The sequence below is a fragment of the Verrucomicrobiia bacterium genome (assembly GCA_035765895.1).
In the GTDB taxonomy this organism is placed as follows: domain Bacteria; phylum Verrucomicrobiota; class Verrucomicrobiia; order Limisphaerales; family DSYF01; genus DSYF01.
The window spans coordinates 1-57,671 of record DASTWL010000016.1; the positions used below are offsets into that span (position 1 = coordinate 1).

Here is a 57,671-nt window from a genome sequence, read left to right on the forward strand (position 1 = left end):
GGTCCGCTGGAAGTGCAGTTGCACGCATTCTCGCCACCGACGCCTCACCCGCGATGGTTGAGCGCGGACGCGTTGCCGTGCCAGCGGCGCGCTGGTCAGTGCTCGATGCGTTCAACGAAACGCTCCCGATGATCGCCGCACTGCAAGTATCGTCAGGCCTGCTGCACTGGGCGAGCGATCCCTCCGTCACACTCGCCTGCTGGAAAATATTTCTCACCCCCGACGGACGCATGGTGCACGCGTTGCCGTGCGAGCCGTGCCTGAAGGAATGGCGAACGCTCATCCCGGAAAGCCCGGTGCCATGGCGCAGCGAAGCCGAGTGGCTGAAAATTTTCGAGCGCGCCGGCTTGCGTGTCACGCGCTCACAAAGCTGGACGCACAACGCGGTCTGCGCATCTGCGTTGGAAATGGTGCGCGGGCTTCATCGCACCGGAGTGACGGGCCGTGTGCGCATCGGTCCGGCACGACTGCGGCAGGCGCTACGAGAGTATGACGCGCGACATCGGACGGCGGGTGGGGTTCAAGCAACATGGGCTTGGCTTGCAATTGAAGCCCAGTGATGGAGCGCCGGTCCCTGCCCGGCTTTGGATTTGGCAAACGCCCCAAGCCGGCAACATGTCGGCGCTCCCCCGGGAGTGCAGCCCGTAAAACTTTCACTGGTTTTCGTGTGTTTCGCGTATGCCGAGGTTAAACTTCAAAGCTCATGGCTGAACGCCTTCCCATTTACGAGATAGAGCAGGAGCTGGTTGCGCGGTTGCGCACGCAGCGACGGCTCATCGTTTCCGCGCCCACTGGTTCCGGCAAATCCACGCAGGTGCCGCAGATGCTGCTCGACCACGGACTCCTCGGGAACGGGCAGGTCGTGGTGTTGCAGCCGCGCCGGCTGGCGACACGCATGCTGGCGGCGCGTGTGGCGTCGGAGCGGAAGGCGGAACTCGGTCGCGAGGTCGGTTATCAGATCCGGCTGGAGAACGTGACAAGCGAGGCGACGCGCATCCGCTTCGTGACGGAGGGTGTGTTGCTGCGTCAGATGGTGAACGACCGCACGTTGCGCGGCGTGTCGGCGTTGATCTTCGATGAGTTTCACGAGCGGCATCTTTACGGCGACATTACGCTCGCGCAGGCGTTGGATTTGCAGGAAACCGCGCGGCCGGATCTGCTGATCATCGTGATGAGCGCCACGCTGGATGCAGAGGCGTTGACAAAATACATGAGTGGTGCGCGCGGGGGGAAACCCACCCCCGACCCCTCCCCGGAGGGGATCGCGCTGAATGGCTTGGGTGGTTCAAAGTCACCTGCCGCGTCCGAATGCCGAAATCCAGTTCCCCTCCTTGGAGGGGTTAGGGGTGGGTTCGGCTGCTCCGTCCTTCAATCCGAAGGCCGCACTTTTCCAGTGGACATCCAATACGCTGACTCACCGAGCTACGCGGACAAGCGGCCGGCGTGGGAACAGGCGGCGGATGCGTTCATCCACTTCGTGCAATCCGGCGGACAAGGCGACGTGCTGGTGTTCATGCCGGGCGGCTTCGAGATTTCGCAAACCATCCAGACCATCCGCAACTGCGACGAATCGCGCGGCTGGGTGCTGCTTCCGTTGCACGGCGAATTGCCGCCGCGCGATCAAGACGCCGCCGTAGCGCGTTACGAGCAACGCAAGGTTGTCGTCGCGACGAACGTGGCGGAAACCTCGCTGACGATTGATGGCGTGCGCTGCGTCATCGACAGCGGGCTCGCGCGCATCTCGCGTTATGATTCCCAGCGCGGTATCAACACGCTGCTCATCGAGAAGATCAGCCGTGCCTCATCAGATCAACGTGCCGGTCGCGCCGGACGAACGGCACCGGGCGTGTGCTTGCGGCTGTGGTCGCAAGACGAACACGCGCATCGTGCAGCGCAGGAACTGCCGGAGGTGAAGCGGCTCGATTTGTCGGAGGTGGTGCTGACGTTGAAGGCGGCCGGTGTGGAGGATTTGAGGAAATTCCGCTGGCTGGAGCCGCCGGATGAACAGGCGCTCGCACATGCGGAGGAGTTGCTGACGGACCTTGGCGCGCTCTCGACGGAACACGGCACGCGCGATACGCAACGCGCCCTTATCACTCCCATCGGGCGCAAGATGCTGGCGTTTCCGCTGCACCCGCGGTATGCGCGGATGCTCCTCGCGGCGCAGGATTTCGGCTGCGTGCAACAGGCGTGCCTTGTGGCGGCGCTCACGCAGGGACGCGATTTGCTGCTGCGCAACGTGGACCGCGACACTACGAACTATCGCGAGGATTTGCTGGGTGATCGTGCGGCGAGTGATTTCTTCATCCTGATGCGCGCGTGGAATTACGCGGCGAAGAATGAATTCCGCATCGAAGCCTGCCGGCGCATGGGCATCCACATGGTCACGGCTCGGCAGGTCGGGCCGTTGTTTCAGCAGTTCCTCGACATCGCCAAGCGCGAGGGGCTCGACATCGCGCCGCGCGAAGTGCCGGATGAGGCGTTGCAGAAGTGTTTGCTCATCGGCTTCAGCGATCGCGTGGCGCGGCGGCTCGATTCGGGGACGCTGCGTTGCGAACTCGTTCACGGTCGTCGCGGTGTGCTGGCGCGGGAAAGCACGGTGCAGAAGGCGCCGTTGTTTGTCGTCGCGGAGATTCGTGAAGTTGGCGGGCGCGATGGCGACGTGAACACGATTCTTTCGCTGGCCACCGCCATCGAGGAGAAGTGGCTGCACGAATTTTTCCCCGAGGACATGCAGCGCGATCTGCACACGCAGTTCGATGCGACGCAAAAGCGCGTGATGGCGGCGGAGCTGATCAAGTTCCGCGGGCTCGCGTTGTCGGCAAAGCGCGTGGATCCGCCACCGGCGGACGCCGCAGCGCGATTGTTGACGGATGAAGTGATGGCGGGGCGATTGAAGCTGACCGAATGGGATGAATCCGTTGACCAGTGGATTCAGCGGCTGGCGTTGCTGGCGCAGCATTGCCCGGAGTTGCAGCTCACGCCGATTGCGGAGGACGACCGGCGCGCCATCGTGGAGCAGGTTTGCCTCGGCGCGGTGGGCTACAAAGACATCAAGGACAAGCCCGTGAAGCCGGTGGTGCAAGGCTGGTTGAGCCACGCGCAGCGCGAGTTGCTGGACAAGCACGCGCCGGAACGGCTGAACCTGCCGAACGGCAAGACGCCGAAGGTGACTTACGAGCCGGGTCGCGCGCCGTTTGTTTCGATGCGCATCCAGGAACTCTACGACGTGATGCAGACGCCGAAGATCGCGATGGGCCGCGTGCCGGTGGTGGTGCACATCCTGACGCCGGGTTTCAAGCCGGTGCAGGTGACGCAAGATCTCGGCGGCTTCTGGCGCGAGCATTATCCGAAGCTGAAATCGGAATTGCAGCGGCGGTATCCGAAGCACGAGTGGCGGTGACTGCGCTGACCACCATGGCCGGTGGCCGTGTGGCTTGCTGAAAATAAAGTCCGTTGATGAAGGTCATTCGGAAATCCACTGCCAGGGTGTTTCTTGATCCGTGACCGCAGCTGGATTCTTCCCGTCCACGCAAGACAACGCTGCCCAAAAAGCGAGCAACGTGGGCGCTTCGCAATTTTGAACCGCCGCCATTTTCTCTTCTTTGCAATTGTGAGCCGGCTGATTGGCGTGGCGATGTCACCTTTCGTCTGCATCGCACAGGACGGGGCTTTTTGGTGATTCGCCGCGGCGGTCCGGCGTTCGCGCCGGCGCGAAACCGGGCGGGGTAACAGGGTGCGAGAGAGTTTTTTGGGGCACGTGGCATGCCAGTTGCAAAATGCGCTGTGGGGCCGTCAGCCAGAACCGGCTGAATCGGTCCGAGCGCCGAAAATGACCACATTTCAAAACCTGGTTCGAGCCGGTCTGCGGGGAATCCCCATGGCGGCTCTGTTGACGTTCACCCTGGGTGTGCGCGCCACGGCCGCCAACGTCACGCTGGCGTGGGATCCAAGCACGGATGCGACTGTCACAGGGTATCGACTTTATTATGGCACCGCCTCGCGGGCATATACGGGCAACGTGGCGGTCAACGCCGGCACCACGTCGGCCACGGTTTCCAACCTGGCGATCGGGCAGACGTATTATTTCGCCGCCACCTCGTTGAGTTCGGCGGGACAGGAAAGTGCGTATTCCGGCGAGGTTTCCTACATGGCGCCGGCGGCCAATTCCGCGCCGGTGGCCAATGCGCAAAGCGTCAGCACGCCCGAAGACACGGCCAGGACCATCACGCTGAGCGCCACCGATGCGGATGGCAATCCGCTAAGTTACGCGGTGGTGACCGGACCGGCGCACGGCACGTTGAGCGGCGCTGCGCCCAATCTCACCTACACCCCGGCGGCTAATTACAACGGCGCTGACAGCTTCACCTTCAAAGCCAATGACGGGACGGTTGATTCCGCGCCGGCCACCGTTTCCCTCGCGATTACGCCCGTCAACGACGCGCCGGTGGCCAACGGGCAAAACGTGACGACGGCAGAGGACACGGCCAGAACGATTACTCTGACCGGTTCTGATGTGGACGGCAACGCGCTCACCTATGCGGTGGTGGCCGCGCCGGCGCATGGCACGTTAAGCGGCACCGCGCCGAATCTGGTTTACACGCCGGCGGCCAACTACAACGGCAGTGATAGTTTCACGTTCCGGGTCAACGATGGCACGGTCAACTCGGCGACGGCCACGGTTTCCATCACGGTCACGCCCGTCAATGACGCGCCGGTGGCCAACGCGCAAAGTGTGAGCACGCCGGAAGACACCGCGAAGGCGATTACGTTGACGGGTTCCGATGTGGACGGCAATGCGTTGACCTATGCGGTGGTGACCGGACCGGCGCATGGCACGTTAAGCGGCACCGCACCAAATCTGGTTTACACGCCGGCGGCCAACTACAACGGCAGCGACAGCTTCACGTTCCGGGTCAACGATGGCTCCCTGAATTCTGCCAATGCGACCGTTTCCCTGACGGTGGCGCCGGTGAACGACGCGCCCGTGGCCATGGCCCAAAGCGTGACGACGGCCGAGGACACGGCCAAGGCGATTACCCTGAACGGCAGCGACGTGGACGGCGATGCGTTGACTTACGCGGTCAGCACGCCGCCGGCGCACGGCACCTTGAGCGGCACCGCGCCGAATCTGACCTACACGCCGGCGTCCAGCTACTCGGGCAGCGACAGTTTTGCCTTCCGTGTCAACGACGGGCTGACGAATTCCAGCCCGGCGACCGTGGCGATCACCATCACGGCCGTCAATCATGCGCCGGTGGCCAACGCCCAGACCATCACCACGCCCGAGGACACCGCCAAGGCGATTACGCTGACGGCAAGCGATGCGGACGGGGACAGCCTGACTTACACGATTGTCACCCCGCCGGCGCACGGAAGCCTGTCCGGCACCGCACCCAATCTGACCTACACGCCGGCGACGAATTACAGCGGCGCGGACAGTTTCTGGTTCAAGGCCAACGATGGCACGACGGATTCCGCCCTTGCGGTGGTGTCCATCAACATCACCGCGGTAAACCACGCGCCCGTGGCGAATGCGCAGAGTGTGACCACCGCGGAAGACACGGCGAAGGTCATTGTCCTGACCGCCACCGACGCGGATGGCAACAATCTGACTTACACGGTGGTCACGCCGCCGGCGCACGGAAGCCTGTCCGGCATCGCGCCCAATCTGACTTACACGCCGGCCGCCAACTACAACGGCGCGGACAGCTTCACGTTCAAGGCGAACGACGGCACCGTGGACTCCACCGTGGCCGCGGTGGCGTTGACCGTGACGCCCGTGAACGACGCGCCCGTGGCCAGCGCCCAAAGCGTAAGCCTGACGGAGGACGCCACCAAAGCCATCACGTTGAGTGCTGCCGACGTGGATGGCGATGCGTTGAGCTACACGATTGTGACGCCGCCGGCACACGGCACGCTGAGCGGCACGGCGCCGAACATGGTTTACACGCCGGCGACAAATTACAGCGGCGCGGACAGCTTCTGGTTCAAGGCGAACGACGGCACGGCTGATTCCGCGACCGCCGTGGTGTCCCTCAACATCACCGCCGTCAATCACGCGCCGGTGGCCAGCGCGCAAAGCGTGACCACCCCGGAAGACGCGGCGAAGGCGATCACCCTGGCCGCCACGGATGTGGACGGCGACACGCTGAGCTACACCATTGTGGCACCGCCGGCGCACGGTAAACTGACGGGCACGGCGCCGAACGTGATTTACACCCCGACGACCAATTACAACGGCTCGGACAGTTTCACGTTCAAGGCGAACGACGGCACGGTGGACTCCTCAACGGTGGCCGTGTTTGTGACCGTGACGCCGGTCAACGATGCGCCGGTGGCCAGCGCGCAAACGGTGACGCTTGCGGAAGATTCCAGCAAGGCCATCACGCTGTCCGCGACCGATGTCGAAGGCGATGCGTTGACCTACACGATTGTGACGCCGCCGGCGCACGGCACGTTGAGCGGCACGGCGCCGAATGTGGTTTACACACCGGCGACGAATTACAGCGGTGCGGACAGCTTCTGGTTCAAGGCGAACGACGGCGCGGCCGATTCGGGCCTGGCGGTGGTCTCCCTCAACATCACCGCGGTCAACCATGCGCCCATTGCCAGCGCCCAGAGCGCGACCACTTTGGAAGACACGGCCACGGCCATCACGCTCGCGGCGACCGACGTGGACGGCGACACGTTGACCTACACGATTGTGACGCCGCCGGCGCACGGCACCTTGTCCGGCACGCCGCCCAATGTGACCTACAAACCGGCCACGAACTACAACGGCGCCGACAGCTTTGCGTTCAAGGCCAACGACGGCACCGTGGATTCCGCCACCGCCATGGTGGGCCTGACGGTGACGCCGGTGAACGATCCGCCGACGCTGAACCCGATTGCGAATGTAACCGTCAATCAGAATGCCAGCGCGGCGACCGTGTCGCTGGCGGGCATCAGTTCCGGCGCCGCCAATGAAGCGCAGACACTCACGGTGACCGCCTCGTCGAGCAATCCCGGCGTCGTGCCGACGCCAGGCATCGCCTACATGAGCCCCAACGCGACCGGTTCACTGACCTTCACGCCGGTGGCGGATGCCAGCGGCACCGCGGTAATCACCGTGACAGTCAGTGATGGCCAGAGTGAGAACAGCACGGTGACGCGGTCGTTTACCGTGACGGTGAACGCGGTCGCCAGCCCGATCACACTGGATCCGATCGCCAGCGTGTCCGTGGATGAAAACTCCGGGACGCAGACCGTGCCGCTTTCCGGCATCAGCAGCACGTCCACCACGACCCCTTACACCACGACCACCCGGATACGCACCGGCAAGACGAGCACAAAGCTGACGGTAACGGCGACCTCCAGCGACACGAGCCTCATTCCGACGCCCGTGGTCAGTTACAGCAGCCCGAATTCGACCGGCACACTCAGTTTCGCGCCTGTCGCCGGCAAGTCCGGTTCGGCCATCATCACCGTGACGGTCACCGACGGGAGCAATCCGCCCACGAGCCGTTCGTTCATGGTGACCGTGAATGCCGTCAACGCGCCGCCGACGTTGGATCCGCTGGGCAATCTGAACGTGGCCGATGACGCAGGGCCGCAGACCGTGACGTTGACCGGCATCACCGCCGGGCCAAACGAATCGCAGTCGCTTACGGTTACCGCGACCTCCAGCAATCCGAGCTTCGTGCCCACGCCCAAGGTGAATTACACCAGCCCGAACACCACCGGCACCCTGACGTTCACGCCCACGACGAACACGAGCGGTTCGACCATCATCACGGTCACGGTGAACGATGGCCAGCCGCAGAACAGCACGGTGACGCGCGCCTTCACGGTCAACGTCTATTCGGGGCAAATGCCGCCGACGGTGTCCCTGACGTCGCCCAGCTACGGCGCGACCTTCACCGCGCCAGCCAAGATCAGTCTCGCGGCGACGGTCAACCCCAACGGTCACACGATCGCCAAGGTCCAGTTTTACGCTGATGGAACGCTGGTCGGCGAAGCCGCCAGCGCCCCTTACGCGGCGGATTGGGCGGCGACTGGCGTGGGCGCCTACAACCTGACCGCCCGCGTGCTTTATGAGTCAAACGGTTCGGTCGATTCGCAGCCGGTGAAGGTGACGCTGACCACGTTGCCCGCCCCGTGGGAAACAGCGGACTTGGGCAGTGGCATCGTCGCGGGCGACGCCGTATTCACCAACGGCACGTTCGTGGTCACGGGCGCCGGCAACATTGGCGGCACGGCGGACGACTTCCGTTACGTTTATCAGACCTTGAGCGGGGACGGCGACATCACCGTTGAATTGAAGTCGGCGGCCCTGAGCTCGCCGGCCGGCCGCGTGGGTGTGATGATCCGCGAATCATTGGCCAATGATGCCAAGGCGGCCTTCGTGGGGCTGGACAGCAACGGCACCTGCCACACGATCTGGCGGACCGCCACCGGCGGTGACAGCAATGACAGCACGCCCGCGATGAAAGCCACCTCCGACCTCTGGGTGCGGTTGGTCCGCTCGGGCAACCGGCTTACTGCTTACTACTCGACCAACGGCCGGCGCTGGAGTGGTGCCGGCAACCAGACGATTTCCATGGCTTCCAACATCTACATCGGCCTCGCCGTGGCGTCGGGCAACACGGACACGCCGGTGGTGGCCAATTTTGGCACGCCCGTGGTGACGCCTTGAATTCATTGCCAACGGTGATGCGCATATGAAAAAAATCGTGAAGTTCCTCCTGGGTGTGGTGGTTTGTTCGCTGGCGCTGGTGGCCGTGCTCCAGTATGCGGGAATCAGCCTGCCCAAATTCCCGGCGCGCACGGCCGCCGCCACTGCGGGAACCGGCGAACCGGCCGAAGCGGAGGCTGCCCCCGTGGCCACCCTTGATCCGAAGTTCCTTGAGGCCATCACGGCAGAACGGGATTTCAGCCGCCGTGACAAGGCCCTGAACCGCGCAGCCCGGTCCGTGGCGACGGACAGCTTGCCGCTGGCCGTCAACGACCTTGCCGGGCGTGACAACCCGGCGGCCCGCGAACTGTTGCAACGGCTTGTGCGGCGTTGGGCGGAAACGGATCCGGCGGAGGCGGCGACCTGGGCGGCGCAATTGCCGGCCGGAGTGGCGCGGCAACTCGCGCTCAAGCAGGTGGCGACCGCGTGGGCCGGGACCAACGTGACCGCGGCGGGCGAATGGTTGGCCACCCTGCCCGCCAGCGCGGACACGCAGGTGGCGACGCTGGCCGTTGCCTATGAAGCCGCCCGCACCGATCCGGTGACGGCGCTGCGGCTGGGCAGCCCGTTGCCGCAGTCCGATGAGCGGGATGCCTTGCTGGTTTACACCGTGAGCCAGTGGGCGACGACGGATGCGGGCACCGCCAGCACCTGGGCGGCGCAAGTGGCCGATGCCAAATTGCGTGAGCGTTTGCTGGCGGCGGTGGCCGTGGCGGTGGCGTCCAAGGACGGGGCCGCGGCGGCGGTGCTGGCGGGCACCCAGCTTTCCCCCGGACCGGAGCAGGACCGTGCCGCGGTGTCGATCGTGCAACGTTGGGCGCAGACGCAGCCTCAGGCGGCCGCCGCATGGATTCTTCAGTTCCCCGACAACTCAACCCGCAACGCGGCCACGCAGAACCTGGTGACTATCTGGGCGCGCCAGGATGCCACGGCGGCCCAAAACTGGTTGAACTCCCTGCCCGCTGGTTCGATGCGCACCGCAGGTTCGGCAGCCTACGCCCAGACGCTGGCCAGTCTGGATGCCACGGCGCAGAGTTCGGTGCAATGACCCTGCCGGCGCCGGCACCGGCTGGCGCGGCCCTGTTGCATCCGCTTCCCGCGCGCGGTTGCGTCCGGCTTCCGGCATTTTCAGATTCCTTCCCAACGCTGATCTGATATATCGGAGAACCATTGCGGCCTCCCAGTCATGCCCGCGATGACCCAACAAAATCCTATGTCAGATTATCTCAAATCCTTGTTCGGTTTGGACGGGAAAGTGGCCGTCGTCATTGGCGGCACCGGCGAATTGTGCGGCGCCATGGCGGAAGGCCTGGCACAGGCGGGCGCGGAAGTGGTGCTCGTCGGGCGCAGCGCCGAAAGGGCCGCGGCGCGCCTGCAGCGCATCACTGCCGTGGGCGGCAAGGCGTGGTTCGCGCCGGCCGACGTCGCCCGCAAGCCCGCGCTCGAGGCCCTGTTGAAAAGCGTCCTGGAAAAATCCGGCCGGGTGGACATCGTCGTCAATGGCGCGGGGGTCAATTCACCGACGCCGTTTCTGGACGTGGCGGAGGAAGAGTTTGACCGCATCATGGACACGAACTTCAAGGCGCTTTACTTCGCGTGCCAGGTGTTCGGCAGGCATCTCGTCGAACGCGGTCAGGGCGGCAGCATCATCAACATCGGCTCGATGAGTGCGCTGAAGCCGTTGTCGCGCGTCTTCACCTACTCGGCGTCCAAGGCGGCCGTGCATAATCTCTCCATGAACCTCGCCCGCGAATGGGCGCCCAAGGGGGTGCGCGTGAACATCCTCGTCCCGGGCTTTTTCCCGGCGGAGCAAAACCGCAAGGTGCTGACGCCGGAACGCGTCGGGCAGATCATGGGGCACACGCCGATGAAGCGCTTTGGCGAGGCCCGGGAATTGATCGGCGCCACCCTGCTGCTCGCCAGCGATCAGGCGGGTTCCTTCATCACCGGTGTCGAAATGGTTGTGGACGGCGGTTTCAATTCCATGTGCATCTGACGCCGTCCGCCGGCCGGAATCATAATCCGTCGGCAAGTGCGTCTTGGAGGGCGGCTGCCAGCCGGCGGTATTGCGGCAGTGAATTGTAGAGCTGCGGCGCGATGCGCAACAACCGGTGGGGCGGCGCGGGCCAGGAAAACACCGGCACCTCGATGCCGTGGCATTCGCGCAGTGCGTCCTGCAACGGATATTCAAACCAGGGCGCGCGCGGCCCTTGTCCTGCGGGCGCGTCCGGCAACGGCACCGCCGCGAGCGAGCCAAGACATCCTTCCGGACACGGCGGGGTCACCGCCAACGCATCGCACAGGAGCCGGCGCGCCGCCAGGGTCAGGGCGCGGTTGCGCGCCATCACCGCCGGCCAGCCGCCGGGCAGCAGCGAGCCCACATAACGCAGCGTTTCCGGCACGCTCAGCCAGGCCGACGGATCACCGGTGCCCGTCCAGCCAAACTCCAGTTGAAAACGCGATCGATCCGTCCGGCGGGAATTCGCTCCGTGGCTGATGACCAGCGGCCGGATGTGCGCCTGCCGGTCGCGGCGGACGTGCAACAGCGCGGCGCCTTTCGGCGCACAGAGCCACTTGTGACAGTTGCCAGTGTAATACGTCGCGCCCAACGCGGACAGATTGAGCGGGATCATGCCTGGCGCATGCGCGCCATCGACGAGCGTTTCGATGCCGCGCGCGTTGAGCGCCGCCAGCAATCGTTCCAGGGGCATGACCAATCCCGTGGTGCTGGTCACGTGATCGAGCAACACCAGCCGGGTGCGGGGCGAAACCGCGGCCAGCACGGATTCAACCAGTTCCTCGACGCGGGCCACGGGAAACGGCACATGGGCCACCACCACCTGTGCGCCCGTGCGTTCCGCCACGTAATTGAGGGCGTTGCGGCTTGCGTTGTATTCCTGGTTGGTGACCAGCAGTTCGTCGCCGGGGGCGAACCGAAGCGAGCGCAGGACGGTGTTGACGCCGGCCGTGGTGTTGGGGACGAACACCAGATCATCCGGCGCCGCGCCCACGAACTGCGCGAGCGCCGCGCGGGCGGCGTCGAGGTGGCCCTCCAGTTCGCGCACGAGGAACTGCAGGGGCTGCCGTTCCAGCCGGAGCTGCCATTCGTGCTGGTGCGCCAGCACGGCGCGCGGGCAGCTGCCAAAGGCGCCGTGGTTGAGAAAGGTTACCTGCGGATCATGCAGCCACAGGGTGGGATCGGCGGCGGGAAGTTCGAGCGGTTTGGTGTCGGACATGCGGTGTCGGGCAAATTGGTGCCGGACGGCTTCTCGGGTGAATCCGGCGCGGCGCAGTGTCGTCCATTTGCGGGCGGGTCGCCATGTTGAAAATGCACCCGCCTGAAACGCCGGATTGTTTTTGACGCGGCCCCGCGCATGGGGGCCAACTGTTGAGACCGATGAAACGCATGACCTGCACCCGTTGCCTTTGTTTGCTGGTGGTTCCCGGAATCCAGCTCCTCGCCGCGGAGTCGCCGCGGTCCTTTGCCTCCGACACCAATCAGGTGCTGGAGCGCACCTGTTTCCAGACCGGCCAGCCGTGGAGTCCGGCGGGCAACCTCCGATCGGACGTGGCCATTGTTTACGGCATTGACGCGGGATTGCCAGAGCGCATTGCGACGTGGCGCGACCATGATTACCGCATTCACGTGATGACCGGCGTCGCCTGGGGGCAGTATCAGGACTATCTCTATGGCCGCTTCGACGCCATCAACCACGAGGACGAGGCGCAGACGCAGCGCGACGGCCACAAAATCAGCCACGGCGGCGATGTCTATTACATGTGTCCCGGCGAGAATTACGGCAAATTTCTCTGCGTCGGCGTGCAACGGGCTCTGGATGCCGGGGCCGAGGCGATCCATCTCGAGGAACCGGAGTTCTGGGACCGCGCCGGCTATTCGGAAGGCTTCAAGCGCGAATGGCGAAAATATTACGGCGAGGACTGGCAGCCGCCGCACAGTTCGGTGGACGCCCGTTGGCGCACTTCCAAGTTGAAATACTTTCTCTACCGGCGCGCGTTGCAGCAGGTGTTCGACTACGTGCAGGACTGGAACCAGCGCACCGGCCACCACGTCCGGTGTTACGTGCCCACGCACAGCCTGCTCAATTACGCGCAGTGGAGCATCGTCAGCCCGGAATCCAGCCTCGCACGGCTCAAGGGGTGTGATGGTTACATTGCACAAGTGTGGACCGGCACCTCCCGCGAGCCGAACCGCTTTCGCGGCGAAGTGCGCTCGCGGACATTTGAGACTGCCTTTCTGGAATACGGCGCGATGCAGAACCTCGTCCGTGCCACGGGCCGGTCCGTCTGGTATTTGAACGATCCCATCGAGGACAATCCCAACCACGACTGGAACGACTACCGGTCCAACTGGGAATCCACCCTGACCGCGTCGCTGCTGCAGCCGGATGTCTGGCAGTATGAAGTCGCCCCCTGGCCTGAACGCGTGTTCACCGGACGTTACCCGCGCTCGGCCAGCCCCGCGGAGCGGAAATCCATCCCGCCGGATTATGCCACCGAATTGCAGACGGTGATGAACGCGCTCAACGACCTGAAACAACCGGATGTGAAATGGGATTGCGGCACGACCGGCGTGGGCGTGCTCGTCAGTGATTCGCTCATGTTCCAGCGGGGTGAACCCACGCCCAGCGATCCGCATCTCGGAAATGTTTACGGGCTCGCGATGCCCTTGTTGAAGCGCGGCCTGCCCGTCGCGCCGGTGCAGCTGGAAAACGTGACCGTGCCCGGCTACTTGAAGGACTTCCGCGTATTGCTGCTGAGTTACGACGGCCAAAAGCCCCTGTCGCCCGAGGTTCACGCACCGCTCGCCGACTGGGTCCGGCGCGGCGGCGTGCTGCTGGTTTGCGACGCGGATGCCGATCCGTATTTGCGCGCGCGCGAATGGTGGAACACCGACGGCCGCCATTATGCCACGCCGCGCGAACATCTCTTTGAGGCACTCGGGTTGCGGACGCCGGTGGCCACCAACCAGCTCGTGCGCGTGGGCCGCGGCGGCGTGTATTGGCTGCCCGAACGGCCGGCGCAGTGTGCGGCAAGCGCGGCGGGTGCCGAACGCATTGTAGCGACGACGCGCCAGTGCGCGCGGGCTGCCGGCTTGAAGTGGCGCGAAACGAATTATCTGCTGTTGCGGCGCGGGCCGTATGTCATTGGCGCGGGCCTGGACGAATCGATCGTGGCCAAACCGCGGGTGTTGCGCGGGCGCTACGTGAACCTTTTCGATCCCAAGTTGCAGGTCGTGTCGCAGGTGGTGATCGAGCCGGGCACGCGGTGGTTTCTGCTGGATCTGGACCGGGTTCAGGGGCGTGCGCCCCGTCTGTTGGCCTCGGCCTGCAAAGCGCTGCCCATGCCAGCGCCAGCGGGACAGCTCGAATTCACGGTCGAAGGAGTGGGCGACACGCCGGCGGTGGTCCTGCTGGCCGCGAAGCATCCGCCCGGCGCGGTGACGCTTGCGGGGCAGCGGGTCGAAGCGGTGGAATACTCCAAGGCGGACGGCCTGGTGTGGTTGCATTTCACGAATGCCGCCTCGCCCCGGGTGCTGTCGGTGGCTGAATCCTCCGCGCACTAGGCGGAGCGCCTCACGGTCTGGGCGGGCGGGTCAGTCTCGCGCGGACGACGTGCCATTGGTCGCATGCCGCTCAACCCCGTGACGCCGTGCTGCTTTACAACGCCGCCGGTGTTTGGTGAACTTACGTTCAATGGAACGCTTGCGTTGCTTTCCGTTAAACTCCTGCCATGGATGCCAAGGATAGAGGCGCCCAATGGCCGGGAGGCCTGTTGCACCGCCATCCGCTGACGCACGTGCACGTGTGCGGCCGCCGGCTTGAACCGCCCGTGCTGAGTCACGTCGTCAATTTTCCCCGGCTCGAAATTCCCCTCTCCGGCTGTTACGAAAACCAGATCGAGAGCGACGGGCGCGTGATCACCGTGCGGCTGCGGCCCGGTGCGGCGTTGTTCGCCCCGCCCAATTGCTGGAACCTGCCCACGTGGCGCCATCCCGTGCGGCTCATGTCCATTCTGTTCGGCAAAAAACAACTGGGCATCAGCCTGGTGACGTTGAAATCGCCCGCGAGCCAGAAAATCGTGGCGCAGAAAGTCTCGCTGCTGCGGCCGTTGACGGGGCCGCTGCCGAAGTTGATGGAGGCTGTGACCGAGGTGCAGACGGCCGGCGGACCCGACGCCATTTATCCGGAACTCGCCCGCGCGCTGCTGATTTGCGTGGAGCAATCCTTTCACCAGCCCGAAGTGGCGGCGGCCAATCCGGCGAAGTCGCTGCTGGAGGACGTGTGCGTTTACCTCCAGAGCCACTATCAATACGACATCACGCGCGATTCGGTGGCGAAGCAGTTCAGCATTTCGCCCAACTACCTCTCCCGCATCTTCCAGTTCCAGGGGCACATGACGTTCAGCAATTACCTGATGCATGTGCGCACGGACCGCGCAAAACATCTGCTCCGCAGTTACAATCTCAAGCTTGATGACGTGGCGGCCCGGTGCGGCTACCGGGACACCGCCTACTTCTGCCGCGTCTTCAAACGCGTCGCCAAGCTGACCCCGTCGGAATACCGCACGCAGCACCGTCCGGAAACGGCGGCCGATGCGCCGGCGGACGCGGCCGAGGCAAACTGAGCCCGACGTGACTTCCGCCGCGGCGCCACACGGGGCGTGCCGCCGCCAGCCTGCGTTTTCAGTCGCAGGTCACAATACTCCAATAAATGCAACAATGATCAGCTTGCGTGATGGGCGGCCGGGCGTTGACTTTAACGCTGCGCGCGAAAGGCGAAGCGCGGTGACGGTGCGGCGCATGGTTCCTGCCGGATTTCGGGCGACACGTTGATCGGGCTGACTGGCGGGGAGGGTGAAATGCCGGCGCACTGGCGTTGCCCCGCCGTGGGTTGGGGGTGCGTCCGCCCGGGGCACGGGCGTGGCCCCTGCGGATGTGGATTGTTTCAAGCGGGCAGCTTGAGCCCGTGATCGTCCGACGCAGACAACAATAATACAGTTAAGGCGATTTTCCCGGCGTGGGCATCGGACCGGCAGCCAACGATGCCATCAGGGAGGATTTGATTGGAGAGCGGCTCAACATGCACAACCTTGTTCCATCGGCACCACCGCAGCGATTCAATTCGGCAGCTGCCGGTCGCGCGGCGTTCACCTTGATTGAATTGCTCGTCGTCATCGCCATCATCGCGATTCTGGCGGCCATGTTGCTGCCCGCCCTGTCGAAGGCAAAAACCAAGGCGCAGGGCATCAGCTGCCTGAACAACACCAAGCAGCTGACCATCGCATGGGCGTTGTATGCGGCCGACAACAACGGCAAGCTGGTTTATAACAAGCCGGGCTATTCCGACCTGACCAACTGGGTGGGGAATTTTCTCGACTGGTCGAGCAGCGCGCAGAACACCAACCTGGATCTGATTCGCAACGCGTCGCTGGGGCCTTATGCCGGGAAGAATGTGGGCATCTACAAATGTCCGGCAGACAACACGCCCTGTGCCGCGGGGCCGCGCGACCGCAGTCTTTCGATGAACGCCTACGTCGGCAACATCGGCAACGGCGCCCCGATCACCGGCGGCTACGCGCAGTTTTTGAAGGAGTCGGACTTCCGCAATCCGGCCGGCATTTTTGTCTTTCTGGACGAGCATCCCGACAGCATCAACGATGGCTGGTTCATCTTCTGCACGGCGGGGAATCCGGCGGAGCGCAATCAGTGGAGCGATTTGCCGGCGTCCTATCACAACGGCGCGGGTGGGTTTTCGTTTGCCGACGGCCATTCGGAAATCAAGAAGTGGCGGAATGGCAGCACCGTCCGCAGCGTGACCAAGAATTCCAGTTTTCTGCCGCTCGGCATTCCCTACAACCAGACCGACGACATTACGTGGGTGGCGGAACGGCAGACCACCAAGCTTTGACCTGTGATCAAGGAACGCAGGTTGAAAATTCGGTGTTTCCCGGCTTTCGGGGGCACTCTGTTCAAACCCTGACGACATACCTCAATCAGAATCATGCGAAGAAACTCGACTCTCTCTCTGGCCGTCGCGACGACGGCCTTGTGCGCGCTGGCGGTGCAGGCGCAGACGTTCAATCCGGTGCCCCTGATGCCGGGCAGCTACACCCAGGACATCGTGGTCGAAAGCAACACGCCGCCGCCCCAGCCCTACGCCTACAATTGTTCGCAGGGCAGCGGCCTGAATCTGGGCGGGGATTACACCCTGTTTGAGCAGGGTTTGTATCATGGCTATCCCTACGGCATGCCGCCGCATGGCTCCACGTTCACGCACCTGAGCAATCCCAACATTCAATACGTCATGCCGCCGGATTACACGGTGAACAACTGTCTGTTCATTGATGCGTCGGTCACGTATGGCACCCTCACCTTCAACACGCCTGCAACGGCGACCAATCTGTCCTTTTTGGGCACGTCGGGCGGCGGGGCGACGACGATTGATTACCTGGTCACGCATGCTGATTTCACCACGGAGTCCGGCACGATCAGTTTCGGCGATTGGTGGAACGGGGCCAATTTTGCGTGGACGAACAGCGGACGGATTTATCAGTCGGGCGCCTTCAACAACATCGGCGCCGCGGACGGCAATCCCCGCTTGTATTCCACGAACATCACGGTGTCGGGAACGAGCCCGGTGACGAGCATCGACTTCTATTACAACTCGGGCGGCGGACACGCGGGCATTTACGCGGTCAGCGGCAACAACGGCGGCTCTACGTGGACGCCGATCCCGGTCGGCGGGTTCAACGAGCAGGTCATCGTGGCGGCGGCGTTTCCCCTGACCGCAACCATGGATCAGGGCACCAACACGCTTTACAACGGCAATCTGGCCACATGGTTCGAGCAGGGCTTCGCTCCGGCCAATCCTGATTCCGGCCTGCCGCATCCGGGCGCGCTGCTGACCAACATGCTGCACGCCACCCACGTGTATCAGATGGCCCCCAGTTACGCCGCGAACAACGCCATCCTGATCGATGCCAATCATCCGGTGGCCAACATCACTCCGGCAGCGGCGGACAGTTACACGGCCATCGCCCTGTTGACTGCTGGTGGCAACATCGGCGGCGCCAACATTATGACGAACCAGATCATCCTGCAGCATGCCAACGGCGTCGCGGAAACGAACCTGTTCTTCGGCTACGACTGGTTTGCCACCAACGCGCAAATCGCCTACGTGACCGGCGGGCGCGTGAACATGGCCGCGCGCACGCTGGATGCCTTGGGCGATCCGACCAGCCTTGCGAGCAATCCCAAATTGTTTGAAAGCACCTTTGGCCTCACGGACACCGCGAGCCCGGTGACCAACATCGTGCTCAAGTATCTCTCCGCTCCTGGGGCCAGCTCCACGACCTATGTGCTGGCCGTGAGCGCGTCCGCGGGTGCGGTGGCACCGGTCGTGTTTACCCAGACGCCGTTCGTCAATGCGTTCGTGGGCGGCAATGCCCGTTTTTCCGTGCAATTGTCGGCCGGCTCCACGCCGTTGACCTACCTCTGGCAGACCAACGGCGTGACCCTGACGGATGGTGGCCGGGTGTCCGGCGCCAACACATCGAACCTGACGCTGAGCGGCGTTGGTTTTGGGGATGCCGGAACGGTGCAGGTCATCATCACCAATGTTGCCGGTGCCACGACCAGCGCTCCCATCGTCTTGACGGTGATGTCCACCAACGCGGATGTGACGACGCCCGGCGATCCGGTCGCAGCGTATCAGCCCAACGGCGGTTCCACGCCGGCCAATGAAGCGGTGTTCCGCACCCTTGACAACACCACGACGAAGTATCTGAACTTTGGTGGCAACAACGGGGCGCCTTTCTACGGCCCGGTCGGCTTCGTGGTTACGCCGTTACAGGGCCGGTCCACATTGACTGGCATCCGGCTTTACACGGCCAATGATGCGACGGCGCGCGACCCGATTGATTACACCATCGAGGGATCGGACGATGGCAGCAACTTCACCTACCTTACGTCGGGGTCAGTCAGCCTGCCGTTGTTCCGTAACGCGGCCGACCAGCCGCTCGACCCGCTGAGCCAGGCGCTGGCCGAGAGCAACTTCGCCAACGCCACGGCCTACTCGTCCTACCGCGTTTATTTCTACGACGTGCGCGACGCGGCCAACGCCAACAGCCTCCAAATTGGCGAGGTGGAATTGCTGGGGACGCTGGAGCCGACGTCGCCGGTGCTGCTCAGCGACATTCACCCGACGAACACCATGAACTTTGAGGGGCTCGTGTCCTCGCTGAGCGTTACCGCGAGCGGCTCGTCACCCTTGTTCTACCAGTGGAAGGTCAACGGCGTGCCGATCCCGGAGGCCACCAACGCCACCTGCTCCTTCGTCACCCTGGCGGGCACCAACAATTACAGCTGCACCGTGTCCAACAGCATCAATCCGCCGGCCACCAGCAGCACGGCCACCGTGGTGGGCGTGCCCTCGAGCCTGGCTTCAACCTTCGTGGTCAACTTCCACGATGCGATGGGCGCGCAATACGCCGCCTCGGCGGACGAGGCCAACGCCAACCTGTGGACGAACGTCACCTACACCGGCCTGGGCGCCTACCCGGATTTGCCGGCCAACACGAACTGGAACGGCTTTGGGTTTGCCAACGGCTACGCGCCGACATTTGACGCGGGCGTTGCGCCCCAACGAGCATCTGATGGCAGCCCGATTCCGGTGACGCTGACCGTCAATTATTCCGGCGAGAACGGTTTCCTCGCCTTTTACGGTGACGGGACGGCGGGCAATACCTGCGCCGACTGTCCTTCCTTGGTGTTGGGCTACACAGCCGTGGCCAATCCCGGCGGCACGTTCGTGTTGCACAACGTGCCACCCGGCAGTTACACGCTCTACCTTTACAGCGCCAACTTTGACAACACCCGCGGCGCGAAGTTCACCCTGAACAGCGGTGGCGCGCACAATGGCTGGGACACCTGCACCAACAATCCGGCCAACGGATCGCCGGCCAACGCCTTCATCGAAGGCTCCACCTACGTTTACTTCACCAACGTCACGCCAAACGTGGATGCAACCATCACGGGCAGCTTTGTGGGTTTCTACAACCCGATCAGCGCACTGTCCGGCGAGGCGAATTTCAACGGCCTGCAACTCATCAAAACGGCCACCACCCGCCCGACGCTCTCGATCGAATCGGCGGGGGACAGCCTGACGATCAGCTGGTCGCCCTCCGTGGGTGTGCTTCAATCCGCCCCGAATGCGGCTGGGCCTTACACCGACGTGTCAGGCGCGAGCTCGCCCTACGTCGTCCCGGTAGCGGGGGCGCAAAAGTTCTATCGGCTTCGGCTGTAAGGGCGGATTCGTTCACGACAACCCGGTGGCTGGCAGCGCGGCTCATGACGCGCAGCGGCCGAGCAGAATCAAATCACGTCGGGCCGGAGAGAGGTCTCTCCGGCCCGCAAGCTTTTGCCGGCCGGACAACGTGCGGAGCGCCTGCTGCTGGCGCGCAACAATAATGCAGCAAAAGCAACATTTTTCCTGTTGGTGACGCGATTGCGTCGGGAAGAAACTGCGGTAAAGCCTCTTAATCAAACGCCGGTCGCCCGGCGCGTCGGCCTTGATGACGTTCTATTCAGGTTTAGTTTTATGACGTGTTTTCGTTCACTCTGGGTGGAGACCCCGGCTTGCATGGTGGCCGCTTTGGTTCTGGTGATAACTTCCGTCAACGCCGCCAACATGGTTCCCATCGCCGTGACGGGATTCAATCGCGATCTGGTGGTGGAGAACAACGCCTCCGGTCCACCGTTTGACGCCTACGCCAGCGAATTCAATCCCGGCGAGAACACCGTCTTTTACCAGGCCGGGCTGGCCGGCAAATCGTATGGTTTGCCGGCTTCGGGCGCGTTTACCAGCGCGCTGGGCGACGGCACGCAGTTTCAACTTCAGCCCTACACCGGGGCCAACGCGCTCGTGCTGAGTGGTGAAACAGGTGTGGATTCCGGCACGCTCACGCTGGTCGAACCGGTCATTTACAAACGCATCGCCATCCTGGCCAATTCGGCGAATGGCGGCGGCGCGCCGACGATGACGCTGCACTTCAGCGATGGCAGCACGCTGGTCACGAATTACAACGCGCTGGATTGGTTCTTCAATCCGGGTTTTGCCCTGCAGGGGGTCGATCGCCTGAATCTGACCTCCGGCGCTGCCGACGGCGGTCCCAATGATCCCCGTTTTTATCAAACCACACTTGATCTGGACGCGATTTTGGGCGGCTTGAACCAGCCGCTGGTCAGCATCACATTTGACAAGGTGCTCGGCGTGGGGGCCACGGCGGTTTATGCCCTCAGCGGCGAATCGGAGCGCAGCATGATTCCGATCGCCGTCACCGGTTTCAATCGCGACGTGGTGGTCGAGAGTGGTTCGAGCGGGCCGCCTTACACGACGGCGCTCAATTTCAACCAGGGCGAAGGCACCGCGTATTACCAGAGCGGTCTCGGCGGCAAATCCTACGGGCTGCCGGCGGCCGGCGTGTTTGCCAGCGCACTGGCGGATGGAACGGTGTTTCAGTTCCAGCCCTACACCGCCAGCAATGCACTTGTCTTGAGTGGGGACACCGGGCTCACCAACGGCACGTTGACGTTGGTGACACCCGCCGTTTATTCGCGCATCGCCATCCTGGCGAACTCCGGCAACGGCACCAATCCGTATGGCAACGTGACGCTGCATTTCGACGACAACAGCACGTTTGTCACGAATTACTACGCGCCGAACTGGTTCAACGATGCAACGAACATCGCCCTGCAGGGCGTGGAACGCATCACCTTGAGCAGCGGCGGCACGTCCGGCGCCACCACGAACCCGCGCTTTCATCAGACGACGATTGACCTGACGGCGGCGCTGGGCGCGGCCAACCGGCCGCTCGTCAGCCTGAGCTTTGACAAACCGCAGGCGAAGTCCACGGGCATTTACGCGGTCAGCGGCGACACCAACATCGTGACGCTGGCCGAGGCGACGAACCTGGCCGCAGCAGACATCCAAGCCACGACCGCCACGTTGCGCGGCGAGGTGTTGTCCACGGGCGGCAGCGTGCCGGCGGTCACGTTTTATTACGGTCCCACGGATGGCGGGACCAATCCGCTCGCTTGGGCGAACAGCGTTGCAGTGGGCGTGCGCAGTGGGACCTTCACGCAGGCAGTCGGCGGGTTGACGCCGAACACGAGCTACTATTACGCGGTTCAGGCGGTCAATTCCCGGGGAACATCGTGGGCCGTTCCGGCGGTGTCATTTACGACCCTTGCGCCCGTGCCCGCGACGCTGGTGAACGGTCCGGTGAGCAGTGTGACGGCGAATCTCGCGACGCTGGGCGGGCAGGTGACGAACACGGGCGGCGACGCGCCGAGCGTCACGTTGTTTTACGGTCCGGTGGACGGCGGGACCAATGCGGCCGGCTGGGCGCAAAGCGTCACGCTGGGCAAGCAGGCCGGTGCGTTTGCATATTCTGCCAGCGGTTTCGCGTCGAACACGACCTATTACTACACGACCCGCGGCATCAATCTCGGCGGAACATCGTGGGCCGCGCCGGCGCAGGCGTTCACAACGCTGGCCACGGTGCCCCCGCCGGCGGCGGTGCTGAGCCAGCACAACGACCGGTTCAACTCCGGGCGCAACCTGAACGAATGGCAGCTTAACGTGAACAACGTGAATGCGAAACAATTCGGCCTGCTCTACACGCGGCCGGTGGACGACCAGATTTACGCGCAGCCGCTGATTGTGACAAACGTGAACCTCCCCGGCCACGGCGTGCACAACGTGGTTTACGTCTGCACAGTGAACAATTCGATCTACGCGTATGACGCGGAAGATCCGGCGGTGACGGTGCCTTACTGGCAGACGAACGTGACCGGCGCCAACGCGGTGCCACCGAGCAACTCGGACATGACCGGCGCCTGCGGCGGCAATTACAAGGACTTCAGCGGCCACATCGGCATCGTGGGCACGCCGGCCATCGATGTGGACTCGGGCACGATGTATTTTGTCGCGCGCACCAAGGAGGCGGGCACCACATTTGTGCAGCGGCTGCACGCGCTCGACATCACCACGGGCGCGGAACGGCCGAACAGTCCGGTGGTCATCACGGGCACCTATCCGGGCACCGGCGCCGGCAGCAGCGGTGGCGTCATCACGTTCGATCCGCAACGGCAGAACCAGCGGCCCGGGCTGCGGCTGGCGAACGGCCGGGTTTACATCGGCTGGGCCTCGCACTGCGATTGGGGTCCGTATCACGGGTGGTTGATGGCCTGCGACGCGACCACGCTGCAAAAGGTGGCCACCTACATGACGACGCCCGATGGTTCCAACGGCGGCATCTGGATGAGCGGCGCCGCGCCGTCCGTGGATGAGTTTGGCAATCTTTACCTCGCCGTCGGCAACGGCACCGTGGGCACGTCCGCCAACCGTTCGGACACCATCAATCGCGGCGAAAGCTTCCTCAAGCTCGACGGCGCCAATCTCAGCATCCAGAGCTGGTTCACGCCGTTCAACTGGCAGATTCTGGAGAACGGTGACATCGATCTCGGTTCGGCGGGTGTGCTGTTGATTCCCGGCACGAATCTCGCGCTGTCCGGTGGCAAGGAGGGCAAGCTGTATCTGGTTAATCGCGACAATATGGGTGGTTTGAGCGGCAGTGGGGCGGACACCAACGTCATCCAGAGTTTTCAAGTGACCGGTCTGACCAACCCCAACGACATCCACGGCGCGCCCATCTGGTGGGACGGGCCGGACGGCTCCTACGCCTACGTCTGGGGAGAATACGATTATCTGCGACAGTTCCAGTTCGACTGGACCGCGGGCAAATTCATTTTGCCGAACATCGCGCAGAGTCCCACGCGGGCGCCCAACGGAATGCCCGGCGGCATGTTGTCCGTATCGGCCAACGGCACCAACGCCGGCAGCGGGATTCTTTGGGCCTCGCACCAGTTCACTGGCGACGCCAACCAGCAGGTGCGGCCGGGCGTTTTGCACGCCTACAACGCGCAGAACGTCAGCGTCGAACTGTGGAACTCGGAGCAGAACAGCGCGCGGGATTCGGTCGGCAACTTCGCCAAGTTCTGTCCGCCCACGGTCGCCAATGGCAAGGTTTACCTCGCCACATTCTCGAACCGGCTGAATGTTTACGGCCTGCTGCCGCGGCCCGCCCTGAGTGTTGCTCTCGCGGGCGGCAATGTGATGCTCAGCTGGCCGACCAACTATGCCGATGGTTACCGGCTCCAGTTCAGTGACTCACTCGCACCCGCCGGCTGGACCGATGACACCAACAGCGTTCAATCGGCCGGGGCCGATTATCAAGTCACCACGCCGGCCGCCGGGGCGGCGGTGTTTTATCGCCTGATCAAATGAGCGCGGCGCCGCGCCTTGACCCCGGTTTGAACCCGTTTTTTATGCACATCACACCACATTGGTTGAAACCCTCATGCAAACCCGCCTGCGCCGCCTGGCTCGGGCTGAGCCTGCTGGCCATGAACGCGCCGGCCGCCGTGCAAGTTACCGTGGCTCACAACACCGACGACGAAGCGACCGGCGCCTTCGCCTTCAAAAATGTCCCGGCGCCGTCCCGCAACGACGCCGCCACCGCCGCCCAATTCAGCGTGGTTGCCGGTGAAGCCGATGGCAACGGCGCCGGTCTGCGCCCGCTGCACGACGGGCGCATGCCGGGAGGATCGGACGAGCCGGGCGAAAACTTTTTCTTCTCGGCCGGCACCGCCGGCGGGCGTCTCGTGGTGGATCTGGGCCGCGCGATCGACCTCAAGCAGGTCAACACGTATTCCTGGCACGTTGGGACGCGCGCGCCGCAGGTTTACAAGCTCTACGCCAGCGCGGGCGGCGATTTCAACGCCAAGCCTGGCGCCGGCGTGGATCCAACCACGTGCGGGTGGAAATGGATTGCCGACGTGGACACACGCCCGAAACAGGGGGACGCGGGCGGCCAATACGGAGTGAGCATCGCCGATCCTGCCGGCAATCTCGGCAGCTATCGCTATCTGCTTTTCGACGTGTCGCGCACCGAGAGTGACGACGCCTTCGGCAACACGTTTTACAGCGAAATTGATGCGGTGGATGCGCACGCGCCCGCCACGCCCGTCACCGCGGCGTCACCGCGCCTGACGTTCACCACTGCCGATGGTTCATGCGAAATCGCGATCGACACCTCGGCGGCGCCGGAGCTGGCAGACTGGGCGGAGCAAAAGCTCGGCCCCACGCTGGCCTCATGGTTTCCCAAAATCGTGGCCATGCTGCCCAGTGACGGTTACGTGGCGCCGAAAAGCTTCAGCATCACGCTGCGGCCCAGCGATGACGTGGCGTTCGCCGCGGGCACGCGCATCATGGCCAATTCCCGCTGGCTCAAATCCGAGCTCAAAGGCGAAGCTGTCGGGGCGCTCGTGCACGAGATGGTGCACGTCATCCAGCAGTATGGCGCCGGCCGGCGGCACAATCCGCAGGCCACGCGCACGCCCGGCTGGCTCGTCGAGGGCATTCCGGATTACATCCGCTGGTTCAAGTATGAGCCGCAAAGCCACGGCGCGGATCTGCTCTGGTTGCAGGAGCGCCCGGACCTGAAGCTGAACTACGACGCACGCTACCGCGTCACGGCCAACTTCATCGACTACGTCATGGAGACGCACGATCCCGCTCACACGTTGCTGGCCAAGATCAATGCGGCGTGCCGTGCCGGTGAATACCGCGACGACCTGTGGCAGCAGCTCACGGGCAAATCGCTGGCGCAACTGAATGACGACTGGAAGGAACACGTGCAGTCGGCGTTGGCGGAGCGCGCCAAAACCGGGCTCAACGTCCTGACGCCCGAGGAGCGCAAGGCGGGCTGGCGGCTATTGTTCAATGGCGTGGATACAGCGGGCTGGCACAACTTCAAACACGACGGCGTGCGGCCGGGCTGGGAGGTGAAGGATGGCGCGCTCGTGTGTGCCGATCCCCACAACGCCGGCGACATCGTGACCGTCGGCCAGTATGGCGCGTTCGAGCTGGAACTGGACTACAACATTTCCGAGGGAGGCAACAGCGGCATCATCTACCATGTTTCCGACGAGGGCGGCGCCGTTTGGGCGACGGGCCCGGAATTCCAGCTGGAGGACAACGCCAAGGCCGCTGATCCGCAGCGGTGCGGCTGGCTGTATGCGCTGTATCAGCCGCCGAATGATCCCAAGACCGGCAAGCCGCTCGACGCCACCAAGCCGGCGGGCCAGTGGAATCACGTGCGGCTCGTCATCACGCCGGAAAAGTGCGAGCACTACATCAATGGCGTGAAATACTTCGACTACGTGCTGGGCAGCGATGATTTCAAGGCGCGCGTGGCGAAGAGCAAGTTTGGCAGCATGCCGTTGTTTGCAAAATTCGATCGCGGCTACATCGCCTTGCAGGGCGACCACGGACGTGTGGAGTTTCGCAACATCAAGATCCACCCGCTGCGGCCGGCTGCGCACTGAGCTCGGCGATCTTCCTCTTCATCCCGGGTGTCCGGGGCGCCCCGCGGATTGTCCCCCGCGGGGCGTTCTGGCCAACCAGGACACAATAGTCCAACGGAGAGCACATTTGTCACCTTGTCTCGCCGGCCGGCCGCCCGATAATCGATTCCTGTTCAACGAAAGCCCCGGTCGGGCGGGGCGCAGCCCGGTCCATCCGCTTCGTGTCGGGTGAGGTTGCGCGTCCGGACCAGGCGGACCGGCGCAGCGAAAGGGCGACCTGTCACCGGCCTGCGCCGGCCATCGGATCATGAAAGCGTTGGTCAAAAAAACAGCGGCTCCCGGTCTCTGGCTCGAAGACGTTCCCGAGCCCAAAATCGGCATCAACGACGTGTTGATCAAGGTGGATCGCACAGGCATCTGCGGCACCGACGTCCACATTTACAAGTGGGATGACTGGGCCCAACGGACGATCCCGGTGCCCATGGTTGTGGGGCATGAGTTTGTCGGGGAGATCGTCGAAGTCGGCTCCAACGTGAAGGATTTTTTCCCCGGACAAGTGGTCAGCGGCGAAGGGCACGTCGTCTGCGGCCACTGCCGGAACTGCCTGGCGGGACGCCGCCATTTGTGCGCGGACACCAAGGGTGTGGGCGTGAACCGGCCCGGCGCGTTTGCCGAGTATCTGGCGCTGCCCATGACCAACGTCTGGGTGCATGCGCCGGGCATTGAGCGGGATGTGGCGGCGATATTCGATCCGTTTGGCAACGCGGTGCATACGGCGTTGTCGTTTCCGGTGCTGGGCGAGGATGTGTTGATCACAGGCGCCGGGCCGATCGGCATCATGGCGGCGGCCGTGGTGCGACACGCCGGCGCACGGTATGTGGTGATCACGGACGTGAACGAACACCGCCTGGAACTCGCCCGCAAAATGGGGGTGACGCTGGCCGTCAATCCCCGTCAGCGCAGCGTGAAGGAGGTCCAGAAACAGCTTGGCATGACCGAGGGCTTTGACGTGGGCCTGGAGATGTCGGGCAACGCCGCGGCCTTTCAGGATCTGCTGGCCAACATGAGTCACGGCGGGAAAATCGCCATGCTCGGCATTCCCGAAAAGGCCATGGCCATCGACTGGAACACCGTCGTCTTCTCGATGCTGACCATCAAGGGCATCTACGGGCGCGAGATGTATGAAACCTGGTATAAAATGACGGTGATGCTCCAGAGCGGCCTCGACATCACGCCGGTCATCACCCATCGGCTGCCCTACACGGAATTTGAACAGGGCTTCGCCGCGATGTTGAGCGGCCAGTCCGGCAAGGTGATTCTAAACTGGCGGTGAAGCCGTCACTCCGCCCTCGTTGATTTATGAGAAACGTAGCAACTTCACCGGCGCCCCGGCGCCTCTGGTTCAGCGTTGTCCTGCTCGCCGGCTGTGGCTGGCTGACGCAAGCGGCGCCGGCGCGCTTGTCCGATTACATCCGCCCGTTCGTCGGCACTTACGGCGAGGGCAACACGTATCCGGGGCCGTCCGCGCCGTTTGGCATGGTGCAGTTGAGTCCGGACACGGATGATCAGCTCTGGGATACTGCGTCGGGCTACGAATATTCCGACACGTCCATCATGGGCTTCAGTTGCACGCACCTGAGCGGCACCGGCATTCCCGACCTGGGCGACTTCCTGTTCATGCCGCAAATCGGCACGCCGAAATTCCAGCCGGGCACCAAGGAGGCGCCGGAGACGGGCTATCGCCAGCGGTTTTCGCACGCGGACGAGGCGGCCACCGCGGGCTACTACAAGGTCAAGCTCGCCAACGGCGTCACGACCGAGCTCACGGCGGGCGAACGCGCCGGCCTGTTGCGCTTCACGTTCCCGGCGAGCGATCAGGCCTCCATCATGATTGATCTGAACCACGTCCTCAACGGCGGGCGCTGGCGCGTGGTGTGGTCGCATGTGCGCAAGGAAAACGACACGACCGTCACGGGCTTTCATCTCGTGAACGGCTGGGCAAAGGAGCGCTACCTGTATTTTGCAGCGCAATTTTCGCGGCCGTTTGACGCGCACCAAATCATCAGCAGCGGCAAGCCCGTCATCTACAACACCTATCGCTTTCGCAGCCAGAACGAGGCGGCGGGCACCAACCTCCAGTTTCTGGCCGAATACAAGACGCACGCGGATGAGGTCATCACGGTGAAGGTGGCGGTTTCGGCCGTGAGCGCGGCGAATGCGTTGCAGAGCTTGTCGGCGGAAATTCCCGCCTGGGACTTCGCCGGCGTGCGCGAACGCACGTGCCGCCAGTGGGACCGTGAACTGGCCCGCATCCAGATCGACGGCTCGCCGGAGCAGAAGGAGACGTTTTACACCGCGCTTTATCACGCGTTCCTCACGCCCAATCTCTACGAGGACCGCACGGGCGAATACCGCGGACTCGACGGCGAAGTGCATCAGGCGAAGGGCTTCACCAACTACGCGGTGTTCTCGTTGTGGGATACGTATCGCGCCACGCATCCGTTGTTCGCGCTGATTCAGGCGCCGCGGGACGCGGACATGATCAACTCGCTGCTCGCCCATTACGATCAGAGCGCGGACCACCTGCTGCCGATGTGGTCGCTGCAGGGCAACGAGACGTGGTGCATGATCGGTTACCACGCGGTGCCGGTGATTGTGGACGGTTATCTGAAGGGCGTGAAAGGCTTCGATGTCGAACGTGCCTATGAAGCGGTCAAAACCACGGCGCTGAATCCGGATTACGACAGCGTGGCGGCCTATGCGAAGCTGGGCTGGGTGCCGTGCGACCAGGAAAACGAGTCCGTGTCCAAGACGCTCGAATACGCCTACGACGATTACTGCATCGCGCAGATGGCGAAGGCGCTGGGCAAGAAGGCGGATTACGCGGTGTTCATGAAGCGGGCGGAGAGCTACCGGAACCTGTTTGATCCGTCGTTCGGGTTGATGCGCGGCAAGGATGCGCAGGGGCGCTGGCGCACGCCGTTTGACCCGCACCTGTATGTGCAGGGCGGCGATTTCACCGAAGGCACGAGCTGGCAGTATTCGTGGTATGTGCCGCAGGACGTGCCGGGCTTGATCGCATTGATGGGCGGGCCGGATGCATTTGCCAAAAAACTGGATGCGCTCTTTACCTTTGGCGCCAATGAGAGCCAGGGGCTCGATGACATCCAGGGACGCATCGGCGAATACTGGCACGGCAATGAGCCCAGTCATCACATCATTTACCTCTACTGTTACGCGGGCCAGCCGTGGAAGACGCAGGAACGGCTGCATCAGGTCGTCCAAACGCAATACGGCAACCAGCCAAAATCCCTCACCGGCAATGACGACTGCGGGCAAATGTCCGCGTGGCTCATGTTCACCGAGATGGGCTTCTATCCGGTGTGCCCGGCGAGCGACTACTACGTGATCGGTGCGCCGCAACTGCCGAAGGCCGTGATGCATCTCTCGAACGGCAAAAAATTCACCATGACGGCGGAAAATCTCTCCGACGAAAACATCTATGTGCAATCCGTCCGCGTGAACGGCCGGGACTGGAACAGTCCGTTCCTGCCTTATGCGGCGTTGCAACACGGCGGCTCCATCGCCTTCACGATGGGACCGCAACCCAACCGTAACTGGGGCACCCAGCCCATCCTGCCAAAATGAAGGCGCGCAACCACACTCACACCATGAAACTCTGCCATCTTTGGGGCGCACTCGGACTGGCCCTGGCCGGCTCCGGCTTTGCGGCGGAAACGTCACTCGTCACGCTCGCCAACCCGCTGCAGGGCACGGATTCGACGGGCGGCTTTTCGCACGGCAACGAGTATCCCGCCATCGCCCTGCCCTTTCCCATGAACGTCTGGGCGCCCTACACCCAGCCGGCCCGCGACTCGTTTTATTACCAGTATCGGCAGGGCAAGCTGCGTGGCATCCGGGAAACGCACCAGCCGAGCCCGTGGATCGGCGACTACGGCTCGTTTTCGCTCATGCCGGTGTCCGGCCGGCTGGCGGTGAACGAGGACGAGCGCGCGTCGGACTTCCGGCACGAAGCCGAGCACGCGCAGCCGAACTATTACCGCGTCCACCTCGACACCTGGCACGCGACGGCGGAGGTGACGCCGACCGAACGTTGCGCGCGGTTCCGCTTCACGTTCGACAACGCGGGTGACGCGTATGTGGTGCTGGATGCGTTTCCCGGCGGCTCGTCGGTGGAGGTTATCCCTGGCGAGAACAAGATCGTCGGCGTCAGCCGGTTTAATCACGGCGGCGTGCCGAAGAACTTTGGCAATTACTTCGTCATCGAATTCGATCAGCCGTTCGTTGCCCACGGCGTATGGTCGCCCAAAACCACCGAAGCCGGCGCGAGCAAGCTCGCCGGCGACCACGTCGGCGCCTACGTGAAATTCGCCGCGCAGGCGGGCCAGGTGGTGCAGTGCCGGGTGGCGTCGTCATTCATCAGCGCGGAACAGGCGTTGCGGAATTTGCAGGCCGAAATCGGCGACGCGGACTTTGACACCGTGCGCCGGCGCGGCGAGGCCCGGTGGAATGACACGCTCGGCAAAATTCGGGTGACGGGCGGGACGGAGGAGCAGCAGCGCACGTTTTACAGCACGTTCTATCGCAGCGTGCTCTTCCCGCACAAATTCTACGAACTCGATGCGCAACAGCATCCGGTTTACTTCAGCCCCTACGACGGCCAGTTGCACCAGGGCTATCTCTACACGGACACGGGCTATTGGGACACGTTCCGCGCCAGTCATCCGCTCTACAACCTGCTCTTTCCGGAAGTCAGCGGTGAAATTTTGCAGGGCATCATCAATGCCTACAACGAAAGCGGCTGGCTGCCGTCGTGGGCCAGTCCTGGCCATCGGGCCTGCATGATCGGCAATCACGCCTTTTCGCTGCTGGCCGACGGCTGGGTGAAGGGGGTCCGCACGTTTGACTTGAATCGCGCGGTGGATGCGATGGTGCATGACGCGAACAACGAAGGCCCGGGCTCTTGTCCTTCGATCGGCCGCAACGGCGCGACGTTTTACAACCAGCTGGGCTACGTGCCTTATCCCAATGTGCATGAGGCCACGGCCAAGACGTTGGAATACGCCTACGACGATTTTTGCGCGGCCATTCTGGCCGACGCCGCGGGCCGCCCGGCGGACCGGGATGCGTTTGTCCGCAAGGCGCAGAACTATCGCAATGTCTTCGACATAAAGACCGGCTTTGTGCGCGGCCGCCAGGAGGACGGCGCGTGGTGCGAACCGTTTTATCCCATTGAGTGGGGCGGGCCGTTCACCGAGGGGAACTCGTGGCAGTGGACGTGGAGCGTGTTTCAGGACATTCCCGGGCTCGTGCAGTTGATGGGCGGTGAAAAGGCGTTTGCGGACAAGCTTGACGCCGTGTTTACCACGCCGCCGGATGTGAAAGTGGGCACCTACGGTGGAATGATTCATGAAATGACCGAAATGGTCGCGGCGAACATGGGCCAGTATGCGCACGGCAATCAGCCGGTGCAGCATGCGATCTATCTCTACGATTACGTCGGCCAGCCGTGGAAGGCCCAGACGCGCATCCGCGAGACCATGGGCCGGCTGTATCAATCCACGCCGGACGGTTTTTGCGGTGACGAGGACACGGGCCAGATGTCGGCGTGGTATGTCTTCAGCGCGCTGGGTTTTTATCCGGTGACGCCGGGGACGGATCTTTACCTGATTGGTTGTCCGCTGTTCGACCGCGCGACGCTCACGCTGCCGGATGGGAAACAATTCACCATCACCGCGCAGGCCAACGGACCGCAACGTCCCTACATCCATGGCGGAACATTGAACGGCCAGGACTTCAACCGCACGTTCCTCAAGCACGCGGAGATTCTGGCCGGCGGCGACCTCGTGTTCCGCATGGAATCCGCGCCCGATTATCACTGGGCTACCGGTGCCGGGAGCCGTCCGCCTTCCGCCATGGCCGGGCTGTTGCAACAGACTGCTGTCGGCGGCGCCGCCACGCCGGGCGGCAAGTGATGCCGGCTCGTGGTGTCGGACCGACGTGTCTGGTGGTGGGACAGGCGTTCTGCCTGTCCCGCTTCGGCCGCGGGGTGCCAAAACGGAGCTTCCATCGCTTCGTGTGTTCCGGCATTAATGGCGGTCGTCCATGCCAGCCATCCGATCGACGTCACCGCTGGTGCCCGTTGCAGGCGTCCAGCGACGGACGCACTGCCGCGCGGGTGCCGGCGTTTCGCCGGACGCGGCGCGCCGCGCCGATGGTGTCCGTCCTCTTGGAAAATCGCCCAGCATGAAATCAATTTCGTCCCTGCAACGACTGTCCGGCGTGTTGGCTCTGTTCGGTTGGTGTCTCGGCGCCGTTGCGGGCCCGGCGAGCGCGGAGCCGGCCACCAACAAGTTGTTGTATGTGGTGGGCGATTCGCATCTCGACACGCAGTGGAACTGGACCGTGCAGGACACGATCCATCCCTACCTCTCGAACACGCTGGTCCGGAACTTCGTGCTGTTCACCAATTACCCGGATTACACGTTCAGCTTCGAAGGGGCGTTCAAGTATCAACTTGCGAAGGAGTATTACCCGGCGGAATACGAGACGTTGAAGCATTACATCGCGCAAGGCCGCTGGCGCGTGGCCGGGGCGTCGGTGGATGCCGGCGACGTGAACATTCCCTCGCCGGAATCGCTCATCCGCCACGCGCTTTACGGCAACGGTTACTTCAAGCAGGAGTTTGGCAAAACGAGCCTCGACTTGTTTTTGCCGGATTGTTTCGGTTTCAGCTACGCGTTGCCGTCCATCGCCGCGCATTGCGGATTGAAGGGGTTTTCGTCGGCGAAACTGCTCTGGGGCTCCGCCATCCCCTACCCGTTTGAAAACATTGGCCGCTGGGTGGGGCCGGATGGCGCTTCGGTGGTCGCGGTCATTCAACCCGGCGCCTACGATTCGCACATCACCGAGAATCTGGCGAACGCGACGAACTATCTCGCGCGCATCGACGAAATGGGAAAAGCCACGGGATTGTATCTCGACTACCGGTATTTCGGCACGGGCGATATTGGCGGGGCGCCGGACGCCAGGTCGGTGGACTGGCTGGAACAGAGCATTCACACGACCAACGGTCTGTTGCGTGTGGAGAGCGCCGGCGCAGATCAGTTATACCGGGATTTGACGCCGGAGCAGGTGGTCAAGCTGCCGACGTATCAAGGCGAGTTGCTGATGCGCATCCACGGCGTCGGCTGTTACACGGCGCACAGCGAGATGAAGACCTTCAACCGGCGCAACGAACACTGGGCGGACAGCGCGGAGCGAGCGGCGGTGATGGCCGACTGGCTGCAAGGCGGCGGCACGTATCCTCAAGAGCGGTTGACGAAGGCCTGGGAACGTTTCCTCTGGCACCAGTTTCACGACGATTTGACCGGCACCAGCATCGATGCGGCCTACCAGTTTTCCTGGAACGACGAGCTGCTCTCGCTGAATGAGTTTGCCGCCGAGCAAACGCGCGGCATCGGCGTGCTTGCCCGGGCGCTCGACACCACGGCCACCGGCGTTCCGCTTGTGGTGTTCAATCCATTATCCGTCGAAAGCGAGGATCTGGTCGAAGCCACGGTGACCTTTTCAAACGGACTGCCCCGCGCCGTGCGGGTGTTTGGTCCGGATGGGAAGGAAGTCCCGGCACAAGCGGGCACGCCGCGCGGCCATTCCCTGCCGATTGTCTTCCTGGCGCGGGTGCCGGCGGTCGGGGCGGCCACGTTTGATGTGCGTCCGGCTGACCGGCCGTGTGCGCTGAAAACCGGCCTCGCCGTCTCGAAGTCCCGTTTGGAGAATGCCCGTTACCGCGTGCGGTTGGATGGCAATGGCGACGTGCGGTCCATCTACGACAAGGCAAACCAGCAGGAGCTGCTGGCCCGGCCGATCCGCTGGGCCTTTTTGCACGATGAAGGCACCATCTGGCCTGCCTGGGAAATCACCTACGCTTCAGAAACCGGCCGGCCCGCTTATCTGGGCCGGCCTGCACGCGTGGAGGTGCTGGAGTCCGGTCCCGCACGCGTCACGCTGGGTATCACGCGGTTCAAGGACAACTCGACCTTCTTGGAACGCATTTCCCTGGCAGCGGGCGAAGCCGGTGACCGCGTCGGCTGGGATGTTTCGGCGAATTGGCACACGCGCGGCACGTTGTTGAAGGTTGAATTCCCGCTCACGGCCGCCAATCCCAAGGCCACGTTTGACCTGGGCCTGGGCACCATCGAACGCGGCAACGCAACGCCCAACCTCTACGAAGTGCCCGCCCAGCAATGGGCGGATTTGACCGACACGAATGGCCAATACGGCGTCACCGTCTTGAACGACAGCAAGTATGGCTGGGACAAACCAGACGATCATACACTGCGATTGACCATCTTTCACACGCCCACGCCCGGCCTTGCTTATCCGCATGGCGCGCACAACAGCCTCGGGTCACATCGCTTTCAATTTGCGGTCATGGGCCATGCGGGCGACTGGCGCGCCGGCCGGTCGTCATGGACGGCGGCGCGGCTCAACCAGCCGTTGCAGGCCTTTGCCGCGGCCGCGCATCCGGGGCCGCTCGGCAAAACCTTTGCCTTCCTGACGACGGACAGTCCGAACGTAATGGTGAAGGCCGTCAAGAAAGCCGAAGCCAGCGATGAAGTGGTGGTGCGGTTGCAGGAATTGACGGGCCGGCCGCAGACGGTTCAGCTTGCGGGCGCCGCACCCATTGTGGCCGCGCGCGAACTGACCGGTGCCGAGGAACCGCTCGGTGCCCTGACTCCCGCCGGTGGCAAACTGACGCTGAAACTCACTCCGTATCAACCGCGGACGTTGGCCCTGACGCTGGGCGCGGCGGCCGCGACCGTGCCCAAGGTCGTCAGCCAGCCGGTTTCACTGCCGTTCAACCTCGATGTGTTCTCCCGCGATGCCAACCGGGCGGATGGCGATTTTTATCAGGGCTACACCATTCCGGCCGAACTGGTGCCGGCGTCCGTCGTGCGCGATGGGGTCAACTTCATGCTCGGCTCGACGGCGGATGGCGCAAAGAACGCCGTTGCGTGCCGCGGCCAGACCATTGCGCTGCCCGGTTCCGGTTTCACACGGCTCTACCTGTTGGCGGCCGCCGCGGGTGGTGACACGCCGGCGGTGTTTGCCGTGGATGGTCAGGCTAGGCGGCTGACGGTTCAGGATTTCACGGGCTTCATTGGCCAATGGAAGCCGCCGCTTGTGAAGCCGGACGAAGTGGCCTGGGTGTTCACGCACCGGCACACGCGCGACGGCAATGATCCCTATCGCTTCTGCTACCTCTTCAAATATTCCCTCGACCTGCCGGCCAACGCGCGCACGTTGACCTTGCCAGACGCACCGAATGTGCGGGTCTTCGCGGTGTCGCTGGCCAAGGGCACAGCGGAGGAAACACAACCGGCAGGTGGGCCGTTGGCGGCGAACGAACTGCCTTGGGCCAGCGCCGGGGCGAATCAAATCGTCAACGCTGACGCGCACGGTGTGGCCGCGGTCACGCTTGACGGCACGGGTTGTGGCGATCCAGATGGAAAGATTGTTTCATACCTGTGGACGATGGATGAAAAGCCACTGGCCGCCGGCGAGCGAGCAGTGGCGAAGCTAAAGCTGGGCCGGCACCTGATCCGGCTTGCCGTCACGGACAACGCCGGCGCCACCAGTGAAAGTGAAGTTGAGGTTCAGGTGTTGCCGTCGCTCCAGGTGACGGTGAAGGCATCGGCAACGCAGGCTGCTGCCGCGCCGCTGACGGTGCAGTTTGCCGCGACCGTGCGGGGTGGGCGAACCGAACGTTCTCACGCGCTGACTTTGGATGACGGCGGAACGATGACGGCACAGGGTGAACACGCGCCGCGCGAACGGGTGCAGGATGCCTTTGATGGCAGCGCCGCGACCAAGTGGCTCGACTTTGCATTGGAGGATCCCGCCACGCGGGCGAGCTGGATTCAATATGAATTCCCCAACGGCCGGCGCGGGGAGGTGGTGAGCTACTCATTGACCGCCGCCGCCGACGCGCCGGCGCGGGATCCGCGGGACTGGCGTCTGCTCGGTTCGAACGATGCCGGCGCCAACTGGACAACGCTGGATGTGCAGACCAACCAGACCTTTGCCGGCCGGGGGTTGGAGAAGGCTTTCCGTCTGGCCAGGCCCGCCAGTTTTAATCTTTTCCGCCTGCAAATCGACTGTGTGGCAGATCCCGCTGCGGCGAATGCGGTGCAACTGGCCGAACTCAAATTGATCGGGACGCCGGCGGATTCGTATGTCTGGCAGTTCGGTGATGGTGGCCACTCGCGGGAGCAGAGTCCACAACACACCTACGCGCACGAAGGCAACTATCAGGTGCGGCTGGCGGCCGCCCGCGGTGATTACACGGGCACTCATCAAATGCTGATGACGGTCGGTCCGCCCTTGCGTGCCACGGCCACCGCCACACCCGTGGCGGGTCAGCCCGGCACGGTTGCCTTTGCCGCCCGGGCCAGTGGCGGCAATGCGGCCCGCGCCCCCTACAACACCACCCTCGACGGTTACGGCGTTGTTGCGGCGCAGGGCGAGAATCAGCCCGCCGAAATCGCCGCCAACGCCTTCGATGCAACGAGCGCAACCAAGTGGCTGGATTTTGCCGGGGAGAACCCCGCCACGCGCGCCAGTTGGATTCAATATGCCTACGCGCATGGTCAGCAGTATCAGGTGGGCCGTTACGCCCTCACGTCCGCCAACGACGAGCCCGGCCGCGACCCAATGAACTGGCGGTTGCTCGGTTCAAACGACGGCGGTGCGACGTGGACCATCGTGGATGTCCGCACCAACGAAACGTTCACGGACCGTAATCAGCGACGCGAGTTCAGTTGCCGGAACGCCGCCGGCTTCCGCCTTTACCGGTTGGAAATTGACACGGTCAAAGACGCGGGCGCGGGCGGTGCGCTGCAACTGGCGGATCTCGAGTTGATTGGCGTGCCCCTTTATCGTTACGAGTGGGATTTTGGTGACGGTTTCATGTCCACCGAACCCAACCCGCAGCATACCTACTCCGACTCGTCGCGCCACGATGTTTCCTTGGTGGTTTCAGACGGCGCCGCGTCCGTTACGAACAAGTTGACCGTCATTCCCAAGCCTTAAGCCGGGTCAGTCGGGCGAGGTGCTCCAACGAGATTCAGTTCCCCCTGAATCCGGCGGTGGAACAGGCATTGTGCATGTCCGTTGGGACGAACGAATTGGGTGTTGCGCAGGCCCGGCAGGATATGCTGGCGGATACAAAACTCCCATAAAAGCTACATTTTTCACGTTGGCTGGAAATGGGCCTGCCGCATAGAGTCGATTAGTTCCCAACAGCCAACCCATGACGTAAATGCCAACCAACCACGCCCGTGTGTCCGCTTCTGAAAACCCTTCGGCGATGTGAGACTATTTCCCCACTCGGCGGCACCTGAGGCCGCCGATGGAAGTTTTCGCCGGATTTGTTTATATTCCTATTGCCTGCCCCAAACCTAATCACCATGAAACCATCCAAGTTGCACTCCCATTGCGCAGGGGAAAGCCGGGCCGGAAGCGCTTCCGGATTTACCCTGATTGAACTGTTGGTGGTCATTGCCATCATCGCCATTTTGGCGGCCATGCTGCTGCCCGCGCTGAGCAAGGCCAAAGTCAAGACCCAGGGCATTTACTGCATGAACAACGGGCATCAGATGATGACGGCCGTGCAGCTCTACACCGGGGATAACACCGAATTTTATCCACCCAACCCGGACGATGGCACCACGACGGTGGGCCACAATTGGTGTCCCGGGCATGCGGGACCGGGAGAAGGGGAAGAATTCAATCCGGACATTTTGATCGACCCAACCCGCAGCCTGCTGGCCAACTACATTGGCGGCAATGCCACCATCTTCAAATGTCCGGCCGACAAACGCATGGGCCGTTATCAAGGCACCAATCCGTCCAAGGCTGGCCAAATTGTTCCGGCGGCCCGCACGTTTTCCATGAACCAAGCCGTTGGCACCATTTGTCCCGCCTATGACCGCGGGGCGGGGCACAGCGGCGCGCCGACTTTGGCGGTCAACGGTCCGTGGCTCAATAACTCGCACAGTCACCGGCGTAACTCGCCTTACAACACCTTTGGCAAGACCTCCCAAGTGACGCAGCCCAGTCCGTCCGATTTGTGGGTTTTCATCGATGAAGATGCCGACAGCCTCAACGACGGCGGCTTCGGTTTCGGGATGAACTCGGCTGAATGGATCGATTTCCCTGGCACTTATCACAACATGGCGTGCGGGTTTGCCTTTGCGGACGGCCATTCGGAAATTCACAAGTGGCGCGATGGCCGCACGGCGGTGGTGAATCACAACGTCAGCCGCCGCTCGGTTCCGGGGAGTGTGGATTGGCAGTGGATGTATCAACACACCTCGGCAAAATAAGACGCTAATTTGACGGAAATCTCCCTGCGAGTCCGGCCGGCTTGAAACCGGCCGGACTTTTTTTGGACGAATCGCAGCCGGGCAGTTTGCAGTTGACGCATTCACTTTGCATGGCAAAGTTTCCTTATGAATGCCGACTGGGCCGCTGAAAATCTGCAAACCATTCGCACCCTCATGGAGCGTTCGGCGTTGTATCGTCGGCAGCTGGCGCCCATCTGCCTGCTGGTTGGCCTCGTCGGGCTGGCCGCCGGCGCCGTGGGCTGGGAGACACAATGCGATTCTCCGCGCCGCTTCGTGCTGTTTTGGTTCGCCATCGCCGCCGTGTCTTTGGCCGGCGCCTTCGTGGTGGTTCGCCGCCAGGCGTTGCGCGACAAGGAATCGTTCTGGTCGCCGCCGACCCGGCGGGTGGCGCAGGCCATGTTGCCGTGTCTCTACATCGGCTTGATTGCGGGACTCGTGGTGGGATTTGTTGCCGATGATCCGGGTGTCACGTGGGCGGTGATTCCGGTGTGGATGGCGCTCTACGGGGCGGCGCTGCACGCGGCCGGCTTCTTCATGCCGCGCGGCATTCGGCTGTTCGGTTGGGCCTTCATCCTTGGCGCCACCTTGCTCCTGCTGTGCCTTTCGTCGCTGTCCCAGCCTTGGGAGTTTCGCTTTACCCACCCCGTCATGGGCGCCGCCTTCGGCGGACTGCATCTGGCTTATGGCATTTACCTGCTCTTCTCCGAGAAGCGCCGCACGCCGTGAACCCGGAACCCTTCCTCCAACTCGACCGTGTGATTCACGAGAAGGGGCGGCTGGGAATCATGTCCATGCTGGCCGCCGCCCCCGAACTCGCCTTCACCGAACTGCGCGATTCGCTGGGCATGACGGATGGAAACCTCACCACGCACATCCGGACGTTGCAGGAAGCGGGCTACGTGGCGGTGGCCAAGTCCTACCAAAACAACCGTCCGCTCACGACGTGTTCCCTGACCACCACCGGGCGCAAAGCCTTTGCGGACTACATCGGCCTGCTGGAGCAAATCATCCAGCAAAGCCGGCCAGCCTGATTTCATGAACCATTCGTTGAACATAAATTTCCAGTCGTGGTCATCTACTTTGTATTACAAAGCGAAGCCGATGAAACCAAGGCAGCCACGCATCATGCGCCAGGCAACATGCCGTGGGCGGGGAGCCGGCGGTTCCACTTACGGTTTCTTTCGAGTGTTGCGTAGTTCACCAGCCAATTCGTTATGAAAATTCTCCGCGCGGATCATCTCGGCATGTGCTTTGGCGTGCGCGACGCCATCGCACTGGCCGTCACCCAGGCGAAACAGCAGCCGCTCACCATCCTTGGCGAGCTGGTGCACAATGCCACGGTGGTGGCGGATTTGCAGGCCCGCGGCATCCGCCTCGCCCGCCAGCCGGGCGAGGTGGCGACGCCCGCCGTGATGATCACCGCCCACGGCGCTTCCGAGGTGGCCAAGGCCGGCGCCGCTGCTCGGGGGCTGCACGTGCTCGAAGCCACCTGTCCGCTGGTGCACGTGGCGCACCGGGCGCTGGCCACCCTGGTGCAGGCCGGCTTTCATCCGGTGGTGGTCGGCAAACGCGGTCACGTGGAAGTGCGGGGCCTGACCGAAGATTATCCGGAGTGCGACGTGGTGCTGAGCGAAGACGACGTCGCGCAACTGGCGGAGCGTTCCCGCTTCGGCGTCGTGGCGCAGACCACGCAACCCATCGAGCGGGTGCGGCATCTGGCGGCGCTCATCCGGCAGCGTTTTCCGCGGTCGGAAGTGCGCTTGGTTGACACCGTTTGCCAGCCGACGAAGCAGCGCCAGCACGCGGCCGTGGACCTGGCACAGCGTTGCGACGTCGTCGTCGTAGTGGGCGGCGCGGACAGCAACAACACCCGCGAACTCGCCGTCACGTGCCGGCAACAGGGCGCGCGCGTGCACCACGTGCAGACCGCCGCCGACCTGTGCGCCGAATGGTTTCACACCGCGGCCGCGGTTGGCATCACCGCGGGCACTTCCACGCCGGATGTCTTGATTGACGGTGTGGAGCAATGGCTGCGCCGGCTGGCGCAGGCAAAAATCGAATCCATCCAAACCAAGGAGGCAACATGCAAGCATGGCTGAACTACTTTGAACAAAATCGCGCGCACCGGCTGCCCGTGCCGTGGGAACAGGGCGTGCACCTCGAACCCCGGCTGCGCGGGCCCCTGATCCGTTCCCTGCAAAAATTCCAAATCGGTGAGAGTGGCGAGGGCCGGCGGCTGCGTCGTCACGCGGCTGCCACGGGCGACGCCGTGTATCAGGCGGCGATTGACTTGTTCATCAAGGAGGAACAGGAGCACGCCCGGTTGATGGCCGCGGTGCTGCAACGCCTCGGGGCGCCGTTGCTTGCCAGCGACTGGACGGACCATTGCTTCATATTTCTGCGCCGCTGCTTTGGGCTGCATCAGGAACTGATGGTGCTGCTGCTGCCCGAGATGATTGCCAGGCGCTACTTCCGGGCGCTGCTCGAGGGTTCGAACGATCCGGTGCTGCGGGCGGTCTGCGCGCAGATCCTCCGGGATGAGGACGGGCACGTGGCCTTTCACGTGGATTACCTGCGGCGCGCGTTCGCGTCGCTCTCGTTCAGCCAGCGCATCGCGGCACAGGTGGTGTGGCGCCTGCTGTTTCGCGGGGCGTGTCTGGTGGTCATGCTCGATCATCGCGGTGCGCTGCGGGCCGGCGGCGTCGGCGCCGCGGCGTTTTGGCGGGATTGCGGGCGGATTTTTGACGAGACGGCGGCGGGCATTTTTTCACCGGCGCACGTGCTCGCGCCGGTCAAGTTGACCTGGGAATGGCCGGCATGAATTCGCGCGCGCGCAACTTCGGACGCTGGTGGACCGTGTGCCTTTTCGCGGTGGCGATGGCATGGGTGGAAGCGGCGGTGGTGTTTGATTTGCGCACCATGGTGGACCGTCTGGAGCCCTATCAGGAAAATCCGCTGCCCCTCATCGGCCGCCTCGGGCCGGTTGAACTCGTGCGCGAACTGGCGACGTTGATCATGCTGCTGACGGTGGGCGTGCTGGCGGGGAAAACGTGGCGGGCGCGCTGGGGTTATGCCCTGCTCGCCTTCGGGGCATGGGACATTTTTTACTACGCCGGCCTGAAAGTGATCTGCGGCTGGCCGCACTCGTTGCTGGACTGGGACATCCTGTTCCTGCTGCCGCTGCCGTGGTGGGGACCGGTGCTGGCGCCGATGCTGATTGCGCTGTTGATGATCATCTGGGGCACGTTGGCGACGCAATTGCCGCCCGTCGCCGTGTCCCGCCGCGCCACCGGAATGGCCTGGACCGCGGCCGGTGTCGGCATGTTGCTGGCATTGCTGGTTTTCATGAACGATGCCTTGCGCGTGGCGGACCAGGGCGTGCCGGTCATCCGCCAGGTGCTGCCCACGCACTTCAACTGGCCGTTGTTTCTGGTTGCACTGGGCGGGATGGCGGTGCCAATTGTGCAGCTAAGCATCAGCCGGTGGCGGCATCGTCAGCCGGTGACGGCGGCAGCCCAACTTGTGGAGCGTTAACCATGGCAACCTCTTCTCCCGCCTGCCCTCCTTCTTCGCTTGCGGCCCGGCTGCGCGGGGAAGTGGCCGCGCTCATGGACTGGACGGCGGAGTGGCGGGCGCGCCGGGTGGCGCGGGACGTGGCACTCATCGTGATTGGGGCGGGAACCTTCGGCGCGGCGCTGGGCAGCTGGCGCGATCCCTGGCAGGCGGTGTTCAGTGCCGTCAAACTGCCGGTCATTCTCCTGCTGACCGCGGTGGCCAACGCCCTGTTGAATGCAATGCTGGCGCCGCTGCTTGGGCTCCACATGGAATTTCGCCGGGCCCTGCTCGTCATTCTTACGAGCTTCGCCCTGGCGGCGGCCATCCTGGGCGCCTTCAGTCCGCTGGCTGCCTTTGTCATCTGGAATGCGCCGCCCCTCGCTGCGGGCGCCAACAACTCGACCACCCACGCGTTCATCCTGCTGGTGCTGGTGCTGGTCATCGCCTTCGCGGGGATGGCGGCGAACGTCCGGTTGTTCCAGTTGCTCGGTGCGCTGGCGGGCCGGCCGCCCGGTGGCCTGGCCCGGCGGGGGATCGCGGTGCGGGTGTTGTTTGCCTGGCTGGCGGCGAATCTGTTTTTTGGCAGCCAGCTTTCGTGGATTCTGCGCCCGTTTGTGGGCGCGCCGCATTTGCCGGTGCAGTTTCTGCGGCCGGATGCGCTGAACGGTAATTTTTTCGAAGCCGTGTTCCGCTCGGCGGTGCGGCTGTTCAACTGAAAATGAAAAGCGGGGCGCCAATTCTGATCAATGTTCTTGTCGCTCTCGGTGCAGCAGCGGTCCTTGGGTTTGGGGGGCTTTTTATCATGGGTGCATTCTTCCGAAATTGGGTAGTCAACGGCCCCAAACTCCAGGCGGGAACCAATTGGATTCCTCGTCCTATAAACGGACCGCTCGAACTAAGACCCCTGCCGTCCGCAGTGCGGTTGCTGCCAGATTTTGCGCATTGGGTTAAAGATTCACCGGGGGCTCGCGTAAGACTCTATGAAGCGGTGCTGCCTGCCGGTGCCTCACAACTCAATTTTACCCGGACAATCACGTGGGGGGAAACACCACTTGGCCGGGCGCCATCAACCACAGTGCAATTTGATTACCTCGATCCTTCGAACGGTTTGTATCATTTCTATTGGAGCCATCCGGGTGAACAGAGTGATGAATGGTTGAGGGTGGGAGCGCGCCCGTTACGGCTTCTTGTTCGTCCCTGCCCTTTCACGGCGTGGCCGCGAGCTGAGATTTCGGTGGAAGCGATCGAGGGTGTCGAGGCATCCATGACGCTGGTTGCGGAAGATGATCATTATCTCCTGACGACCGCAACGAATGCAGACGCCTTTTTACTTCAGTCCTTGTCAACCGATTGAAATCGCAATCACCCGATCAAATAGGAAAAACGTATGAGCGAAACAAACCAGACTCCGCCACCGCTGCCGCCGCAAATGCAAATCCCGCCCCCGCCGCTGTCATCCGATGATCCGCTGGAGCGGGCGCCGATTCACGGTCTTGGCGCGGCCGTCGAATCCATCCTCCGCCAGCCCAGGCGCGTCATGCACGCCCTGCGGCAGCCGGGCGCCGGCCGCGTCGTGGTGGCGATGGTGCTGGTCGCATTGGTTTGCGCGCTGGTTTACGGCGTGGTGGTCGGCACGTTTTCCCGCGGGCCGCAGTTGTGGATTGCGCCGCTCAAAATCGCAGGCGGAATGCTGGTCGCCGCCGTCATCTGTCTGCCGAGTCTTTACATCTTCGCCTGCCTGAGCGGTTCGCGGGCGCGCGTGGCGGAGATGGCGGGGCTGGTGGCCGGTTTGCTGCTGCTGACGACCCTCCTGCTCGTGGGGTTTGCGCCCGTGGCCTGGTTGTTCTCGGAATCCACCAACTCCCTTTGCTGGATGGGCGCACTGCACCTGTTCTTCTGGGTGGTGGCAACCGGCTTCGGCCTGCGCTTTCTCGGCGCGGGTTTTGCCGGCACGCAGGCCAAATCACAGGCCGGGCTGCGCGTGTGGGCGGTGATCTTCGTGCTGGTCTGCCTGCAATTGACCACGGCGCTGCGGCCGCTTGTGGGCACGGCCGACACGGTGTTCCCGGGCGCGACGGAAAAGAAATTCTTTCTCAAGCACTGGCTTGATTGTCTTGATCAGGGTGAAAGCCGGACGCCGGGCGGCCTGGGGCGGGAGGACTAGCCATGCGTTTGTGGCGAATCATTCAACGGCACGGGCTGGGCCTCCCGGTATTGGCGCTGGTCGTGGCTTCCATCGTTTCGACGGGGCTGGTGGGGTATCGGGTGCTCGCGACGCGCTCCATCGAACCGGCGTATCTGGTGTGGAATTTATTCCTGGCGTGGCTGCCGCTGGGGTTCGCCCTGCTGGCCGCGGAACGCTTGCGTGTCCAGATGGCGGCCGGGCGGACCTCGCCGATGCGGGATCACCGGTTGATCGGGCTGGGCGTTGCCTGGCTGTTGTTCTTTCCGAACGCGCCCTACATCTTCACGGACATCGTGCATGTGCGGGCGGTTTGGGCGCACGCCTTCTGGGTGGATTTGATGCTGATCCTGTTTTGCGCCCTGACCGGATTTCTTGCCGGAGTTTTGTCGTTGCAGGTGATGCACGGCTGGGTGACGCGGCTTTGGGGCTGGCGCGTGGGCTGGCTGTTCGTGGCCGGGGTGTCGGGCCTGGCGGGCTTCGGGGTGTATCTCGGCCGTTTCGTGCGGCTGAACAGTTGGAATGTGCTGACGCATCCGGTGCGCGTGTTGGAGGGCGTCGGGCACGGCGCCTGGCACCTGGCGACGCAGTGGAGCCACGCCAAATTCGTCGCGCTCTTCAGCCTGTTTCTGTTGCTGGGCTACGGCATGTTGTTTGCCATGACGCAGCGGCCGCGGGATCAGGTTCCGGGCCTCGAGGAATCGAATTGAAACCAAATCGCGTGTGAAAGCCTTCCCCAAACGTCTTGTCCGGGCGGCCGTCGCGCTCCTTATTGCGGCGGCGGTCTGGCTGCCTTGTGTTCATTTCTTCTTTCAAAAGCCCGTCGCGCATTTCCGCGCGCCAAACGGTGTGTCGCCCGCGGCGCGTGAACTGGCAGCGTGGCAGCTCAAACTTTGGACGGACCCGGCGTTGCGCGAGGTCGAACTGCGGCGGATGCGCAGCAGCAACGCCGAATGGGACTTCATGGGGCGCAGCTTTCTGGTGTGGTCGCTGGCCAACCTCGGGCTGCGCGATGCGTCGCAAAAGGACGCCTGTCTGAAAACCATGGACCGCATCATCGAAGAAACGCTCCGGCTCGAACATGACGAGGGCATGGCGCATTTTTTGATGGGTTATGCGAAGGTGCGGCCTTACGTGGTGCAGCCGGCGCGAAGCCTGTTCGTCGATGGCGAGATTGCGCTGATGCTGGCAGCCCGACGCACGTTGGCGGAGAAAAAGGAGTTCCAGCCGCTCCTGGCAGAGCGGCTGAACTGGATCGCGGAAGGTTTGAACAAACATCTCGTGCTGGAGAGTTATCCGGACGAATGCTGGACCTTCGATCACGCCGTGGCGCTGGCAGCAATGCGGCTTGCCGATCGTCTCGATGGAACGGATCACTCCGCAGCCATCCGAAACTGGCTGGCCCTGGCCAAGGTGCGGCTTGTGGATCGCCGGACGGGATTGCTGGTGTCCAGCTTCACCACCGACGGCACTCCGTTGGACGGACCGGAAGGCTCCTCCATCTGGCTGGTAGCCCACTGCCTGCAAGTGGTGGACCCGGAATTTGCGCGGGAGCAATACCGTCGGGCCCGTCGCGAACTGGCGCAGAGCCACCTTGGCTTTGGCAGCGCGCGTGAATGGCCGGCGTCCTGGCACGGCCCGGCGGACGTCGATTCCGGACCGATCATTCCGGGGCTGGACATCAGCGCGGGTTCCAGCGGCATGGCCCTGGTGGGGGCGGCTTCGTTCGGCGATGATGATTATCTTGCCTCCTTGGTGACGACCCTGGATTTCGCCGCGTTTCCCAAACGGCAGGCGGGCGGGCTAAAATACTGCGCGAGCAACCAGGTTGGCGACGCGGTCCTGCTGTATGCGGCGGTGCTCGGACCCCTGTGGGCCAAAGCGGAGGTCAAGCCATGAATGACACATCGGGCAAGCTCAGGCGGTTGATCGGCGCGGATTTTTTATCGCCGAAAGATTTCGTGCGGCACGCCGGGCTGCTTGTTTTGCTCTTTGTGGTTGCCCACGTTGGCGGCCTGCGCGAATTCACCACCATCATCAGCGGCACGATGGCGGAGCCGCGGTTCGGGTCCGACGTGTGTGCGCTGCTGGGTTTGGGCTATGCGGCCCTGTATTTCGCAACGGTGGTGCTCGCGCCGATTTTGCTGATCGCGGCGGGCGTGTTGAAGCTGTGGGAAATCTGCGGACGGAATCACCAGCATGCATCGTGAAACACAACTGCGGCGGCGCCTTCGCGGGCTGACCTGGCTGTTCATCGCCGGGCTGGTGCTCAGCGGGGTGACGGCCATCCCGTTGGTGTCAGAAGTCAATGCGCTGGTCCATTGGCTTGGCCTCGAAAATCAAACCGGCGCCACGACGGGCATCGGGGTGACGCACTGGCTGTTGCTTATCCGCGATGCACTGGTGGAAACGCAGGTCCGGCAACCGCAGTTGTTTTACGGCACGGACTGGCTGGCGTTTGGCCATGTTGTGATCGCGGTGGCCTTCGTTGGCGCGTTGCGCGATCCCGTGCGAAACCGATGGTTGTATGATTTTGGACTGATTGCCTGTGCCATGGTGATTCCGTGGGCGTTCCATTTCGGGGCCGTGCGCGGCATTCCCGTGTGGTGGCGGCTGATTGATTGTTCGTTTGGCGTGTTCGGCGCCGTGCCGCTGTGGTGGTGCCGGCGCTGGGCCAGGGAATTGGAAATCCGGCCGAAATGAATTTATGAAGCTGCGATTGCTGCGCTGGTGGCTCGGCTTCTCCGCCTTGGTGTGGGGCGTGTCGTTTTACGGCGTGTTCGCCCGTTGGGATGCGGCGGAGCAGGCATTGCAAGGACTGGGAGCCCGGCCCATCGCCTACGATCCGATGCTGGATTATTGGCTGCGCATGGCCTCGGGGGCGTTCGGGCTGATGGGCCTCTGGTATCTGGTGCTGACGCTGTGGCCGCGCAAGTTTGCCGCGGCGATTCCCTGGTTCGGCGCATTGATGGTGGCCGAGGGCGTCATTTTACTGGGGCACGGCTTGCGACTGCACCTGCCGCTGTTCCCGTTCTACGGCGATATCGCGGCGTGTTTCGTGGGTGGCGGAAGAATTTTACTGCTGGCGGGCGCCGCGCAATCGGCTGGACAACCGGGTGCGCGAGGCGCAAACGAGCGGCGTTCCGAGCCGGTGTGACAGTTCAACCCGCGCGTTTCTCGCCGTAATTGATGCTCATCATGCCGCCGAGGAGATTGACGATGCGGACGTGGTTCAGGCCGAGTTCGCGCATGTGCGCCGCGACGCCGTTCTGGGCCGGATAATGTTTCAACGATTCCAGAATGTAAGCGTAGGCCGACGCGTTGCCGCAGAACAACAACCCAAGCAGCGGAACGAACACGCGCAGATACGAGAAATACAACGCCCGCCACAGTGCGTTGTCGGGCTTGCCAAAATCGAGCACCAGCACCCGCCCGCCGGGTTTGGCAACCCGCAACATTTCCGCCAGGCCGGTTTGCCAGCGGGCGAGGTTGCGCAGGCCGTAACCGACCGTGACCACGTCGAAGCTCGCGTCGCTGAACGGCAGTTGCATGGCATCACCCTGAAGGAACTTCGGCGCCGCGGCGCCGCCCGCCGTCGTTTTGGCGTTCCGCTCGCGGGCGACTTCCAGCATGGGAGCACTGAAGTCGAGCCCGGTCACGGTTGCCCCGGCGCGGGCGAGGCGGGCGGCGATGTCGCCTGTCCCGCAGCAAACATCCAAAGCCGTGTTGCCCGGCCGGATGTGTGCCAGTTTCGCCAGCCGGTTTTTCCAACGACGATGCAGGCCGAAGCTTTGCAGATCGTTGATGAAATCGTAACGGCGGGCAATGACGGCAAAGAGGTCGTTGACCTTTGCCGCCCGCTGTTCACCGGCATCATAAAAGGCGTTCGCCATGCGCGCTAAATTGTCCCAAAAGCGGAGGCATCTTGCCCGAAAATGGACATGCAGGCGAATTCAATTTGGGGAACGTGCGTGGCCCGACCCGGCTTTGCGCCGGCGGGAACCGGGGCGTCTTGTCCCGCAGTCACCGTGGGCGGAAGGCATGTGGACTGCTTTGAGGGAGCGTATCTCCCGCTCGACGGGCCCGATCCATGAACGCGCATAGAATCCTGGTGGTAGATGACAATCCAGTGGTGTTGAAGGCACTTCAACTGGTGCTCACCTCGGCGGGTTATTCGGTCTTCACGGCTTTGGATGGCAGCGAAACCATCCGGATGGTCCGCGAGGCGCAGCCGCACCTGATCGTGCTGGACATCAGTTTTCCGCCGGACGTGGAACACGGCGGCGGCGTCGCGTGGGACGGATTCCGCATCATGCAATGGCTTCAGCGCATTGACGAATCCCGCGGCGTTCCCATCGTCATCATCACCGGCGAAGACCCCGCCGAATATCAGGAAAAGGCCCTCGCGTTGGGTGCCACCGCCTTCTTCACCAAGCCCGTGGACAACGAGGGGTTGATCGAGGTGATACAACAAACGCTGGCGCAATCGGGCACCGCCCCGGCTTCCGCCTGACCCATGCCAGCCCCGGTCAAATCGGGGCTTGCAAATGCGGTGCGCATCAGTAGTGTGGGCGCCGCTACTTTGGAAGCGAGCGTAGCTCAGTCTGGTAGAGCGTCACCTTGCCAAGGTGAATGTCGAGGGTTCGAATCCCTTCGCTCGCTCCATTTTTTCTTCATAGTTTCTCCCGATTTTATTGAGATTTTTCGGCCTTTTTGAGCATAAACCTGCAATCACCGTCCGGCAACAGTTTCAGGGATTTTTGAGGCATAAAGTGGGCTGGCGTTAGAATCCCCGTTAGAACGCACGTGGCTTGTTTGCCCAAGCATCGGACCTGAACAAATTGCCGGATTCTTTGGGCCGTGGGATACTCGGGCCTAAATGGGGCACACCCCTTACATCTCAAAGTCGAAGTTCCTTCAAGGGCTGCAATGCCCTAAGCTGATTTGGAGTGCCTACAACGCCAAACATCTGTTCCCTGAAGTTGACGCAGCCCTTCAAGCCGTATTTGACCAAGGGCATGAAGTTGGAGCATTGGCCAAGCGGATGTTCCCGAACGGCCTCGCAGTTGATACAGACCCCAGCGACTTCGAGGGGGCAATTCAGTTGACCCAAAAGCACCTTGCCTCAAGGCGTCCGATATTTGAGGCCACGGTTTCCGCCAACGGCGGATTTGCCCGAGCCGACATCCTGAATCCCGTCGGCAAGGACGAATGGGACATCATTGAAGTCAAATCAACTACGTCATTGAAGGATGTCCACATTCCAGATTTGGCATTTCAGGCGTGGGTGTTCACCGAGGCGGGCATCAAGATTCGTCGCTGCTTTCTCTGCCACATCAATAATCAGTTTGTCCGCCACGGCGAGATTGAGCCGAAGGAGTTTTTCACGTTGCGTGATGTGACGGCGGAAGTGTCGGCCTTCTCCCGTGATCTTGAGGGGCAAGTCAGCCAGATGGGGAAGACGATTCGGACGGCAAAATGCCCCGACATCCAAATCGGAAAGCAGTGTGACAGCCCCTAACAACCGAGCATCGAGTCAACAAGGCATACATCATCAAGTTCACGGCTATTTCGGGTTTTGGACCTTACAGTGATAACACGGCGTTCATTACCCATGTCGCCCTGTCGCCCGCACCGTAAATGCTGGCTGGGTTCCGGGAACATTCCTTGCCGTCCAGCGGCACAGAGCTGCTACTCAACCTGTCCTGCGATGCGGCAACATCACCTTAATATCATCCGGTCCAAGTTTACTTGAAGCTCCGTCAGCATTATCCACAATCGCCCCAATATCCCTCCAAAAACAAGATTGGCCCAGAACCAGCCGTTCATGGATTGGTATTGATTTGAAACTTCAACGGGTTCGTATCCCTTGCGGCTTATCTTAACCAGATAGGATTTTTTCGGTTCAATCCGGTTGCTGCCCATAGGTCTGCTTCAAGCGTTGTTTATAGGCACGCGCAGTGTCGAGGCGTTGTTCAGTGATGGGTTTGGCTCGCTGAGTCACCGAGCGGAGAATTGACGCAGGCGCGCTGGCGGGCGATCCCGATTGAAATGGCGGATGCGGATCATACGCCATGTAAAGTTGCAGTTCCTGCGCCACGGTTTCGCCGCGCAGCAGCGACACGACGATGAGCGAGCCATCAATCCCCGACGTTACGCCGCCAGCGGTGATCAATTTTCCGTCGACGACAACGCGCTCATCGCAAGGTGTCGCACCAAAATAGGGAAGAACTTCCATGGCGGTCCAGTGTGTGGTCGCCCGTTTGCCTTGTAGCAAGCCGGCTGCACCGCACAACAGCGCACCTGTGCAAACGGAAAAAACAAACCTTGCGCCAGCCGCCTGATTGCGGATGAAGGAAAGCACTTTTTCATCGTGCATGAGTGCTTCCTGACCATGACCACCCGGAACCAATAGCACATCAAGCTGCGGCGCTTCGGCAATGGTGGTGTCGGCCGACAATTGTAACCCGGCCAGATCCCGAACCGGGTTCTTATCCTTCCAGATGGTCAGGAAGTGTGAGTTCGGAACGCGTGCCAAGGCTTCAAACGGACCCGTAAAATCGCACTGATCCATGTCCGGATAGATGAGGCCGCCGATGGTAAGATGAGTGTCCAAAGGAATCGTAGTCATTTGTGCAGATCCATGGTTGGAAGGCTTTTGATCAATTCAACAGGGCTTCACAGTTGCGACAGGAGGGGGCCGCGGCATTCTGGCCTTACAAATCCAAGCAGGACAGAGGCGAACGCACGGCGGACATTCAGGCGGAGTTCATTGTCGCTAATTTCGCCAGCCACCCAAAACGACAAACAGCCGCGGAAGGCTAAGGCAAGCAGTTCATCAAGGCGCGAAGCCACTAAAGGCAGGGCATCTGGAGCAATGCGCTGGCTGCCGCCCTTTAGCGCCATCACCCAAAGTGACCGCGATTGCGACATGACCGCACTTGGCGTCGAGCTCGGGGCGCCGAGCGCCCCGATGACTGCCCGGTGAACATCGGGCTGCTCAAGCATTTGCTCGACTGCAACGTCCGCCATGGCGAAAGTTCGGTCTATCAGGTCGCCTCTTATCGCCCTCGCCTGAAACGCCACCGACATGCGCTCAATCAGCCGGGTGGAAATTGCGCGCATTATTTCCGTTTTACTTCCGAAGTGATTGAACGGAGTCACGAATCCAACATGTGCCTCTGCCGCGAGGGCGCGCATCGAGAAGTCGGCCGTGCCGGCTGATCGCAGAAGTCGCTCTGCCGCATCGAGGACTGCGTCGCGAGCAGCTCGCTTGTTTCGGGATCGTAGGGATTCTGTTGACTGGGACATTGGTTTCCTTGTTTCAATTTGACATCATGATATACAGTGTATATCATGATATTCGTTCGGGCACAATATGAATAATAGTAAAATCAAAACATTCTTAATCACCGGTGTGAGTTCCGGTCTCGGTCAGGCGTTCGCCAAGGCGGCGCTCCAGGCTGGCCACACCGTGATCGGCACTGTTCGGCATGCCGACGCCGGGGCCGCATTCGCGGCCCTATCAACACGAGCGCACCCTCTTATTCTTGACGTGACCGATTTCGACGCCATCCCAACTGCGATCATACGAGCCGAACGCGAGGCGGGCCCGATAGATGTCCTCGTGAACAATGCCGGCTATGGTCACGAGGGTGTGCTCGAAGAGTCAACTCTGAACGAGCTGCGGCAGCAGTTCGACGCCAACGTATTCGGAGCTGTCGCGATGATAAAAGCCATACTACCCGGAATGCGGCAGCGAAGGTCAGGCCGAATCATCAACGTGACTTCAATGGGGGGCTTCATTACGTTCCCTGGGATTGCATACTACTGCGGGAGCAAGTTCGCGCTTGAGGGAATTTCCGAGGCACTGGGCAAGGAAGTAAAGCACCTGGGCATTCACGTCACGACCCTCGCTCCCGGCCAATTCCGCACCGATTGGGCAGGTCGCTCAATGCAGCGTTCGCCGCGAAGTATCGCTGACTACGACCAAGTGATGGACCCCGTTAGGGCAGCCCGCCAAGCCAAGAGCGGCAAGCAGCCGGGCGACCCGGCGAAAGCCGCAGAAGTGCTCCTTGCGTTGGTTGACTCTGCCGAGCCGCCTGTGCGACTGTTTCTCGGTGAAGACGCCCTCAAGCTTGTTTCCGAAAAAATTGATTCAATACGGGCCGAAATGGCGGTGTGGCACCAACTTTCTCGGTCCACGAACTTCTCAGAAATGCCGGACGGCAAAATGATACCGCAGACATCCCTTGCCACCCCTCAGCAAATTGAGCATTAAAATTAATTTTTAACTGCACCAATAGGAATTATAACGATAGAAAAAAATTGTTATGTCGATCTTTTGGGATGATTCTTTGGCATCAATTTTTGCCTTGGACGTTGTGAATTGTCTATTCGACCTGTTTGTGTCGGGATTCGTGGTTAATCATTTGGGGGGCAGCCGTTTCGACCAGCCGGTTGGATTTATGTTTGGCGACGATGCGTGCCAGCATCCTTCGCGGCCTGACCAATCCTCACCGTAGCCGGTTTTTCTTCCCCCGCCATCCAGCAAAGTCCGACGTGAAGCGCTGCCCAACAGTCTGATTTTCCCAAGCGCGGAAAGTCACGCATCCCAGGGACAGTTTGTTTAATTCGGGCAGGCTGTCGTTTTCGCTCATTCCGTCCTTCCTCCGCCTCACGTTTCTTCAATCCAGTTGTTACGCGCACCGTTCACGCCATCGTGGCTCAGGGGATCCTCCGCCGATTGAACGAGGACTTTAAACAAACAGAACCAGATTAGGCTGCGCGATAGGCTTGCCGAGATCGAAGGGGTCTTTATTGAAGATGCGGTCCAAGAATCAGACGGCAACCAAACAAAGGCGGCCAAGCTGCTTGGTATTAGCCAGCAGGCGTTGAGCAAAAAGCTTCTTAGAGACTCATAGTTCGCAGCCCTCAAGCTCGCCCGTGTTCTTTTGCAGCAATTTGCTAAAGAAAGTCCTTACCTTGGTGCCGCCCGGTTAGTCTTGGTGTTCATCTCAACGGTAACGAAATGTACCTCAGTGCATTTCAGTGCATCGGTTCACCCATGCGCGGGCGCTTCGAATCCCTTCGCTCGCTCCATTTTCTCCCGCAAATCCGTTTCTTTCTGGAAATCTTCACCAAGCGTTCGTCGTTTTGGGTCGCGCTTTTCCAGCATATGACCGTCGCTGAAGCCTGAAGGCGCCCGCGCTGTTCATTGGCCGGCCCGGCCGCCACTCGCGCGATGTCCCCGGTGGAACGGATTCAGGGAGCCGGCAGCAATTTCTTTTTCCGTTTTCGGGAGGTAAATGCGCACTGAGGGAATGAAGTCCAAGCCCGTCTCTAAGCATCTCGCCGTCGCCTGCCTCATTGGGGTGCGGTAGCGGGCTGGGGGGTGACGACTTCAACCCAGACAACAAATGAACAGCCCGTCCCAACAAATCCCCTCCCAAGGTGATTCCTCCGCCCGCGTCCGCCGGCCTTACCTGTGGACGCTGACCGCTCATCACACCAGCGGTTTTGGTGCGGCCGGTCATTGGGCCGCCGGGGTGGCACCCGCCAGCGGGAACGACTGTGCAAGTTCAGCCTGAAACCCCTCAACCAAGCCCCTCATCTCGTATGAACAAGAAATACTGCCTGATTGCCGCAGTGACACTGGTCGCGGCGTTGAACAGCCGCGCGACCGACAGCAGTTGGAATGCGGACGCTGCCGGGAACTGGAGCGATGCGACCAAGTGGACGGCTGGCGTCCCTAACGCCGCCGGGGATACGGCCAATCTCACCTTCGACCTCACGGCTGCCCGCACGGTGACGAATGATGCGACTTCGCGCAGCGTGGGCACGTTGAACATTGGCGATCCGACTCCCGGTTACTTCGTCTACACGGTGGCGGCGAGTGGGGGGGCGAGTTTGATATTCAACAACAACGGCAACGGTGCGTTGCTGGCCAAACCGACGGCTGCCAATACCGTTTTGGACGTGATTTCCGCGCCGATCACGCTGGCGGACGATCTGACCATTGATACCGCCGTGACAGGCACGGACAACAGCGGCAATTCCTTGCGAATCGCCGGAACGATCAGCGAAAGCGGGTCGCGCACGCTCACCAAGAATGGGGTCGGGGGTGTTTATATTAACAACAGTGGAAACACCTACAGCGGTGGCACGATCCTGAATGCGGGCGAGATTCAGTTCTCCACCAGCTTCGCGTTTGGTTCAGGGCCGTTGATCATCAACGGCGGGTCGCTGGCCGCGCGCATCGCCAGCCGGACGCTCACCAATGCGTTGACGGTCGGCGGCGATTTTACGTTCAACAGCGCCAACGCCGGCGGCAACGCCCTCACCTTGACGGGAGACGTTAACCTCGGTTCAGCAACCCGGACGATCACGGTCGCCAGCACGGCGAATCCCAGCGCCTTCATGTCGGGGGTTATTTCCGGCAATCCCGGCGTCGGTCTCATCAAAGCTGGTCCCTCCACCTTCAATATTTCCGGCTCGAACACCTTCAGCGGCGACACCCGCATCGCGGCCGGCAGCCTGCAACTGAGCCTGACCCCGGGAGGGCCGTCGGGCACCAGTCTGGCGTTGCAGAACAGCACCGTGGACTTGAATGTGGCCGATGCGGGCGCTTTGAGTTTTCGCGGCAGCGTCGGAACCGTGGCGGCGGTCCTGGGAGGCCTGAAAGGCTCGCGCAATCAGAGCTTGCTCAACACTTCGAGTGTGGGCGTGGCCCTGACCGTCGGCAACAATGGCCAAAGCACAACTTACTCCGGCGTATTGAGCGGTGCTGGCGGCAGCCTGACCAAGATCGGCGCCGGGACATTGATTCTTTCGGGCGCCAACACCTACGACGGCGCCACCACCATCAGTGGTGGTTCGTTGCAGTTGGGCGACGGCGGGGCCACGGGTTCGCTTTATGGCCTGGGCTACATTCAGGATGACGGCAACCTGACGATCAACCGGAATAATGAGACGGTGCAGGGCGTGGACTTCGGCGGCGGTTATATCACGGGCATTGGCTCGTTCACCCAGGCCGGCACCGGCACGACCACTTTTACACAGGGGAACAGCTACAGCGGCACCACAACCGTCAGCGCCGGCAAATTGGTCGTGGATTCACAGCAGGCCAGCGCGGGCGCCGCGAGTGTTGCCGACGGCGCCAGCCTTGGCGTTAACGTGACCAGTTGGGCACAATGGCAGCCGGCCACAATGACCTTGGGGACGAGCGCCGGCTGCACCTTGGAATTCAACAACGTGGCCAACGCGGGCACGACCACGGCCCCGCTCAACCCCGGTTCGGTGACCCGGAATGGAACCGTGACGGTCCACGTCAAAAGCATCAGCGGGGCCATTGCCGTTGGGGGCACCGGTTACCCGCTCCTGGGCAACATGGCCGGCTCGACGGCCGGTTACACGTTGGGCATCCAGCCGCCGGGGGTGAGCGGTCATCTCGCGGTTTCGGGAACCACCCTGACCTTCGTGGTGGACACCGTTTCGGATATTTGGAATGCCGCCGCCCCTGGAGGAAACTGGGATGTCCTCAGCACTGCCAATTGGGCGGGCAACGCCGCCAATAATTCGCCAGTGAACACCTACAAAGATGGCGATAGTGTTCTGTTCAATGACACCGTTGCTGGTCCACAGGCCGTCACGGTGACGGCGGCGGTGTCGCCGGGCCAGGTGAACGTGGACAACACGGCCACGGAATACGCCATTGCCTCCAGCGGCGCGAACGTCATCGGCGGAACCACCGGCCTGGCCAAATCGGGCAGTGGCACCCTCACGCTTTCCGGCCCGAACACTTACAGCGGCGGCACCACCTTGAGTGCCGGCCAGTTGAACATCAACGACGGCGGCACGAGCAGTGCCAATTCGGCGATTGGCACCGGCCCGTTGACCATCAACGGCGGTTCCTTGGGGAACACGGGGCCGGGCGATGTCACCTTGCTCCCCAATAATCCGCAAAACTGGAACGGCGACTTCGGTTACGCTGGCGCAGGTTACAACCTGAATCTCGGCACGGGGGCCGTAACGCCCAATGCCAGCCGGCAGATTAACGTCAGCGCCAACACGCTCAGCGTGGGTGGCGCAATTGGCGGCGGAACGATTTCGCTGACCAAGACGGGGGACGGTGCCCTGACGCTTTCCGGCGCGAACACCTTCGGCGGCGGGATGACCCTCTCGGCCGGCCAGTTGAACCTGGGTAATGGCTCCGCGGTCGGCACGGGCACGTTTACGATCACCGGTGGCACGCTTGACAACACGAGCGGCGGCGATTTGACGCTGCTCCCGAACAATGCGCAGGTCTGGGGTGGCAACTTTTCCTACGCCGGCACGGCGAACAGCCTCAACCTCGGCACCGGACCTGTGACCCTGACGGGCACCCGCACGGTGAACGTGGATGCCAACACGCTGACCATCGGCGGATCCATCAGCGGCGCGTTTGGCCTGACCAAAACGGGTGCGGGCACGCTGGTGCTTTTGAATGCCAATACCTACGGGAACAACGGCGCTTCCGACACCGCTGTCAACGGGGGCACCGTGGTCATCGGCCGCGACCAGGCATTTGGCAGCAGCCGGTTGAACCTGGCCGATGGCGTCACGCTTCAATCGTCCGACAGCACCGCGCGGGTCATTACCAACAATCTCAACTTTGGCAGTGGTGCCGGCGGAAACAACATCTTCGCAGGAACGGGAAATTTGAAATTCACAGGTTCCGCTGCCAACAGCTCGTCGAAGATTCTGACGGTGAACAATCCGGTGACGGAGTTCAGCGGCGTGTTGGGCGGAGCCATGGCCCGCACCGTGGCCGGCACGGGCAAGCTCATCCTGAGCGGTGCGAACACCTACAGTCAGGGCACTACCATCAGCCCGGGTGCGACATTGCAACTGGGCAACGGCGGCGGCACGGGTTCACTCTCCACCAGCGGGGCCATCGTCAACGACGGCACCCTGATCTTCAACCGCACCAATGCGCTCGTGCAAGGCACTCATTTCAACGGCGGTCCCATCACCGGGGCTGGTTCCGTGGTGCAGGATGGCGCCGGCACCACCACACTGACGGCGGCGAACACCTACACCGGTGGCACCACTGTTAACAACGGCGAGTTGTTCATCACCCCGGCCTATCAGGCGGGAGGAGACGTTGCCGTCGCCAATAACGCCAGTTTTGGTGTCTCGGCCAGTTCGGTGAGCAACAGCGCCACGATTGGCAGCCTTACCTTGGGCGCCGGTGGCGCGACGACGCTGGACTTCTCCTACACCTTCGTCGGGAATCCGACCAACGCCGCCCTTCAGGCGGGCGTGGTCACCATCAACGGCACCAGCGTCATCCGCATC

Annotated in this window: 37 protein-coding genes and 1 tRNA gene (1 of these 38 running past the window's edge); 34 read left to right on the plus strand and 4 right to left on the minus strand. The window is 62.5% G+C overall.

Translation table 11 applies throughout. From position 1 onward, the window contains the following. The 5 genes from VFV96_03795 to VFV96_03815 form a co-directional block, all read left to right on the plus strand. Nucleotides 1-560: hypothetical protein (locus tag VFV96_03795; GenBank protein HEU5069520.1), on the plus strand; the 560-nt coding region annotated here is incomplete at its 5' end. Nucleotides 561-703: 143 nt separating this feature from the next. Further along, entirely contained in the window at nucleotides 704-3,403 is a 2,700-nt protein-coding gene (locus VFV96_03800) for an ATP-dependent RNA helicase (protein ID HEU5069521.1), read from the plus strand. A gap of 477 nt (nucleotides 3,404-3,880) precedes the next feature. Continuing rightward, complete coding sequence (locus VFV96_03805; protein ID HEU5069522.1) at nucleotides 3,881-8,677, plus strand: Ig-like domain-containing protein; 4,797 nt, start codon at nucleotides 3,881-3,883, stop codon at nucleotides 8,675-8,677. Between the two features lie 37 nt (nucleotides 8,678-8,714). After that, the gene (locus VFV96_03810) at nucleotides 8,715-9,764 is read left to right on the plus strand and encodes a hypothetical protein (protein HEU5069523.1); all 1,050 of its coding nucleotides are present in this window, start codon (nucleotides 8,715-8,717) and stop codon (nucleotides 9,762-9,764) included. 165 nt (nucleotides 9,765-9,929) lie between these two features. Then, nucleotides 9,930-10,712, plus strand: coding sequence for an SDR family NAD(P)-dependent oxidoreductase (locus VFV96_03815; GenBank protein HEU5069524.1), 783 nt, complete (start codon nucleotides 9,930-9,932; stop codon nucleotides 10,710-10,712). A gap of 19 nt (nucleotides 10,713-10,731) precedes the next feature. On the opposite strand, the gene VFV96_03820 is transcribed toward VFV96_03815, so the two are convergent. Beyond that, complete coding sequence (locus tag VFV96_03820; protein HEU5069525.1) at nucleotides 10,732-11,952, minus strand: aminotransferase class V-fold PLP-dependent enzyme; 1,221 nt, start codon at nucleotides 11,950-11,952, stop codon at nucleotides 10,732-10,734. 161 nt (nucleotides 11,953-12,113) lie between these two features. Here VFV96_03820 and VFV96_03825 point away from each other — a divergent pair, with 161 nt between their 5' ends. From VFV96_03825 to VFV96_03940, 24 genes are all read left to right on the plus strand, one after another. After that, nucleotides 12,114-14,300 carry a hypothetical protein gene (locus VFV96_03825; protein HEU5069526.1) on the plus strand — a complete coding sequence of 729 codons (2,187 nt, stop codon included), beginning with the start codon at nucleotides 12,114-12,116 and terminating at the stop codon, nucleotides 14,298-14,300. Nucleotides 14,301-14,467: 167 nt separating this feature from the next. Further along, nucleotides 14,468-15,361 (plus strand): AraC family transcriptional regulator, encoded by an 894-nt coding sequence (locus VFV96_03830; GenBank protein HEU5069527.1) that lies wholly within the window; start codon nucleotides 14,468-14,470, stop codon nucleotides 15,359-15,361. 455 nt (nucleotides 15,362-15,816) lie between these two features. After that, entirely contained in the window at nucleotides 15,817-16,644 is an 828-nt protein-coding gene (locus tag VFV96_03835; protein HEU5069528.1) for a prepilin-type N-terminal cleavage/methylation domain-containing protein, read from the plus strand. Between the two features lie 93 nt (nucleotides 16,645-16,737). Then, nucleotides 16,738-20,040: a hypothetical protein gene (locus VFV96_03840; protein ID HEU5069529.1), complete on the plus strand. Its 3,303-nt coding sequence runs from the start codon at nucleotides 16,738-16,740 to the stop codon at nucleotides 20,038-20,040. Nucleotides 20,041-20,334: 294 nt separating this feature from the next. Further along, entirely contained in the window at nucleotides 20,335-24,084 is a 3,750-nt protein-coding gene (locus tag VFV96_03845; protein HEU5069530.1) for a fibronectin type III domain-containing protein, read from the plus strand. A 41-nt stretch (nucleotides 24,085-24,125) separates the two neighbouring features. Continuing rightward, the gene (locus tag VFV96_03850; GenBank protein ID HEU5069531.1) at nucleotides 24,126-26,186 is read left to right on the plus strand and encodes a family 16 glycoside hydrolase; all 2,061 of its coding nucleotides are present in this window, start codon (nucleotides 24,126-24,128) and stop codon (nucleotides 26,184-26,186) included. A 286-nt stretch (nucleotides 26,187-26,472) separates the two neighbouring features. Continuing rightward, a complete protein-coding gene (gene tdh / locus VFV96_03855; protein HEU5069532.1) occupies nucleotides 26,473-27,498 on the plus strand; it encodes an L-threonine 3-dehydrogenase in 1,026 nt (341 codons plus the stop codon). A gap of 26 nt (nucleotides 27,499-27,524) precedes the next feature. Then, nucleotides 27,525-29,813, plus strand: a complete 2,289-nt coding sequence (locus VFV96_03860) for a GH92 family glycosyl hydrolase (GenBank protein ID HEU5069533.1) — start codon at nucleotides 27,525-27,527, stop codon at nucleotides 29,811-29,813. A 23-nt stretch (nucleotides 29,814-29,836) separates the two neighbouring features. Continuing rightward, a complete protein-coding gene (locus tag VFV96_03865; GenBank protein ID HEU5069534.1) occupies nucleotides 29,837-32,161 on the plus strand; it encodes a GH92 family glycosyl hydrolase in 2,325 nt (774 codons plus the stop codon). 271 nt (nucleotides 32,162-32,432) lie between these two features. Continuing rightward, the gene (locus tag VFV96_03870) at nucleotides 32,433-37,280 is read left to right on the plus strand and encodes a glycoside hydrolase family 38 C-terminal domain-containing protein (GenBank protein HEU5069535.1); all 4,848 of its coding nucleotides are present in this window, start codon (nucleotides 32,433-32,435) and stop codon (nucleotides 37,278-37,280) included. A 377-nt stretch (nucleotides 37,281-37,657) separates the two neighbouring features. Continuing rightward, complete coding sequence (locus tag VFV96_03875; GenBank protein ID HEU5069536.1) at nucleotides 37,658-38,575, plus strand: prepilin-type N-terminal cleavage/methylation domain-containing protein; 918 nt, start codon at nucleotides 37,658-37,660, stop codon at nucleotides 38,573-38,575. 126 nt (nucleotides 38,576-38,701) lie between these two features. Beyond that, a complete protein-coding gene (locus VFV96_03880; GenBank protein ID HEU5069537.1) occupies nucleotides 38,702-39,322 on the plus strand; it encodes a hypothetical protein in 621 nt (206 codons plus the stop codon). Further along, nucleotides 39,319-39,627, plus strand: coding sequence for a transcriptional regulator (locus VFV96_03885; GenBank protein HEU5069538.1), 309 nt, complete (start codon nucleotides 39,319-39,321; stop codon nucleotides 39,625-39,627). The genes VFV96_03880 and VFV96_03885 overlap by 4 nt, the downstream gene beginning before the upstream one ends. A 183-nt stretch (nucleotides 39,628-39,810) precedes the next feature. After that, nucleotides 39,811-40,695 carry a 4-hydroxy-3-methylbut-2-enyl diphosphate reductase gene (gene ispH / locus VFV96_03890; GenBank protein HEU5069539.1) on the plus strand — a complete coding sequence of 295 codons (885 nt, stop codon included), beginning with the start codon at nucleotides 39,811-39,813 and terminating at the stop codon, nucleotides 40,693-40,695. Beyond that, nucleotides 40,680-41,417 (plus strand): ferritin-like domain-containing protein, encoded by a 738-nt coding sequence (locus VFV96_03895; protein HEU5069540.1) that lies wholly within the window; start codon nucleotides 40,680-40,682, stop codon nucleotides 41,415-41,417. Before ispH ends, VFV96_03895 begins: the two co-directional genes overlap by 16 nt. Next, on the plus strand, nucleotides 41,414-42,130 hold the full coding sequence (locus VFV96_03900; protein HEU5069541.1) for a hypothetical protein: 717 nt from the start codon (nucleotides 41,414-41,416) through the stop codon (nucleotides 42,128-42,130). The genes VFV96_03895 and VFV96_03900 overlap by 4 nt, the downstream gene beginning before the upstream one ends. A 2-nt stretch (nucleotides 42,131-42,132) precedes the next feature. Further along, on the plus strand, nucleotides 42,133-42,867 hold the full coding sequence (locus VFV96_03905; protein HEU5069542.1) for a hypothetical protein: 735 nt from the start codon (nucleotides 42,133-42,135) through the stop codon (nucleotides 42,865-42,867). Nucleotides 42,868-42,953: 86 nt separating this feature from the next. Further along, a complete protein-coding gene (locus VFV96_03910) occupies nucleotides 42,954-43,505 on the plus strand; it encodes a hypothetical protein (GenBank protein ID HEU5069543.1) in 552 nt (183 codons plus the stop codon). A gap of 33 nt (nucleotides 43,506-43,538) precedes the next feature. Beyond that, on the plus strand, nucleotides 43,539-44,315 hold the full coding sequence (locus tag VFV96_03915) for a hypothetical protein (protein HEU5069544.1): 777 nt from the start codon (nucleotides 43,539-43,541) through the stop codon (nucleotides 44,313-44,315). A gap of 2 nt (nucleotides 44,316-44,317) precedes the next feature. Continuing rightward, nucleotides 44,318-45,043, plus strand: a complete 726-nt coding sequence (locus VFV96_03920; protein ID HEU5069545.1) for a DUF1361 domain-containing protein — start codon at nucleotides 44,318-44,320, stop codon at nucleotides 45,041-45,043. A 13-nt stretch (nucleotides 45,044-45,056) separates the two neighbouring features. Then, nucleotides 45,057-46,232: a hypothetical protein gene (locus tag VFV96_03925; protein HEU5069546.1), complete on the plus strand. Its 1,176-nt coding sequence runs from the start codon at nucleotides 45,057-45,059 to the stop codon at nucleotides 46,230-46,232. Next, on the plus strand, nucleotides 46,229-46,543 hold the full coding sequence (locus tag VFV96_03930; protein ID HEU5069547.1) for a hypothetical protein: 315 nt from the start codon (nucleotides 46,229-46,231) through the stop codon (nucleotides 46,541-46,543). The genes VFV96_03925 and VFV96_03930 overlap by 4 nt, the downstream gene beginning before the upstream one ends. Then, the gene (locus VFV96_03935; GenBank protein HEU5069548.1) at nucleotides 46,533-47,036 is read left to right on the plus strand and encodes a hypothetical protein; all 504 of its coding nucleotides are present in this window, start codon (nucleotides 46,533-46,535) and stop codon (nucleotides 47,034-47,036) included. Before VFV96_03930 ends, VFV96_03935 begins: the two co-directional genes overlap by 11 nt. A 4-nt stretch (nucleotides 47,037-47,040) precedes the next feature. Then, nucleotides 47,041-47,490 (plus strand): hypothetical protein, encoded by a 450-nt coding sequence (locus VFV96_03940; protein HEU5069549.1) that lies wholly within the window; start codon nucleotides 47,041-47,043, stop codon nucleotides 47,488-47,490. A 4-nt stretch (nucleotides 47,491-47,494) separates the two neighbouring features. On the opposite strand, the gene ubiE is transcribed toward VFV96_03940, so the two are convergent. Next, complete coding sequence (gene ubiE, locus VFV96_03945) at nucleotides 47,495-48,226, minus strand: bifunctional demethylmenaquinone methyltransferase/2-methoxy-6-polyprenyl-1,4-benzoquinol methylase UbiE (protein HEU5069550.1); 732 nt, start codon at nucleotides 48,224-48,226, stop codon at nucleotides 47,495-47,497. 197 nt (nucleotides 48,227-48,423) lie between these two features. Between ubiE and VFV96_03950 the strand changes: the two genes are divergently transcribed. From VFV96_03950 to VFV96_03960, 3 genes are all read left to right on the plus strand, one after another. Next, nucleotides 48,424-48,846, plus strand: coding sequence for a response regulator (locus VFV96_03950; GenBank protein ID HEU5069551.1), 423 nt, complete (start codon nucleotides 48,424-48,426; stop codon nucleotides 48,844-48,846). 75 nt (nucleotides 48,847-48,921) lie between these two features. Next, a tRNA-Gly gene (locus tag VFV96_03955) sits at nucleotides 48,922-48,998 on the plus strand. 214 nt (nucleotides 48,999-49,212) lie between these two features. Further along, nucleotides 49,213-49,854: a hypothetical protein gene (locus VFV96_03960; GenBank protein ID HEU5069552.1), complete on the plus strand. Its 642-nt coding sequence runs from the start codon at nucleotides 49,213-49,215 to the stop codon at nucleotides 49,852-49,854. Between the two features lie 384 nt (nucleotides 49,855-50,238). Here the strand turns inward: VFV96_03960 and VFV96_03965 are convergent, their stop codons facing one another. Next, entirely contained in the window at nucleotides 50,239-50,964 is a 726-nt protein-coding gene (locus VFV96_03965; protein ID HEU5069553.1) for a DJ-1/PfpI family protein, read from the minus strand. Between the two features lie 47 nt (nucleotides 50,965-51,011). Continuing rightward, nucleotides 51,012-51,644 (minus strand): TetR/AcrR family transcriptional regulator, encoded by a 633-nt coding sequence (locus tag VFV96_03970; GenBank protein ID HEU5069554.1) that lies wholly within the window; start codon nucleotides 51,642-51,644, stop codon nucleotides 51,012-51,014. 67 nt (nucleotides 51,645-51,711) lie between these two features. On the opposite strand from VFV96_03970, the gene VFV96_03975 reads away from it, so the two are divergent. Further along, nucleotides 51,712-52,614, plus strand: a complete 903-nt coding sequence (locus VFV96_03975; protein HEU5069555.1) for an oxidoreductase — start codon at nucleotides 51,712-51,714, stop codon at nucleotides 52,612-52,614. Nucleotides 52,615-53,951: 1,337 nt separating this feature from the next. Next, on the plus strand, nucleotides 53,952-57,671 hold the 5' portion of the coding sequence (locus VFV96_03980; protein ID HEU5069556.1) for an autotransporter-associated beta strand repeat-containing protein. 3,126 nt of this gene lie beyond the right edge of the window; only the first 3,720 of its 6,846 coding nucleotides appear in the window; the start codon lies at nucleotides 53,952-53,954; its stop codon lies beyond the right edge, outside the window.

Bases quoted from the DNA above. Each gene is read 5' to 3' on its own strand.
- VFV96_03800 (HEU5069521.1), top strand. From the start codon at position 704: ATGGCTGAACGCCTTCCCATTTACGAGATAGAGCAGGAGCTGGTTGCG.
- VFV96_03805 (HEU5069522.1), top strand. From the start codon at position 3,881: ATGGCGGCTCTGTTGACGTTCACCCTGGGTGTGCGCGCCACGGCCGCC.
- VFV96_03815 (HEU5069524.1), top strand. From the start codon at position 9,930: ATGTCAGATTATCTCAAATCCTTGTTCGGTTTGGACGGGAAAGTGGCC.
- VFV96_03820 (HEU5069525.1), bottom strand. From the start codon at position 11,952: ATGTCCGACACCAAACCGCTCGAACTTCCCGCCGCCGATCCCACCCTG.
- VFV96_03825 (HEU5069526.1), top strand. From the start codon at position 12,114: ATGAAACGCATGACCTGCACCCGTTGCCTTTGTTTGCTGGTGGTTCCC.
- VFV96_03830 (HEU5069527.1), top strand. From the start codon at position 14,468: ATGGATGCCAAGGATAGAGGCGCCCAATGGCCGGGAGGCCTGTTGCAC.
- VFV96_03835 (HEU5069528.1), top strand. From the start codon at position 15,817: ATGCACAACCTTGTTCCATCGGCACCACCGCAGCGATTCAATTCGGCA.
- VFV96_03840 (HEU5069529.1), top strand. From the start codon at position 16,738: ATGCGAAGAAACTCGACTCTCTCTCTGGCCGTCGCGACGACGGCCTTG.
- VFV96_03845 (HEU5069530.1), top strand. From the start codon at position 20,335: ATGACGTGTTTTCGTTCACTCTGGGTGGAGACCCCGGCTTGCATGGTG.
- VFV96_03850 (HEU5069531.1), top strand. From the start codon at position 24,126: ATGCACATCACACCACATTGGTTGAAACCCTCATGCAAACCCGCCTGC.
- tdh (HEU5069532.1), top strand. From the start codon at position 26,473: ATGAAAGCGTTGGTCAAAAAAACAGCGGCTCCCGGTCTCTGGCTCGAA.
- VFV96_03860 (HEU5069533.1), top strand. From the start codon at position 27,525: ATGAGAAACGTAGCAACTTCACCGGCGCCCCGGCGCCTCTGGTTCAGC.
- VFV96_03865 (HEU5069534.1), top strand. From the start codon at position 29,837: ATGAAACTCTGCCATCTTTGGGGCGCACTCGGACTGGCCCTGGCCGGC.
- VFV96_03870 (HEU5069535.1), top strand. From the start codon at position 32,433: ATGAAATCAATTTCGTCCCTGCAACGACTGTCCGGCGTGTTGGCTCTG.
- VFV96_03875 (HEU5069536.1), top strand. From the start codon at position 37,658: ATGAAACCATCCAAGTTGCACTCCCATTGCGCAGGGGAAAGCCGGGCC.
- VFV96_03880 (HEU5069537.1), top strand. From the start codon at position 38,702: ATGAATGCCGACTGGGCCGCTGAAAATCTGCAAACCATTCGCACCCTC.
- ispH (HEU5069539.1), top strand. From the start codon at position 39,811: ATGAAAATTCTCCGCGCGGATCATCTCGGCATGTGCTTTGGCGTGCGC.
- VFV96_03895 (HEU5069540.1), top strand. From the start codon at position 40,680: ATGCAAGCATGGCTGAACTACTTTGAACAAAATCGCGCGCACCGGCTG.
- VFV96_03900 (HEU5069541.1), top strand. From the start codon at position 41,414: ATGAATTCGCGCGCGCGCAACTTCGGACGCTGGTGGACCGTGTGCCTT.
- VFV96_03905 (HEU5069542.1), top strand. From the start codon at position 42,133: ATGGCAACCTCTTCTCCCGCCTGCCCTCCTTCTTCGCTTGCGGCCCGG.
- VFV96_03910 (HEU5069543.1), top strand. From the start codon at position 42,954: ATGGGTGCATTCTTCCGAAATTGGGTAGTCAACGGCCCCAAACTCCAG.
- VFV96_03915 (HEU5069544.1), top strand. From the start codon at position 43,539: ATGAGCGAAACAAACCAGACTCCGCCACCGCTGCCGCCGCAAATGCAA.
- VFV96_03920 (HEU5069545.1), top strand. From the start codon at position 44,318: ATGCGTTTGTGGCGAATCATTCAACGGCACGGGCTGGGCCTCCCGGTA.
- VFV96_03930 (HEU5069547.1), top strand. From the start codon at position 46,229: ATGAATGACACATCGGGCAAGCTCAGGCGGTTGATCGGCGCGGATTTT.
- VFV96_03935 (HEU5069548.1), top strand. From the start codon at position 46,533: ATGCATCGTGAAACACAACTGCGGCGGCGCCTTCGCGGGCTGACCTGG.
- VFV96_03940 (HEU5069549.1), top strand. From the start codon at position 47,041: ATGAAGCTGCGATTGCTGCGCTGGTGGCTCGGCTTCTCCGCCTTGGTG.
- ubiE (HEU5069550.1), bottom strand. From the start codon at position 48,226: ATGGCGAACGCCTTTTATGATGCCGGTGAACAGCGGGCGGCAAAGGTC.
- VFV96_03950 (HEU5069551.1), top strand. From the start codon at position 48,424: ATGAACGCGCATAGAATCCTGGTGGTAGATGACAATCCAGTGGTGTTG.
- VFV96_03960 (HEU5069552.1), top strand. From the start codon at position 49,213: ATGGGGCACACCCCTTACATCTCAAAGTCGAAGTTCCTTCAAGGGCTG.
- VFV96_03965 (HEU5069553.1), bottom strand. From the start codon at position 50,964: ATGACTACGATTCCTTTGGACACTCATCTTACCATCGGCGGCCTCATC.
- VFV96_03970 (HEU5069554.1), bottom strand. From the start codon at position 51,644: ATGTCCCAGTCAACAGAATCCCTACGATCCCGAAACAAGCGAGCTGCT.
- VFV96_03975 (HEU5069555.1), top strand. From the start codon at position 51,712: ATGAATAATAGTAAAATCAAAACATTCTTAATCACCGGTGTGAGTTCC.